Origin of the sequence: Lentzea sp. NPDC020367 (assembly GCF_044387305.1) — a bacterium.
Taxonomy (GTDB): domain Bacteria; phylum Actinomycetota; class Actinomycetes; order Mycobacteriales; family Pseudonocardiaceae; genus Lentzea.
This window is the reverse complement of record NZ_JBIRVV010000001.1, coordinates 1,010,545-1,067,222: the sequence shown is the minus strand read 5'-3', so window position 1 is coordinate 1,067,222 and position 56,678 is coordinate 1,010,545. Positions and strand designations below refer to the sequence as shown.

General features: G+C 71.2%; 51 protein-coding genes and 1 pseudogene (1 of these 52 running past the window's edge). 27 read left to right on the top strand and 25 right to left on the bottom strand.

Annotated features, from left to right (window positions below; genetic code table 11):
- A protein-coding gene (locus ACH413_RS04745; RefSeq protein WP_360042589.1) for a molybdopterin-dependent oxidoreductase crosses the window boundary here: on the bottom strand, positions 1–171 show its 5' portion. The gene continues 2,073 nt to the left of window position 1, outside the view; only the first 171 of its 2,244 coding nucleotides appear in the window; the start codon lies at positions 169–171; its stop codon lies off the left edge, out of view.
- 11 nt (positions 172–182) lie between these two features.
- Positions 183–761 carry a TetR/AcrR family transcriptional regulator gene (locus tag ACH413_RS04740; RefSeq protein ID WP_360042591.1) on the bottom strand — a complete coding sequence of 193 codons (579 nt, stop codon included), beginning with the start codon at positions 759–761 and terminating at the stop codon, positions 183–185.
- A gap of 98 nt (positions 762–859) precedes the next feature.
- Here ACH413_RS04740 and ACH413_RS04735 point away from each other — a divergent pair, with 98 nt between their 5' ends.
- The 8 genes from ACH413_RS04735 (at position 860) to ACH413_RS04700 (ending at position 10,197) form a co-directional block, all read left to right on the top strand.
- Positions 860–1,621 (top strand): ArsR family transcriptional regulator, encoded by a 762-nt coding sequence (locus ACH413_RS04735; protein ID WP_360042594.1) that lies wholly within the window; start codon positions 860–862, stop codon positions 1,619–1,621.
- Entirely contained in the window at positions 1,618–1,995 is a 378-nt protein-coding gene (locus ACH413_RS04730; protein ID WP_360042597.1) for a VOC family protein, read from the top strand. Before ACH413_RS04735 ends, ACH413_RS04730 begins: the two co-directional genes overlap by 4 nt.
- A gap of 213 nt (positions 1,996–2,208) precedes the next feature.
- Positions 2,209–3,804, top strand: a complete 1,596-nt coding sequence (locus ACH413_RS04725) for a trypsin-like peptidase domain-containing protein (protein WP_360042600.1) — start codon at positions 2,209–2,211, stop codon at positions 3,802–3,804.
- Positions 3,801–6,017, top strand: a complete 2,217-nt coding sequence (locus ACH413_RS04720) for a tetratricopeptide repeat protein (RefSeq protein ID WP_360042603.1) — start codon at positions 3,801–3,803, stop codon at positions 6,015–6,017. Before ACH413_RS04725 ends, ACH413_RS04720 begins: the two co-directional genes overlap by 4 nt.
- Positions 6,014–7,459: a VWA domain-containing protein gene (locus tag ACH413_RS04715; protein WP_360042606.1), complete on the top strand. Its 1,446-nt coding sequence runs from the start codon at positions 6,014–6,016 to the stop codon at positions 7,457–7,459. Before ACH413_RS04720 ends, ACH413_RS04715 begins: the two co-directional genes overlap by 4 nt.
- Entirely contained in the window at positions 7,456–8,568 is a 1,113-nt protein-coding gene (locus ACH413_RS04710) for a hypothetical protein (RefSeq protein ID WP_360042609.1), read from the top strand. Before ACH413_RS04715 ends, ACH413_RS04710 begins: the two co-directional genes overlap by 4 nt.
- Positions 8,565–9,836, top strand: a complete 1,272-nt coding sequence (locus ACH413_RS04705) for an ABC transporter substrate-binding protein (RefSeq protein ID WP_360042612.1) — start codon at positions 8,565–8,567, stop codon at positions 9,834–9,836. Before ACH413_RS04710 ends, ACH413_RS04705 begins: the two co-directional genes overlap by 4 nt.
- 10 nt (positions 9,837–9,846) lie before the next feature.
- Positions 9,847–10,197: a CU044_2847 family protein gene (locus ACH413_RS04700; RefSeq protein WP_360042615.1), complete on the top strand. Its 351-nt coding sequence runs from the start codon at positions 9,847–9,849 to the stop codon at positions 10,195–10,197.
- Positions 10,198–10,224: 27 nt separating this feature from the next.
- Here the strand turns inward: ACH413_RS04700 and ACH413_RS04695 are convergent, their stop codons facing one another.
- A complete protein-coding gene (locus tag ACH413_RS04695) occupies positions 10,225–11,049 on the bottom strand; it encodes a glutaminyl-peptide cyclotransferase (RefSeq protein WP_360042618.1) in 825 nt (274 codons plus the stop codon).
- A 140-nt stretch (positions 11,050–11,189) separates the two neighbouring features.
- Between ACH413_RS04695 and ACH413_RS04690 the strand changes: the two genes are divergently transcribed.
- Positions 11,190–12,479, top strand: a complete 1,290-nt coding sequence (locus ACH413_RS04690; RefSeq protein ID WP_360042621.1) for a diacylglycerol kinase family protein — start codon at positions 11,190–11,192, stop codon at positions 12,477–12,479.
- A 181-nt stretch (positions 12,480–12,660) separates the two neighbouring features.
- Here the strand turns inward: ACH413_RS04690 and ACH413_RS04685 are convergent, their stop codons facing one another.
- The 3 genes from ACH413_RS04685 to ACH413_RS04675 are packed head-to-tail and all read right to left on the bottom strand — an operon-like array spanning position 12,661 to position 15,892.
- On the bottom strand, positions 12,661–13,179 hold the full coding sequence (locus ACH413_RS04685) for a hypothetical protein (protein WP_360042624.1): 519 nt from the start codon (positions 13,177–13,179) through the stop codon (positions 12,661–12,663).
- 29 nt (positions 13,180–13,208) lie between these two features.
- Entirely contained in the window at positions 13,209–14,519 is a 1,311-nt protein-coding gene (locus ACH413_RS04680) for a hypothetical protein (protein WP_360042627.1), read from the bottom strand.
- A 5-nt stretch (positions 14,520–14,524) separates the two neighbouring features.
- On the bottom strand, positions 14,525–15,892 hold the full coding sequence (locus ACH413_RS04675; RefSeq protein WP_360042630.1) for an MFS transporter: 1,368 nt from the start codon (positions 15,890–15,892) through the stop codon (positions 14,525–14,527).
- Positions 15,893–16,052: 160 nt separating this feature from the next.
- On the opposite strand from ACH413_RS04675, the gene ACH413_RS04670 reads away from it, so the two are divergent.
- The 3 genes from ACH413_RS04670 to ACH413_RS04660 are packed head-to-tail and all read left to right on the top strand — an operon-like array spanning position 16,053 to position 19,187.
- Positions 16,053–17,450 carry a DUF2252 domain-containing protein gene (locus tag ACH413_RS04670; protein ID WP_360042633.1) on the top strand — a complete coding sequence of 466 codons (1,398 nt, stop codon included), beginning with the start codon at positions 16,053–16,055 and terminating at the stop codon, positions 17,448–17,450.
- 34 nt (positions 17,451–17,484) lie between these two features.
- Positions 17,485–18,312: a class II glutamine amidotransferase gene (locus ACH413_RS04665; RefSeq protein WP_360042636.1), complete on the top strand. Its 828-nt coding sequence runs from the start codon at positions 17,485–17,487 to the stop codon at positions 18,310–18,312.
- Positions 18,309–19,187: a universal stress protein gene (locus ACH413_RS04660; protein WP_360042639.1), complete on the top strand. Its 879-nt coding sequence runs from the start codon at positions 18,309–18,311 to the stop codon at positions 19,185–19,187. Before ACH413_RS04665 ends, ACH413_RS04660 begins: the two co-directional genes overlap by 4 nt.
- Here the strand turns inward: ACH413_RS04660 and ACH413_RS04655 are convergent.
- Positions 19,177–20,013, bottom strand: a complete 837-nt coding sequence (locus ACH413_RS04655; protein WP_360042642.1) for a patatin-like phospholipase family protein — start codon at positions 20,011–20,013, stop codon at positions 19,177–19,179. The genes ACH413_RS04660 and ACH413_RS04655 overlap by 11 nt on opposite strands.
- A 171-nt stretch (positions 20,014–20,184) precedes the next feature.
- Here ACH413_RS04655 and ACH413_RS04650 point away from each other — a divergent pair, with 171 nt between their 5' ends.
- Positions 20,185–22,788: an MGH1-like glycoside hydrolase domain-containing protein gene (locus ACH413_RS04650; protein ID WP_360042645.1), complete on the top strand. Its 2,604-nt coding sequence runs from the start codon at positions 20,185–20,187 to the stop codon at positions 22,786–22,788.
- Entirely contained in the window at positions 22,785–24,233 is a 1,449-nt protein-coding gene (locus tag ACH413_RS04645; RefSeq protein WP_360042648.1) for an alpha-amylase family glycosyl hydrolase, read from the top strand. The genes ACH413_RS04650 and ACH413_RS04645 overlap by 4 nt, the downstream gene beginning before the upstream one ends.
- On the opposite strand, the gene ACH413_RS04640 is transcribed toward ACH413_RS04645, so the two are convergent.
- Positions 24,192–25,202 carry an AI-2E family transporter gene (locus ACH413_RS04640; protein ID WP_360042651.1) on the bottom strand — a complete coding sequence of 337 codons (1,011 nt, stop codon included), beginning with the start codon at positions 25,200–25,202 and terminating at the stop codon, positions 24,192–24,194. The genes ACH413_RS04645 and ACH413_RS04640 overlap by 42 nt on opposite strands.
- A complete protein-coding gene (locus ACH413_RS04635; RefSeq protein WP_360042654.1) occupies positions 25,202–25,606 on the bottom strand; it encodes a hypothetical protein in 405 nt (134 codons plus the stop codon). Before ACH413_RS04635 ends, ACH413_RS04640 begins: the two co-directional genes overlap by 1 nt.
- Positions 25,607–25,756: 150 nt before the next feature.
- Between ACH413_RS04635 and ACH413_RS04630 the strand changes: the two genes are divergently transcribed.
- Together ACH413_RS04630 and ACH413_RS04625 are read left to right on the top strand one after the other, a co-directional pair.
- Positions 25,757–27,580, top strand: coding sequence for a glycoside hydrolase family 15 protein (locus ACH413_RS04630; RefSeq protein ID WP_360042657.1), 1,824 nt, complete (start codon positions 25,757–25,759; stop codon positions 27,578–27,580).
- Positions 27,581–27,615: 35 nt separating this feature from the next.
- Positions 27,616–28,101, top strand: coding sequence for a DUF1269 domain-containing protein (locus ACH413_RS04625; protein ID WP_360042660.1), 486 nt, complete (start codon positions 27,616–27,618; stop codon positions 28,099–28,101).
- Positions 28,102–28,225: 124 nt separating this feature from the next.
- On the opposite strand, the gene ACH413_RS04620 is transcribed toward ACH413_RS04625, so the two are convergent.
- Both ACH413_RS04620 and ACH413_RS04615 read right to left on the bottom strand, forming a co-directional pair.
- On the bottom strand, positions 28,226–28,933 hold the full coding sequence (locus ACH413_RS04620; RefSeq protein ID WP_360042662.1) for a hypothetical protein: 708 nt from the start codon (positions 28,931–28,933) through the stop codon (positions 28,226–28,228).
- Entirely contained in the window at positions 28,930–29,946 is a 1,017-nt protein-coding gene (locus tag ACH413_RS04615) for a hypothetical protein (protein ID WP_360042665.1), read from the bottom strand. Before ACH413_RS04615 ends, ACH413_RS04620 begins: the two co-directional genes overlap by 4 nt.
- A gap of 181 nt (positions 29,947–30,127) precedes the next feature.
- Here ACH413_RS04615 and ACH413_RS04610 point away from each other — a divergent pair, with 181 nt between their 5' ends.
- The 5 genes from ACH413_RS04610 to ACH413_RS04590 all read left to right on the top strand — a co-directional run bounded on the left by ACH413_RS04610 (position 30,128) and on the right by ACH413_RS04590 (position 34,426).
- Positions 30,128–30,364 carry a hypothetical protein gene (locus ACH413_RS04610; RefSeq protein ID WP_360042668.1) on the top strand — a complete coding sequence of 79 codons (237 nt, stop codon included), beginning with the start codon at positions 30,128–30,130 and terminating at the stop codon, positions 30,362–30,364.
- 54 nt (positions 30,365–30,418) lie between these two features.
- Positions 30,419–33,037: a LuxR C-terminal-related transcriptional regulator gene (locus ACH413_RS04605; protein WP_360042671.1), complete on the top strand. Its 2,619-nt coding sequence runs from the start codon at positions 30,419–30,421 to the stop codon at positions 33,035–33,037.
- 386 nt (positions 33,038–33,423) lie between these two features.
- Entirely contained in the window at positions 33,424–33,600 is a 177-nt protein-coding gene (locus ACH413_RS04600) for a hypothetical protein (protein ID WP_360042674.1), read from the top strand.
- Positions 33,561–34,106: a SigE family RNA polymerase sigma factor gene (locus ACH413_RS04595; protein WP_360042677.1), complete on the top strand. Its 546-nt coding sequence runs from the start codon at positions 33,561–33,563 to the stop codon at positions 34,104–34,106. The genes ACH413_RS04600 and ACH413_RS04595 overlap by 40 nt, the downstream gene beginning before the upstream one ends.
- Complete coding sequence (locus ACH413_RS04590; RefSeq protein ID WP_360042680.1) at positions 34,106–34,426, top strand: hypothetical protein; 321 nt, start codon at positions 34,106–34,108, stop codon at positions 34,424–34,426. The genes ACH413_RS04595 and ACH413_RS04590 overlap by 1 nt, the downstream gene beginning before the upstream one ends.
- On the opposite strand, the gene ACH413_RS04585 is transcribed toward ACH413_RS04590, so the two are convergent.
- The gene (locus ACH413_RS04585) at positions 34,423–36,249 is read right to left on the bottom strand and encodes a protein kinase (protein WP_360042682.1); all 1,827 of its coding nucleotides are present in this window, start codon (positions 36,247–36,249) and stop codon (positions 34,423–34,425) included. The two genes, ACH413_RS04590 and ACH413_RS04585, sit on opposite strands and share 4 nt — an antisense overlap.
- A 154-nt stretch (positions 36,250–36,403) precedes the next feature.
- Between ACH413_RS04585 and ACH413_RS04580 the strand changes: the two genes are divergently transcribed.
- On the top strand, positions 36,404–37,216 hold the full coding sequence (locus ACH413_RS04580) for a hypothetical protein (protein WP_360042685.1): 813 nt from the start codon (positions 36,404–36,406) through the stop codon (positions 37,214–37,216).
- Positions 37,217–37,219: 3 nt separating this feature from the next.
- Here the strand turns inward: ACH413_RS04580 and ACH413_RS04575 are convergent, their stop codons facing one another.
- On the bottom strand, positions 37,220–37,648 hold the full coding sequence (locus tag ACH413_RS04575) for a DUF6069 family protein (protein WP_360042688.1): 429 nt from the start codon (positions 37,646–37,648) through the stop codon (positions 37,220–37,222).
- Positions 37,649–37,754: 106 nt separating this feature from the next.
- On the opposite strand from ACH413_RS04575, the gene ACH413_RS04570 reads away from it, so the two are divergent.
- Positions 37,755–38,315 (top strand): helix-turn-helix domain-containing protein, encoded by a 561-nt coding sequence (locus tag ACH413_RS04570; RefSeq protein WP_360042691.1) that lies wholly within the window; start codon positions 37,755–37,757, stop codon positions 38,313–38,315.
- On the opposite strand, the gene ACH413_RS04565 is transcribed toward ACH413_RS04570, so the two are convergent.
- From ACH413_RS04565 to ACH413_RS04550, 4 genes are read right to left on the bottom strand one after another with little or no spacing between them, the layout of a single operon-like run.
- The gene (locus tag ACH413_RS04565; protein WP_360042694.1) at positions 38,312–38,917 is read right to left on the bottom strand and encodes a response regulator transcription factor; all 606 of its coding nucleotides are present in this window, start codon (positions 38,915–38,917) and stop codon (positions 38,312–38,314) included. The genes ACH413_RS04570 and ACH413_RS04565 overlap by 4 nt on opposite strands.
- Positions 38,918–38,930: 13 nt before the next feature.
- Positions 38,931–40,007, bottom strand: coding sequence for a histidine kinase (locus ACH413_RS04560; RefSeq protein WP_360042697.1), 1,077 nt, complete (start codon positions 40,005–40,007; stop codon positions 38,931–38,933).
- A 10-nt stretch (positions 40,008–40,017) separates the two neighbouring features.
- Positions 40,018–40,746, bottom strand: coding sequence for an ABC transporter permease (locus ACH413_RS04555; protein WP_360042699.1), 729 nt, complete (start codon positions 40,744–40,746; stop codon positions 40,018–40,020).
- The gene (locus tag ACH413_RS04550) at positions 40,743–41,645 is read right to left on the bottom strand and encodes an ABC transporter ATP-binding protein (protein ID WP_360042702.1); all 903 of its coding nucleotides are present in this window, start codon (positions 41,643–41,645) and stop codon (positions 40,743–40,745) included. The genes ACH413_RS04555 and ACH413_RS04550 overlap by 4 nt, the downstream gene beginning before the upstream one ends.
- Positions 41,646–41,848: 203 nt before the next feature.
- Between ACH413_RS04550 and ACH413_RS04545 the strand changes: the two genes are divergently transcribed.
- Positions 41,849–42,586 (top strand): D-Ala-D-Ala carboxypeptidase family metallohydrolase, encoded by a 738-nt coding sequence (locus ACH413_RS04545; protein ID WP_360042705.1) that lies wholly within the window; start codon positions 41,849–41,851, stop codon positions 42,584–42,586.
- Positions 42,587–42,628: 42 nt separating this feature from the next.
- Here the strand turns inward: ACH413_RS04545 and ACH413_RS04540 are convergent, their stop codons facing one another.
- The 8 genes from ACH413_RS04540 to ACH413_RS04505 form a co-directional block, all read right to left on the bottom strand.
- On the bottom strand, positions 42,629–42,922 hold the full coding sequence (locus ACH413_RS04540) for a LuxR C-terminal-related transcriptional regulator (RefSeq protein WP_396424867.1): 294 nt from the start codon (positions 42,920–42,922) through the stop codon (positions 42,629–42,631).
- 92 nt (positions 42,923–43,014) lie between these two features.
- Entirely contained in the window at positions 43,015–44,217 is a 1,203-nt protein-coding gene (locus ACH413_RS04535) for an ROK family transcriptional regulator (protein WP_360042710.1), read from the bottom strand.
- 42 nt (positions 44,218–44,259) lie between these two features.
- Positions 44,260–45,267, bottom strand: coding sequence for a sugar phosphate isomerase/epimerase family protein (locus ACH413_RS04530; RefSeq protein WP_360042712.1), 1,008 nt, complete (start codon positions 45,265–45,267; stop codon positions 44,260–44,262).
- 173 nt (positions 45,268–45,440) lie between these two features.
- Positions 45,441–46,601: a Gfo/Idh/MocA family oxidoreductase gene (locus tag ACH413_RS04525; RefSeq protein WP_360042715.1), complete on the bottom strand. Its 1,161-nt coding sequence runs from the start codon at positions 46,599–46,601 to the stop codon at positions 45,441–45,443.
- A gap of 20 nt (positions 46,602–46,621) precedes the next feature.
- A complete protein-coding gene (locus tag ACH413_RS04520) occupies positions 46,622–47,650 on the bottom strand; it encodes a substrate-binding domain-containing protein (protein ID WP_360042718.1) in 1,029 nt (342 codons plus the stop codon).
- Positions 47,651–47,694: 44 nt separating this feature from the next.
- Positions 47,695–48,720 (bottom strand): ABC transporter permease, encoded by a 1,026-nt coding sequence (locus ACH413_RS04515; protein WP_360042721.1) that lies wholly within the window; start codon positions 48,718–48,720, stop codon positions 47,695–47,697.
- Entirely contained in the window at positions 48,717–50,222 is a 1,506-nt protein-coding gene (locus ACH413_RS04510; protein WP_360042723.1) for a sugar ABC transporter ATP-binding protein, read from the bottom strand. Before ACH413_RS04510 ends, ACH413_RS04515 begins: the two co-directional genes overlap by 4 nt.
- A 240-nt stretch (positions 50,223–50,462) precedes the next feature.
- Positions 50,463–51,590, bottom strand: coding sequence for a hypothetical protein (locus ACH413_RS04505; protein WP_360042726.1), 1,128 nt, complete (start codon positions 51,588–51,590; stop codon positions 50,463–50,465).
- A gap of 67 nt (positions 51,591–51,657) precedes the next feature.
- On the opposite strand from ACH413_RS04505, the gene ACH413_RS04500 reads away from it, so the two are divergent.
- The 3 genes and pseudogenes from ACH413_RS04500 to ACH413_RS04490 all read left to right on the top strand — a co-directional run.
- Complete coding sequence (locus tag ACH413_RS04500; protein ID WP_360042729.1) at positions 51,658–54,459, top strand: BTAD domain-containing putative transcriptional regulator; 2,802 nt, start codon at positions 51,658–51,660, stop codon at positions 54,457–54,459.
- An 86-nt stretch (positions 54,460–54,545) separates the two neighbouring features.
- A complete protein-coding gene (locus ACH413_RS04495) occupies positions 54,546–55,829 on the top strand; it encodes a hypothetical protein (protein WP_360042731.1) in 1,284 nt (427 codons plus the stop codon).
- Between the two features lie 18 nt (positions 55,830–55,847).
- Positions 55,848–56,678: pseudogene (locus ACH413_RS04490) on the top strand (hypothetical protein); the annotation flags it as partial.

Below are 56,678 nucleotides of genomic sequence, written 5' to 3'. Positions count from 1 at the left end.
GTCGCCGTTCTGGTGCAGGCCGAGGCGCAGCGCCTTGTTGCAGGTGTAGCCGGCCGACGCGGGGTGGAGCTTGTCGCCGCGGATCTTGTCGAACGACCGGCCGTCGTCACCGACGAGGATCTCGATCCCGCAGTTGCACTCGCAGAGGATGCAGGCACTGGGTTTCCACATGGGCCAGGCTCCTAGTCTCGTCGCTCCAGCAGGGGCGCGATCTCGACGAGCACGTCGTCGAGCGGGCCCAGGTCACGATGCGCGCGGCAGAGGATGATCGCTCCCTCGATCGCGGACACGACCAGCGTCGCCAGCCGCTGCGCGCGCGGTGCCTCAAAACCGTTGGCGGCCAACGCGTTCGCGAGGCTGGTCTGCCAACTGGCGAAGATCTCCCGCACCACGTCACCGGCATCGGGGACGAGGTCGCGGCTGTCCATGGCCATCGCGGCGACGGGGCAGCCCGCCCGGTAGCCGGTCTTGACCAGCGCCCGCTTCCAGAACTCGACGAGCCGGCCCACCATCTGCCGGACGTCGCCCTCGTCCGCCGACTCGCTGACCATGGCGGCTATGTAGTCCCCGGCCTGGCGGACCGCACCCAGGACCAGCTCGTTCCGGCCGCCGGGAAAGTGGTGGTAGACGGAACCCCTCGGCGCACCGCTGTGCGCCAGCACCGCGTCGACCGTCACGCCGGCCGCGCCGCGTTCCCGCAGCAGCAGCACGGCGCTGTCCAGCATCCGCTGCTTGGTGCCGCGTCTGCCCTGCTCGCTCATGTCGCCCCCTGTTCGGGAGTATGGCAGAGACCATAGTCGGTGTCATCGGCCACGACACGGCCCTGGTGCATCAATCTGGATTGATGTAATTTCCGGGCATGCCCACCGACCGGCCGGTGTCGAGTCCGCCCCCGTTTCTGGGGCTGGCGGGCGAGGCGGTGCGATGGGGCCTGCTGCGCGAGCTCGCCCGGAGCGATCGACGGGTGGGCGAGCTGGCCGCGGCCGTGGGGCAGCCGCAGAGCCTGGTCTCCTACCACCTGCGCAAACTCCGCACCGGTGAGCTGGTGACCGCGCGGCGAAGTTCGGCCGACGGGCGCGACACCTACTACAGCCTCGACCTCGCGCGGTGCACCGCGTTGCTCACCGAGACCGCGAGGGCCCTGCACCCCGGCTTGCGGCTCGGTCCGGCGCAGGCGACCACAGTGGACACCGCCACTGGCCGCGTGTTGTTCCTGTGCACCGGGAACAGCGCCAGGTCGCAGATGGCCGAGGCGTTGCTGGCGGCGCGCGCGGAGCGGGTCGAGGTGTTCAGCGCGGGCAGCCATCCCAAACCCGTGCACCCGAACGCGGTCGCGGTGATGCACGACCACGGCGTCGACCTGTCCGGCCACCGCAGCAAACACCTGAGCGAGTTCGCCGGGCAGCGCTTCGACTACGTGATCAGTCTGTGCGACCGAGTGCGCGAGGTGTGCCCGGATTTCCCCGGCGAGGCCGAGTTCGTGCACTGGAGCATGCCCGACCCGTCCGCCGAGGGCACCCTGCCGGCGTTCGAGCGCACCGCCGCGGAGCTCACGGTCCGGATCGGCCACCTGCTGCGAACCATGGCCCACGACAACGAAAGAGAGGTACCGGAACCATGAGTGAGACCCTCGCCAACGTCCGCTACCTGGTCGACGACGTGCAGGCCTGCGTCGACTTCTACACCACCCACCTGGGGTTCGCGCTGCGCTCGTCCGCGGCGCCCGCGTTCGCCGACGTCGTGCGCGGACCGTTGCGGCTGCTGCTGTCCGGCCCGGCCAGCTCGGCGGGACGCCCCATGCCGGACGGAGAGACTCCGGTCGCCGGCGGCTGGAACCGCATCCACCTCGTCGTCGACGACCTCGACGCCGAGATCGCCCGCCTGCGCGAGGCCGGGGTGCGGTTCCGCAACACCGTCGTCAGCGGGCCGGGCGGCCGTCAGATCCTGCTCGTCGACCCGGCGGGGAACCTCGTCGAGCTGTTCCAGCCGCGCTGACAGAGGCGCGTCCAGCGGCTTCGGCGGACCGCCCGGGCAGGAAGTACAGCTCGCGCAGGCCCACCAGGGCGAACACGGTGGCGGTGAACACCGGGAACGGCAGGCCCTGATCACCTGCCGTGCTCCACGAAAGTGGAAATCGCCTTGGGCCAAACGAGCGATAGGCCGTCAACACGCCCAGGTTCGCCGAAGCCCGGACGTATGTTCCGACCCGTGGTCGATCACATGCCCGACGACGAGCCGTGGCGGGTACGTCTGCTCGACGCCGCCGGCGGAGTCCTGGGCGCGGGCGTGCTGCTCGGGGAAACGCACGTGCTGACGTGCGCGCATGTGGTGCCCGAGGGTGCGGACCACGTTTTCGTCGACCGGATGCAGGGGCCGGTCGTGCGCGCCGACGTGGACATCAGCCGCTGGGTGCCTCCGCTGGAGGACCGCCGGGGTGACGTCGCGCTGCTCGATCTGACAGGGCCTCTGCCGGGGGCGGGGGCGATGCTGCGCCGGACCGCGCTCCGCAGGAACCTGGTCGTGCGCACGGTCGGTTTTCCGGGGCGTGTGCACGACGGGGTGTCGGTGCTCGCGAAGCTCGCGGGGCGGGGCGGGCCCGGTGGCGAGTGGGTGCAGATGAACCGCGAGTCCGCGACTGAATACCCGGTGACCAGCGGGTTCAGCGGCGCGGGTGTGGTCGACGACGCGGACGGGTCCCGGGCGGTGATCGGCATCGTCGTCGGCGAGTACGCCAACGACGTCGCCCACCTCTCCTGGATGATCCCGGTGGAGACGATCCTGCACCACCTGCCCGGCGTGACGCGGTGGACGACCGGGGGGCCGCCGCTCGACGACGGGTTCGCGGCGAAGGCCGCTGCCGAGGTCGAGCAGGTCGACCTGGCGCGAACTTTGGTGAGCTGGCTCGACCGGCATCGCACCCACGACACGGTGATGGTGCTGGTGGGCCGTGACTGCGAGGTGTTGCGCCGCGCGGCCGGTCTGTCCACTGTGGAGTCACGGCCGGTGGTCGCCGGCGCGCCGGAAGGCACCGTGCCCGGCGTCGGCAGCGTCGACCTCGCGATGGACGCGTCCAGCCGGACGGTGGACCAGTTGTCGCTGCGCATCATCGATCGTGCCGGGCTGGGGTCCGACGAGAGCAGCACGCCTGGTGAACAGGTGCGCGCAGGGACACCGCCGATGACCGTGGTGGTGGACGGGGTGGACGACGCCGAGCAACCGGAGGCGTTGCTGCGGGAGGTGCTGCGACCGATCGTCGAGCAGGGATCCCGGGTGGTGCTCGGTTTCCGCAGCGAGTCGTCTCCGAGCCTGGCCGTGGCGCGGTCGTGGGAGCTCGGCTCGATCACCGGGCGGCTGGACCGGCTCGCCGGCCAGATCAAGGATCTCGCGGAACAGGAGGAACTGCTCGCGCGGCACCACCAGCCGGTCAGGGATCGCGCCGCCGGCTTGCGGATGCGGCTGAGCAGGATGCGGCTTGCCGTCACGCGTCCGCACGCGGTCCGGCCGCTGCTCGACGAGACGGAGGACGCGCTGGCGCGGGCCGTGCGGCGGGCCGAGAAGGCGATCGCGACGCTGGACGAACTGCTCGAACGGCGGCGCGTGGCCGTCGGACTGCTCAACGCGTACCAGGCGAAGGCCGATGACGGCGGACTCGTCGAGGACACCGGGCTCGCCGGGCTGTACCGCCGGGCGCACGAGTTGCTGGCGCGCCGGCTCGACGACCTGCCCGCCGCCGAAGAGGCGGTCCAGGCGTACGGGAACGCGATCCGGCACGCGCTCGGCAACGCGGGGAGGGAGCGGCGGTGACGGCGTGCAACCGGCCGGGCTGCACCGGAACGGTGCGGGGAACGGGCTTCTGCGGCACGTGCTTCCGGCGGCCGCTGTCCGAGGCGGAGATGCCAGGGCCGGGTGCGGCCGCGTCGGGCCCGAGTCGCCCGAGCGGTGATCCGCTCTCGTTGCCGGTCTTCGAGTTCCCCGACCCGTCCAGCCGGATCCTGCGCGACCCGGACATCCCGGAGGAGAGCCGCAAGTGCGCGACCCCGGACTGCGGGGCGGAGGTCGGCCGCAGCTACGCGGGACAGCCCGCCATCAGCGAGGGGTTCTGCCCTCGCTGTGGCCACCCCTACTCGTTCCTGCCGAACCTGCACGAGGGCGACCTCGTGGCCGATCAGTACGAGGTGATCGGCTGTTTCGCGCGCGGCGGCCTGGGGTGGGTCTACCTGGCCAGGGACACGCGTCTCGACGACAACCTGGTCGTCCTCAAAGGACTGATCGACCTCCGGTACGCCGCGCTGGCGACGGCCGAGCGCCGCGCGCTGACGATGATGGACCACAAGAACATCGTGCGGATCCTCAACTTCGTCTCGCACCCGGACAGCGCCGGCAAGCGGCGCGAGTACATCGTCATGGAGTACGTCGACGGCCTGACGCTGCGCGAGGCCACCCGGCAGCGCATGCTCGGGGCGGAGCCGTTGCGGGTGGAACACGTCGTCTTCTGCGTGCTGCAGGTGCTGGAGGCGATGGAGTACCTGCACCGGCGCGGCTACCTGTACTGCGACATGAAGCCGGACAACGTGATCGTCCGGCCGGGGCGCCGGGGCGAGGAGGACCGCGTCAAGGTCATCGACCTCGGCGCCGTGCGCAAGACCGACGACCGCGAGAGCGACCGGATCGGCACGAAGCCGTACGAGGTGGACGGCACCGAGATCAACGCACGCGGTTTGACCGTCCAGTCGGACATCCACACCGTCGGTGTCACCCTGGAACGGTTGTACCGCGGCACCGCCGACTGGCTGGACCAGCAGACGGGCAGCACCGACGACCGGTTCGCGATCGGGCTCGAGTCGTTCCAGCGGCTGGTCGCACGGGCGAGGCACGCCGACGCCGATCATCGGTTCGGCTCGGCCGCGCAGATGGCCGAACAGCTCAAGGGCGTGCGGCGGGAGATCGCGTCGTTGCGGGACGGCGTCTCACGACCCGAGCCGTCGGCCGTCTTCGCCCCCACGGCCGTCCTGCTCGACGCCGGACTCGGCGCCGTACCCCCGTTGCACCGGTGGACCCGGCCCGACCAGTACAGCGGCACCGGGGTGCCGCTGCCCGACGGACGGCCCAGCCCGGCGGCGGTCGCGATCGGGCTGCCCGTGCCTCGGGTCGACCCCGGTGACGAGGCCGCCGGCTACCTGGACGCCACCGGCGCGCCGGATCCGTTGCGGCTGCTGAACAAACTGGAGACCGCGGAGCTGAGCACGGCCGAGATCTGGTTCGCTCGCTGCCGCGCACAGCTCGAACTCGGCAGGCTCGACCTGGCCGCGGAGAGCCTGCGCTCGGCACAGCGGCAGGCCGGCGACTGGCGGGCCGCGTGGCACCGCGGGTTGCTCGCGCTCGCACGGGGCGAGGTCGAGCAGGCGGGGCTGGAGTTCTCGGCCGTGTACGACGCGCTGCCCGGTGAACAGGCACCGAAGCTGGCGCTGGGTTTCTGCGCCGAGCACGACGGGAAGCACGACCGGGCGCAGCGGCTCTACGAGGCGGTGTGGCGGGTCGACCGGTCCCAGGGCAGCGCCGCGTTCGGGCTGACCAGGATCAGGCTCGCCGAGGGCGACCGCGCGGGTGCGGTCGCCGTGCTGGACGAGGTGCCGAAGGTGTCGCGGCACTATGACGACGCCGCCGTCGCGGCTGTGATCATCCTTTGTGGACTGCTGCGGTCGGGTGCGCCCACGGCGGCGGACCTGCGAGAGGCGGCAGACCGGTTTCCGTCGCTCTACCTCGACGGCGGCGAGGAGGACGGCGACGCGCGCAACCGGCTGGTCACGATCCTGCGCGAGGCCGCGTTCGAACGCGTCGGCGAGGCGGGCGCCCATCTCGACGGCGGCGCGGTCTTCGGTGCCGTGCCGAGTGAGGAAGGACTGCACTTGCTGCTGGAGGAGTCGTACCGCGGACTGGCCGGCCAGGCGCACGACGAGGACGAGCACGGCATCCTCATCGACCTCGCCAACACGATTCGCCCGAGGACGTTGTTGTGACAGAACGAGCACAACCGGCCTTCACCCTGTCGGTGAGCCAGAACGCCTACCTGTTCGCTGGTGAGACCGAGATGCACGCCGTGCTGACCGTCACGGGGCAGGGTCTCGACGGCCTGACCGGCGGCGAGGCTCCCGAGGCCGCCGAGGTGATCGCCATCGACTGCTCCGGGTCGATGCACAGCCCGCCGACGAAGCTGCTCGCCGCGCAGAGGGCGACCGCCGCGGCGATCGACGCGTTGCGCGAAGGCGCCTTCTTCGCGGTGGTGGAGGGCACGCACTCGGCTCGGGTGGTCTATCCGCGCGACGAGGGACTCGTCGCCGCCACCACCGAGACGAGGGCCGCGGCCAAGCGAGCGGTGAAGCACCTCACCGCCAGCGGAGGCACCGCCATGGGCTCGTGGCTGCGGCTGGCCGAACAACTCCTGGCCGGCCACCCGACCGCGGTGCGCCACGTCCTGTTGCTCACCGACGGCAGGAACGAGCACGAGTCCCCCGCCGAGCTCGACGCGGTCCTGGCCGAGTGCAAGGGGAAGTTCGTCTGCGACGCGCGCGGCGTGGGCGACGGGTGGGAACCGGAGGAGCTGCTGCGGATCGTGTCCGCGCTCAACGGCACGGCGGACGCGGTCCGGGAGGAGACCGATCTGATCGAGGACTTCACCGTGATCATGCGGGCCGCGATGCGCAAGGTCGTGCCGGAACTGCTGATCCGGATCGACACGCCGCCGTTCGCCCGCGTGCGCTTCCTCCGGCAGACGTTCCCCACCCAGGTGGACCTGACCGGGCTCGACTCCCCCGCCGGCGCGCTGACGACGGTGTACCCCACCGGGTCCTGGGGCGAGGAGAGCCGGGAGTTCCACGTCTGCGTGGACGTCGAACTCGACGGCCTGGAGCTCAGCGAGTACCAGATCGCCGAGGTCGGCCTCGTGCCGGTGCGCGCCGGGACCGAACGCGACCCGGTGCCCGGTACCGAGAAGCCGATCGTGGCGCAGTGGACCGAGAACACCGTGCTCTCCAGCGTGATGGACTCGCAGGTGGCCCACGCCATGAACCAGGCGGAGCTGGGCAGGGCGGTGATGGCGGGCTGCGAGGCGTACGACGCGGGACAGCTCGAGCAGGCCGCGCTGCAGTGGGGAAGGGCGGTGGCGTTCGCCTCGGCGCAGAACAACGAGAAGGTGCTCGCCCGCCTGCACCGGCTGGTCGACGTCGTCGGCGATCCGGCGAACGGGGAGGTGCGGATCAGGACGGACCTGGAGCAGCTCGACCTCAAGCTGAGCGAGGTGAGCAGGAGCCACGGCACCCGCGGCCCCGACGAGGCGAGCGATCACCCGGTCGCACCGCCGCAGGCCGGTCCCAACGTCACGTGCGCACACTGCGGGCACGTCTGCCGCGCGGACGCGATCTTCTGCGAAGCGTGCGGCAAGACCGTCGTGGCCACCACATGACGGCCACGCGCTCCACGACCCGTCTCAGCCTGCTCCGGCTCCGCGCGGTCCTGCTGGGCCTGACGCTGCTGGTCCTCATGTCGTCGTGGTACGCCTTCGACGACGTGAACGACACGATCGACACCGTGCGCGACCGCACCGCGCCCGCACTGCTGGAGGCCGCCGCCGCGCGGTCCGCGCTCGCCGAGGCGGACTCGTTGGCCATCAACAGCTTCAGCTCGGGTGAGGCGCAGCTCGTCGGTCCGGGTGACCGCTACCAGAACAGGATCGCGGTGGCGAGCCAGAGCATCGCGCAGGTCGCCGAGGACAACACCCTGGGAGACGCGGGCAGCAAACAGCTGCGCGTGGTGGCAGGGCTGGTCGTCGCGTACACCGGCTGGATCGAGCAGGCCGACGCGCACTACCGGCAGGGAGGCGGCACCACCACGTTGGCCGCTGTCGACCTCTGGTACGCCTCACGCCTGTTGCACGAGCCCAGAACCGGCGTCCTGGCCCAGTTCGAAGAGCTGGCGAAGGCTCAGCAGGACGCGCTCGGCGCACAGCTCGACGAGAGCTCGACGACCTTCTGGCGTGGCGCGCTGGTGGCTCTGCCGATCGTCGCACTGCTCGTCGCTCTCCTGGTGGCACAACGCTTTCTTAGACGACGGTTCCGCCGGGCCTGGAACCTGCCGCTGGTGTTCGCCACCGTCGTGCTCGCCGGCTGCGGCGTGATCACGGTGCTCGGCGTGGTCGCGCAACAGCGGGTGGAGGCCGCGGCGGAGGAGCTGCGGCAGGTGACGAGCACCTGGGACACCAGGACGTCCGCCACCCGCGCCGCCGCGCAGGAGGACCTGAAGGACCTGGTCACCAAGCTGTGTGCGCCCGCTGACGGCGGATGTGGAGACACCGTCGTCCGGTTCATGGCAGACCTTCGCAGCAGTGGCACGCCGGACGCGGTGACGGACAAGGACCTGACCGACGCGGCCAAGAACGTCAACAACTCGGTGGCGGAGACGGACGACTACGCCGACCTGGAGGCGCTCATCCCGATCGGTGCCGGGCTGATCCTGCTGTCCGTGCTCCTCGGTCTTCAACCACGCATCCAGGAATACAGGTACGAGCGACGATGACCCGACTGCTGGTTCTGTTGCTGCTGTTGAGCGGTGTGTCCGCGTGCTCCGGCTCGGGGTCGAAGGGCACGGTCCAGATCATGGCGTCGTGGACCGGCCAGGAGGAGGCCAGGTTCCTCGAGGTGGTGGCGCCGTTCGAGGCCGCGGAGAACATCGACGTCAAGTACGTCGGCACCCGTGCGCTCAGCCAGGTGCTGCAGTCCGAGGTGCAGCAGGGCACTCCCCCGGACATCGCCGTGCTGCCGAGCCCCGGCGAGCTCGCGAACTACGCGCGCAACGACCACCTCATCCCGTTGGACTCGATCGTCGCCTCCGCCAGTGACGAGTACAGCGACCAGTGGCTGAACCTGGAGAAGGTGCGGCAGAAGCGCTACGGCGTCGCGGTCAAGGCGGACCTGAAGAGCGCGATCTGGTTCAACACCAAGGCGTTGCCCGGCCCGAAACCCGGGACCGGTGAGGAGTTGCTGGCGCTGACCCGCACCCTCGCCGACGGCGGCCGCACCCCGTGGTGCATGGGCATGGGCGCCACCCCGGACTCCGGCTGGCCCGGCACCGACTGGATCGAGGACGTCCTGCTGCACCAGGCCGGTCCCGACGTCTACCGGCAGTGGGCGGCGAGCAGGTGGCCGTGGACCTCCCCCGAGGTCCGGCAGGCCTTCACGACCTGGACTCGGCTCGCCGGGGGCGACACCGTGCGCGGAGGCCCGAAGTCGGCTCTGCTGACGGACTTCGGCGACGCGGGCCGGTCCATGTTCGGCCCGCAACCGAGCTGCCTGCTCGACCACCAGGCCTCCTTCATCACCGGCGTCTACGAGGGCTACGACACCGCCCCGAAGGCCGAGCAGGACTTCGACTTCTTCCCGTTCCCCGCCTTCGAGGGCAAGCCGCGCTCGTGGGTGGTCTCCGCCGACCTGGCGGCGATGTTCAACGACACCCCTGCCGCCCGCAAACTGATCAACTACCTCGCGTCCGCACCGGCCCAGCAGATCTGGCCGCGCAACGGCGGTGCCTACTCGGCGAACCGCGGCGTCGGACCGTCGGTGTACGGCGACGCCGTCAGCAGGAAGGTCGCCGCCACCCTGACCTCGGACGAGTCGCTGTGCTTCGACGCCTCCGACCTCATGCCCCCGAAGATGCGCACCGCGTTCTACCGCGCGGTCCTCGAACACCTCGACGACCCGGCCAAGCTCGACGCACTGCTGCAAAAGCTCGAGATCGTGCGCACCGGCGTACCGGAAGAAGAGCGGCTGGAGTTCCCCTGCCGATGAGGAGTGGTACATGACAGAGTTCGCACGCTTCGAACTGGAGGGCGGCGGCTCGGTCGTCGTCGAGGTCGACGAGGAGCCGGGCGTCTCCCGGGCGAGCCGGTCGGGCCGCGTGCTGCGCGACGCCCGCGCGACGTTCGAGAAGGCGCTCACCGACGTGCGCGACGCGGCCGCGACCGCGCTCGACCAGTTCCGCACGATGAGCCGCGCGCCGGACGAGGTCGAGCTGAAGTTCGGGGTGAAGCTCGACGCGGAGGCGGGTGCGGTGATCGCGAGGACCGGGGTGCAGGGGCAGTTCGAGGTGAAGCTCAAGTGGCGGCGTGACGATCTGCCCGTCGAGGAGGAAGTGGTGGAGGAGGCGTAGGTCCGCCTCGCTTCCCTGATACCGGAGTCAGGGCCGGGGCGTCAGCCCGATCCGGTAGCGGTGGTGGTAGTGCCTGCCGGTGAGCCACAACTCCCCCGCCGCGCCCGGCACCGCCGCGATGCCGCCGATCACCTGGTTGCGGCCCGTCGGCACTTCGGCGACGGTGACGGCGGTGAGGTCGGCGTCCGCGGTGACGGTGCCCGAGGCGAGGTCCACGCGGATCATCCAGTCCGTGCCGTCGACGGCGGCCCACACCTGCGGGCGGCCGTCGACACTCGTGCAGTGGAGTTCGCCGAAGCGCGCGGCCGCCCACTCGCGGGCGTCGACGGGGAGTTCGCGGATCAGCTCGGCGGTGTCGCGGTCTCGCAGCAGCAATGTGGTGGTGCCGTCGGACTGCACGAGGTTCGTTCCGTCGTAGCACAGGCCCCACGCCTCGTTGGTCATCGTGGCCCGGCGTCGTTCCGCCAGCGAGCCCGGATCCAGCAACACGGCGGCGACGGAACCGGTGTGCCACAGGCCGGCCGGTGTCAGCGCGGTTCCGCTGCCCTGCGGCACGGTCCGCTGCGCCTGGACCTCACCGGTGGCGGGTGCGACCGCGCGGATCACCGGGCCCGTGTTCTCCACCAGCAGGTCGCCGACCAGTTCCAGGCCTCGCGCGTCGGCCCGGTCGGTGGGGACGCGTGCGAGGACCTGTGCGCGGAAGTGCCGTGAGGTGGATTTCGTGGCCACAGGCACGGGACTGGCCGTGGTCGAGGTGACCTGGGCGACGGGGCGGGGAGCCGCACAGGCGGTGAGGGCCAGCAGCGCCGCGGCCGCCGAGCAGAGGACTCTGTTGACGCACAACGGTTTCACCGCACCGATCGTCGTGAGGACCTGACCTGGGCGCTTCCGCCGTCGTGGGTGAGCCCGCCGGGCCCGTTCATCCGCCGGGGGTGAGGCCGCCCGCGGTGTGCGCGGCCACGCTGGAGGGACGTTCCACTGTGGAGGTTGCCGTGACCGATGTGACAACGCCGGAACAACGCCGGTTCGCCCGGCTCGCGTTCCTGGCCGCGGGAACGGCCGTCGTGGTCGTGCTGGTGGCGGCCGGGGTGCGCGCCGGCGTCGGGCTGGTGCTGGTCGGTGCGACGGGGACGGCGCTGGCGCTGGCGGGCGTCTGGTGGTTCCTCGCCCATCGCGGTCTCGTGCGGTGGCTGGCCGGGGTGCTCGTGGTGCTCGTGCCGCTGACCGTGGTCGTCCTGTACGTCCAGGCCCGCTTGGCGTGGGTGGTCGTGGTGTGCGCCCTGCTGTGGTTGGTCGCGGTGGCCTGCGGACGGCGGGCGCTCGGTGAGGCCGGCGGCCCGGTGGAGTTCGAGGTGCCCCGGCCCCGGCGGCCGTACCTGATCATGAACCCGAGGTCCGGCGACGGGAAGGTCGGGCGGTTCGGACTGGCCGATCTGGCCTCGGTGCTGGGCGCGGAGGTCTGCGTGCTGGACGGCTCGCAGGACGTCGCCGCGCTCGCCCGGCGGGCGCTGGACGACGGCGCCGACCTGCTCGGAGTGGCCGGAGGTGATGGCACGCAGGCGATCGTGGCCGGCGTCGCGGCGGACCGCGGGGTGCCGTTCATGGTCATCTCGGCGGGCACGCGCAACCACTTCGCGCTCGACCTCGGGCTGGACCGCGCCGATCCCCGCCGCTGTCTCGACGCGCTCACCGACGGCGTCGAGGTGCGGGTCGACCTCTGCGTGGCCGGGGACCGCACCTTCGTCAACAACGCCTCGTTCGGCGCGTACGCCGAGGTGGTGCGGAGCCCCGCCTACCGCGACGGCAAGCGGCGGACGACGCTGAACCTGTTGCCCGGACTGCTGATCGGGCCGCGGTCAGCGGCGCTGCGGGTGCGGGCGGGCGAGGACCGGCTGGACGGGGCGCAGGCGGTGCTGGTCAGCAACAACCCCTACGGGTCAGGCGATCTGGCGGGGCTGGGGCGCAGACCGCGGCTGAACGGCGGTGTGCTGGGCGTGCTCGCGGTGACGGTGCGCGACGCGGCGGAGGCCGCCGGTCTGCTGCGTGGCCGGCGGCGGTCGGACGCCGTGTTCCTGCGGACCACGACGGAGGTCGTCATCACGGCCGACACCCCGTTGCTGCCGGTCGGCGTGGACGGGGAGGCGGTCACGATGACGACTCCCGTGCGGTGCGTGGTCAGGCCGGGGGCGCTGCGCGTGCGGGTGCCGCGCCACCGGCCCGGGGTGCCGCGACCGCGGCCGGAACTGGACTGGGCGCGGCTGCGCGGGCTGGCCCTGTCCTGAGCGATCGCCCGGTGGCGCCCGCGAGCACCACCGGGCGATCGCCCAGCGCTGCACTGCCCCGTCCTAGCGGCGCCGGATCACCCGGCGTGCCCTGAACATTCCCGTAACTCCCCCGCTGCGCCGCACCGTACGTCGTGCGGTGCGGCGGGCCACGCGGCGTGAACCGAACATGTCTGTCTCCTCATCGCGTCGATCCTGCTGTTTCCAGGTAGTGCAGTTCCTCGGCCTCCTCCGCGCTCACCAACCCGATCGCGACCAGGTCGAGGGGGCTGATGAAGCCGTCGGACACGCGGAATCCCTTGGCACGGGCGACGGCGTCGCGCAGCGGCACCGCCCAGTGGTGCTCGATGAGCAACAACGCCGCCGCGCTGTCGTTGGGAATCTCGGCGAGCACGTCCCACGCGTCCGCGTCGCTGAACGGGTGGACGCCTCCCTTCTCCCGCACCGCCTCGGCTCCCGCGTCCGCGCCGAGGCCGAGCAGCGCGCTGATCTTGCTCCCCAGCTCGACCGCTTCGGCGGGCGAGAGAGTGCTCAGGTGCTCCACCGCGATGGCGCCCTTCGGATCCTTGTGGACGGCCAGAGCGTCGATCACGCGGACGGTGTCGGTCTTGCTGAGTTCCTCCAGTTCGGCGATCACCTCACCGCGGAAGTCCGGGTGGGTGAAGCCCAGCACGATCAGCTGGATCGGCCCGATGGCCATATGACTTCTCCTCTGCTCGATCGGTTACGTCATCCGGTTCGGGTGGAACGCAGGGCGAACATGGTCACGAGCAGCTCGTAGGCCGCCAGTACCACCAAGATCGACAACAGGGCCGTCCACGACGAGAGCAGCAGCGCGAGCAGAACGGCCACGGCGACTCCACCCACGCGCACGGCGTCGAGGTGTCGTGCGGTCCAACCTGGACCGTGCGCGGCGAACGCCTGCCCGCCTCGGCGGATCGCACCCCAGGCCTCGACTGTCCGGTGGCGCAACCACACCGGTCCTTTGCCTGGTCCGATCGCGTACATCAGCAGGGCGAGCAGGACGCCCGTCCAGAGCATCTGCCAGCCCCGCGTGCGCAGCTGGCTGAAGACCGCTGTCAGCACGTCCGCGGCGCCATCGCGGTAGAGCCCCTCCGGCACGTTCTGGAGGATCTGCTCACGAATCGCGCGCAGCACCGCCGTGACCGCCACGGCCGCGACCACCAGCCACAGGCCGAGTTGCAACGCAGTGCGCCGGCGATCGGGCGAGACGAGCAGGGCGAGCACGAGCAGCACGAGTGTGCTGAGCAGGAACAGGAGGAGGCCTCGCTCGGCCGTCACCACGGCCTGCTGGGCGGCCCACAGCCGCTCGGAGTCGTAGACGGTGAACTGCGCGAAGTTCTCCGGCAGCGTGACGCCGAGCGAGTCCTGCACCCGGACCCTCAGATCAGCGGGGATCTCACCGCTGCTCAGATCCGGCAGCGAGAGTTGCCTGCCGAACAGGGTGGGCAGCTGCGCGCTGAGCGTCCGGAGCACCTCGTTGATCAACGGCAGCAGGTCGATCTCGACCCGGTCCTGGTGGACGGCCACGACGTCGCTGTCGCCCTCGACGACGGTGAGCGCGCGCTGGTGGGCGCGGCGGTTCAGCTCGATCCAGACGCGCTGGAACTGGTCGCTGCCCAGAACTTCGGTCGCCATCGCGCGTACCGGGGCGTGCAGCTGGCTCGTCAGCGGCCCGGCGACGAACGCGGCCTGCTCGGGCAGCACCGCCCGCAGCCGCCGCTCGACGTCGACCGCCTCGAAGAGCTTGACGGTCGCGAAGTCCGCCACCGCCGCGGCGACCTCCGGGTCCTTCGGCAGCGGCGCGACCGTGGCGACCCACCGGTCGGTGTTGAGCGCGGTGCGCGCGCTCCAGATGCCGACGACGCTCATCACGAGCGCGAACGCCGTCACCGCGATCAGCACGGCGGCGCCGATCCGGCGGAGCATCCGCACGGCGGCTGCCCGCCGTTCCCGCCGATCCAGCCGTGCCTGCAGCGCGTACACCTGTGCCCGCAACCGGGACAGCTCGTCGGTCATCCCGATCACCGCGCGGCTCGCGGCAGGAACGCGGCCGCCACCATGCCGCCGAGTGCGACCAGCGCCAGCACGACCAACGCCAGCGCATAGGAGAGTTCGGGTGTCCTGGTGATGCCGGCGACGAGGATCGTGCCCGCGATCGCCGCGCCGAGGGAGGACCCGAGGTTGGACACGCTGCGGGACAGGCCGGAGATCTCGCCCTGCAACGCGTCCGGGAAGCTCGACTGCACGACGTTCACCGACGGCGTCAGCATCGCGCCGATGCCGAGCCCGATCAGGAACAGGCCCGGCAGGAACGTCCAGGCCTGCCGCGACAGGGCGAGCAGCGCCAGGAAGAGCGCGATGCCACCGATCGTGACGGCGAATCCGGTCAGCACGAGGCTGCGCTGGGCGTGCCGGCGCGCGAGGCGCTCGGCCGACAGGGACGTGAGCAGCACCCCCGCCGTGGCGGCCGTGAGGATCAGGCCGGTCTCGATCGCGTTGTAGCCGCGCACCACCTGGAGGTAGGCCGAGACCACGAACGAGATGCCCATCAGCACCAGCCACTGCACGTTCTGCGTGACCAGGCCGAGGTTCGAGGCGCGACTGCGGAACAACTCGGTCGACAGCAACGGTTCCACGCCGGCGCGTTCCTTGGCGCGCACGGAGTGGAAGAACCACACGAGCGTGAGTGCACCGGCGGCGAGCAACCCCAGCATCAGCCAGAGGTCGTTGTCCGCCGCCAGCACGCCCGACACGATCAGGACGAGCCCGATCGACGACAGCACCGCGCCGCGCAGGTCGAACGGGCGGCTCGGGTCCGGTGGCCGCGGATCCCGGACGTACCGCCGGCTCAGCACGAAGATCACCACGACGACCAGCGCCTGGAACAGGAAGGCCACCCGCCAGCTGAGCACCGTCGTGATGAGCCCGCCGATCAACGGCCCGGTGGCCGCGCCGATGCCCGCCATGCCGTTGATCACGCCGAAGGCACGGGCCCGCGAGGCGACACCGGTGAACAGCATCGTCGCCAGGATGTAGACGGGTGGGATCAGCAACGCGGTGCCGACGCCCTCCAGGATCGAGTTGCCGACGATGAGCACGGGCAGGCCGGGCGCGAACGCGCTCAGCACCGCGCCGAGGCCGTAGACGGCGAGACCGGCGGTGAGACATCGCTTGCGGCCGTAGCGGTCGGTCAGCTTGCCGCCGGGGATCATCAGCGCCGCCATGACCAGCAGGAAGATCGTGATCGCGAGCTGGACGCCCTGGACGGTGGTGTCCAGGTCACGGCTGATGTCGTTGATCATCACGTTCATGTTGGAGCCGGCGAAGCTGCAGATGAACTGGGCGAGGGCGAGGGGCACGAGCACTCTGCGCAAGGCGTTGGAGTCCACTCACGCAGACTCCGGCGGCCGCGTCCCGAGCGCTTCACGCGGCGCGGATGAGGTGCCGCGGTGGTGCTCCCCCGCGGCGGGTGGTGTGCCGGCAGCCGCGGAGGTGTTGCGTCGCAGGTGGACCGGAGCCCCACCGGTCCCGTCTGCGGGGAGGTGCGCGATGACCGGTTCGGTGGCTGCGAGGATCGCCGCGGGTCTGGCTGCCCGCAAGGAGGTTCCGCTCGCCGGACACGCGGACCTGCCCGCCGGCCGTGACCGTCCCGGCCCGGTGGAGGTGCTCACCGGGCAGGACGGCACGCGGCTGCCGGAGCTCGTGCCGATCCGGTACGGACGGATGCTGGCCTCGCCGTTCGCGTTCTTCCGCGGCGCGGCCGCGGTGATGGCCGGCGACCTCGCGGCGACGCCGATCTCGGGGCTGACCTGCCAGCTCAGCGGGGACGCGCACGTGGGCAACTTCGGGGTCTTCGCCTCCCCGGAGCGGCGCCTGGTGTTCGACCTCAACGACTTCGACGAGACGCTGCCCGGTCCGTGGGAGTGGGACGTCAAACGCCTCGCGGCCAGCATCGCCGTCGCCGGCCGCGAGAACAGGCTGGGGCGCAAGGCACGGGCGGCCGCCGTGCGCACCGCCGTCGGCAGGTACCGGTCGGCGATGATCCGCTTCGCGGAACAGGGTGATCTCGAGGTCTGGTACGCCCACGCCGGTGTCGACGAGGTCGAGCTCTTGCTCAAGTCACGCGCGAACAAGGCGAAGCAGCGCCGGTTCGCGCACGAGCAGGCGAAAGCCCGTGCGCGGGACAGCCTGCAGGCCTACCGCAAACTGACGTCCGTCGTCGACGGATGCCGTCGCATCACGGCGGATCCACCGCTGCTCGTGCCGGTCGGCCACCTGATGCCCGACGCGGACCGCGCGGACCTGGAGTTCCTGATCCAGGACCTGCTCGCCGGCTACGCCACCACCCTGTCCGCCGATCGGCGTCATCTGATGAACGGGTTCCGGTTCGTCGACATGGCCCGCAAGGTCGTCGGGGTCGGCAGCGTCGGGACCCGGTGCTGGATCGTGCTGCTGTACGGGCGGGACGAGAACGATCCGTTGCTGCTGCAGGTGAAGGAGGCCTCGCGGTCGGTTCTCGCGGACCACCTTCCCGAGGGCGTGCGCACGACGCACCGCAGTGAGGGCGAACGGGTCGTGGCCGGGCAACGGCTGATGCAGGCCGCCGGCGACATCTTCCTCGGCTGGGAGACCGCCGAGGGCGTCGACGGGCTCACCAGGGACTTCCACGTCCGGCAGTTGCGCGACTGGAAGGGCTCGGCCTCGGTCGAGACCATGGACGCGGCTGGCCTGCGGCTGTACGGCGCGTTGTGCGGGTGGACGTTGGCCAGAGCACACGCGCGCACCGGTGACCGGATCGCGATGGCCGCGTACCTCGACGACGGCAGCACGTTCGACGACGCGCTCGCCGAGTTCGCCGAGCGCTACGCGGACCGCAACGAGCAGGACCACCGGCTCGTCGCCGAGGCGGCGCGGACCGGGCGCATCCAGGTCCGAAGTGGACTCTGAGAGATCAGGAACGAAACCCTTCTGAGGAGGCCACATGTGCCGATGGCTCGCGTATTCCGGTTCCCCGGTTCTGCTGGAGGAGCTCCTCTACGTCCCGGCGAACTCGCTCGTCACCCAGAGCAGGCACTCGCGGCTGGGCGTGGAGACCACCAACGGTGACGGCTTCGGGGTCGGCTGGTACGCGACCGCGCCGGGGCCAGGCCTGTTCCTGAGCACCGAACCCGCCTGGAACGACCGCAACCTGCGGGAGCTGTCCGCGCAGACCACGGCGGAGGTCGTCTTCGCGCACGTCCGCGCGTCCACCGGCTCGGCGGTGCAGCAGACCAACTGCCATCCGTTCCGGCACGGGCGCAGGCTGTGGATGCACAACGGGCTCATCACCGCTTTCCCGTTGGTGCGCCGGGAACTCTCGCTGGTGGTCGATCCCTCGCTCTACGCGGAGATCGAGGGGTCGACCGACTCGGAGATCCTGTTCTACCTCGCGCTGACCTTCGGCCTGGAGCACGATCCGCCCACCGCGGTCGCCCGCACCGCCGGGTTCGTCGAGGCGATCGGCAGGAACCACGGTGTGGCTCACCCGCTCCAGATGACGGTCGCCACGACCGACGGCGAGACCACCTGGGCGTTCCGCTACTCCAGCGAACGCCGCTCGCGCAGCCTGTTCCACAGCACCGACATCACGACGCTGCGACAGCAGTACCCGGACAACCCGACGCTGCACGGCCTCTCCCCCGAGACTCGGCTCGTCGTGTCGGAACCGCTGGGCGACCTGCACGGCGCGTGGCGCGAGGTGCCCGAGTCGACCTGCGTCGTCGCGCGCGGCGGCGTCAAGGAACTCCTCCCGTTCGGACCTCTCCGATGACGGCACCGGTGGTGGCCGGCGTCGACGGCTCGTCGTCCGCGCTCGCCGCGGTCATGTGGGCCGCCGACGAATGTGCCCGGCGCAACGCACCGCTGCGGCTGGTGCACGCGTTCTCGCTGCCCGCGCAAGGACATCTCGCGTTCGACGGGACCGGCGGTGACGTCCGGTGCGCGGCCGGGGAGCGGGCCGCGGCGTGCCTGGCCGAGGCCGCCACAGCCGCCCGTGCCGCGGGGCCGGACGTGGAGATCACGACCGAACCGCTCGGCGGTGGCGCGACGACCCTGCTGATCGAGGAGTCCCGGCACGCGCGGCTGCTGGTGCTCGGGGCGCAGGGCCTCGGCAACGTGCGGGGCCTGCTGGTCGGCTCGACGGCGGCGGCACTGGCCTCGCACGGCAGGTGCCCGCTGGTGATCGTGCGCGGCCTGGCGGCGACCGACGGCCCGATCGTGGTGGGCCACGACGGTTCCGCGGCGAGCGAGGCCGCGCTGGGGTTCGCCTTCGCGGCCGCCTCGCTGCGCGCCGCCCGGCTCACGGTGCTCCTGTGCCGGCCCGGCTTCACCGTGGAAAGTGCCTACCGCACTGCCCGGTTCGCCGCGGCCCGCGACGAGGCCGACGACGACGCGCGCGAGGTGCTCACGCGGTGGCAGACCCGGTATCCCGACGTGCGGGTGGAACGCGCGCTGCCACGGGACCGCCCCGTGCGGGCGCTCATGCGGTACGGCACCGAGGCACAGCTTCTGGTGGTGGGCAGTCACGGTCGCGGCGGGTTCGACGGCATGTTGCTCGGCTCGACGAGTCAGGCTCTCGTCTCGCACGCGCCGTGCCCGTTGGTGATCGTGACCTCGGCGGACCGGCGGGCCGGCCTCATCCACTGACGGGGTGCAGGAGGCCCCGTTCCGGCCGACCGGCCGCGAGCCACTCCTGGGTGCTCCGACGCGCGGCGTCGATCAGCTCACGGGACCGGCTGAAGTCGGCCGGTGACACGCTGAGCGGGCACAACGGCGGCACCACGCGGAGGTCGACCTCGTCCCGGTAGCGCTCGACGTCCACCGCGAGCCGGTGGTTCACCAGCAACGTCAACGCGTGCAGCGCCATCCCGAGGGCGCTGCGCGGCGGCTGTTCGAGATCACACGCGTACCCGGTCGGCAGCACCCACACCCGTTCCGCGCCCAGAGCCACCGCGTGCGACACGGGATTGTTGTTCACCGCGCCACCGTCCATCAGGTACCGGCCGCCGAGCGACACCGGCGGGAACACCGCCGGAATCGCGGTGCTCGCCATCAACGCGTCCACCGCGTCGCCCTCGGAGAGCAACACCTCCTCTCCGGACAGCACGTCCGTGGCGCCGACGTGCGCGGGCGTCGGCGTGGTCCCGAGCGTGACGCCGGAGAGGTGGGTCCGCAGCAGGCGCCGCAACGCCGCGCTGGGCACGAGGTGGTCGCTCAGCCCGAAGACACCGAGGAGGCCACGCACCGGCCGGATCGGGAAGACGTCCTTGCGGGACAACGACGTCCACAGCTCCGTCAGGGTGCCGACCCCCTCGGGGCCGGGGTGGGCCGCGTGCCAAACACCGTTGACCGCGCCAACCGAGGTTCCGACGACCAGGTCGGGCTGGACGCCCTCGGCGACGAGCGCCGCGAGCATGCCCACCTCGACCGCGCCCAGACTTCCGCCGCCAGCGAATACGAACGCGGTCTTCATCGAGCCATTCTGCCGCCGGGCGGGGCGGCCCACGAGGGGCCAGTCGCGCGGTGGTGCGAGAGGCCGGTCCCCCACCCGCCTCGCCGAACCACCCCCGCCGGGTGACCCGCCCACACCCCACCCACCACCAGCCTGGCGATCACCTGACGTGCCAACCGAAAGGCGAACGACATGGCCGGTGCGGAGAAGGAAAGGCTGCGAGAACCAGACGAATGGCGGCGCTGGGGCCCGTACCTCGGCGAACGCCAATGGGGCACGGTCCGGGAGGCGTCGAACGGGGACGACGCCTGGACGTCGTTCACCTACGACCAGGCGCGCTATCGCGCGTACCGCTGGGGCGAGGACGGGCTCGCGGGCTTCAGCGACGACCGGCAGCGGATGTGCCTGGCGCTGGCGTTGTGGAACGGGACCGACCCGATCCTCAAGGAACGGCTGTTCGGCCTGACCAACGGCGAGGGCAACCACGGCGAGGACGTCAAGGAGTGCTACTTCTACCTCGACGCCACGCCCACCTCGTCGTACCAGCGGATGCTCTACAAGTACCCGCAGCGGGCCTTCCCCTACGAGGACCTGGTCGCCACCAACGGGAAACGCGGCCGCGACGACCCGGAGTACGAGCTGCTCGACACCGGCGTCTTCGACGACGACCGCTACTTCGACGTCGTCGTGGAGTACGCGAAGGCGGGACCAGAGGACGTCCTGATGCGGGTCACCGCGCACAACCGCGGGCCGGACGAGGCGACGCTGCACGTGTTGCCGGCGCTGTGGTTCCGGCACACCTGGTCGTGGGCGGGCACCACCGAACCCTCGCTGCACACGCTGGGCACGGGCACGGTGCGGGCCGCGCATCCCGAACTCGGCGTCTGGTGGTGGTACGCCGACGGCCAGTTGATGGTCACCGGCAACGAGACCGACGACGAGCGCGTCTTCGGCATCCCCAACACCACCCCGTACGTCAAGGACGGCATCGAACGCGCGGTGCTGCGCGGAGATCTCACCGCGCTCGCCCCGGACGGCGTCGGCACCAAGGCCGCCGCCCACCACGTGCTGACGATTCCGCCGGGTGGCAGCGAGACCGTCCGCGTCCGCTTCACCACCGCCGCCACCGACGAGCCGTTCGGCGGGTTCGACGCGGTGATCTCCGCCCGGCGCGAGGAGGCCGACGACTTCTACGACGAGGTGCTCGGCGGCGATCCGAAGAGCGACGAACGGCTGGTGTGCCGGCAGGCACTGGCCGGGCTGCTGTGGTCGCGGCAGTACTACGGGCTCGACGTCGAGCGCTGGCTCACCGAACGCGGCGCGGACCCGATCGGCGCGCCGTCCGGTCTGTCCAATGAGGACTGGCGACATCTCGTGGCCGGGGACGTGGTCGTCCTGCCGGACAAGTGGGAGTACCCGTGGTTCGCCGCATGGGACCTCGCGTTCCACGCGGTGCCGCTCGCGGTGGTGGACCCGGCGGCCGCGAAACAGCAGGTGGAACTGCTGCTCGGTCGCCGCTACCTGCACCCGGACGGGCAACTGCCCGCCTACGAGTGGAACTTCGGGGACGTGAACCCGCCGGTGCACGCGTGGGCGGCGTGGTTCGTCTACCAGCACGACCGCGACACCACCGGAACCGGCGACCGGGCCTTCCTGGAACGCGTGTTCCCGCCGCTGCTGCGCAACTTCGGCTGGTGGCTCAACCGCAAGGACGCCGACGGTCGCAACCTGTTCCAGGGCGGTTTCCTGGGGCTGGACAACATCGGCGTGTTCGACCGCAACGCCCCGCTGCCCGCCGGCGGGCGGACCGACCAGGCGGACGGCACCGCGTGGATGGCGCTGTTCTGCCAGAACCTGCTGCAGATCGCCCTCGAACTCGCCCGCGAGGACCCGGTGTACCTGGAGCACGCCGCGACGTTGCTGGAGAACCTCGCGTGGATCGCGGCGGCGACCAATCACGTCGGCAACGGGTTGTGGGACGAGGAGGACGGCTTCTTCCACGACGTGCTGAGGAACCCGGACGGCACGTCGACGCCGCTGCGCGTCCAGTCGGCCGTCGGGCTGATCCCGCTCGCCGCCGCCACCGTGGTCGGCGCCGGACTGCGGCACGACCATCCCGGGCTCGTCGACGGCATGCGCGGGTTCCTCGACCGGCATCCCGCGGTGCGCGCCGCGTTGTGGGGCCACGGCGCGCAGACCGACGCCGACGGGCCGGTGCTGTTCGCGCTGTTCGACGAGAGCCGGTTGCGCCGCATCCTCGCCAGGGTGCTGGACGAGAACGAGTTCCTGGGGCCGTACGGCATCCGATCGCTCTCGCGGTGGCACGCCGAGCACCCGTACGTGCTGACGGTGGACGGCGTCGAGCATCGCGTCGGGTACCAACCCGCGGAGTCGGACAGTTCGATGTTCGGCGGCAACTCCAACTGGCGCGGCCCGGTGTGGTTCCCGATCAACGCGATGGTCGTGCGCGCGTTGCTGCACCTGCACTCCTACTACGGGGACGGCTTCACCGTCGAGTGCCCGACCGGGTCGGGGCGGCGCCTCACCCTGGAGCAGGTGGCGGGCGAGATCAGCGACCGGCTGCTCGCGACGTTCCTGCCCGGCGAGGACGGCCGTCGTCCGGTCCACGGTGGACAGACGCGCTACCGGGACGATCCGCACTGGCGGGACCTGCCGCTGTTCTACGAGTACTTCCACGGTGACAACGGAGCGGGCATCGGCGCGAGCCACCAGACCGGCTGGACGGCGCTCGTGGCGTTGCTGTCCCGCGTGCCCGCGAGGGAGGACGTGCGATGAACGGATGGCCGGACCGCCCCGTCGTCCACGAGATCAACACCGCGGTGTGGCTGGGCGAGCTGGCGCGCGCGGCCGAGCGGCCCGTCACGCTCGCCGAGGTGCCCGCCTCCGCCTGGGACGCCGTGACGCCGTCCGGAGTCGACGCGGTGTGGCTGATGGGCGTGTGGGAGCGCAGCACGACCGGGCTGGCGCTCGCCAACGCGCGGAGCGGGTTGCGGGCGACGTTCCAGGCCGCACTGCCGGACCTGCGCCCGCAGGACGTGAGCGGGTCGCCTTACTGCGTGCGGCGCTACGTCGTGGCCGACGAGTTCGGCGGCGACGAGGCTCTTGCGAAGGCACGGGCGGAGCTCGCGTCACGCGGGGTACGGCTGGTGCTCGACTACGTGCCGAACCACGTGGCGCCGGACCACCCGTGGGTGACCGACCACCCGGAGCTGTTCGTCCGCGGCGACGTGGACGACTACGCGGACAACCCAGAACACTGGCTCGCGATCGGCGAGCACATCTTCGCGCGGGGACGGGACCCGTACTTCCCGCCGTGGCCGGACGTCGTGCAGCTCGACGCCTTCTCCCCCGCCCTGCGGGCCGCGGCGGCGACGACGCTGGCCGGCATCGCGGCCCGGTGCGACGGCATCCGGTGCGACATGGCGATGCTCATGACCAACGACGTGTTCGCGCGCACCTGGGGTCGTGAGGCGCCCGAACGGGAGTTCTGGCCCGAGATCGTCGACGGGCTGCGCGACCAGCACGCCGAGACCGTGCTGATCGCCGAGGCGTACTGGGACATGGAGTGGACGTTGCAGCAGCAGGGTTTCGCCTTCTGCTACGACAAGCGCCTCTACGACCGGCTCGTCTCGCGGGACGTCGAAGGGGTGCGCGCGCATCTGCGTGCCGACATCGGCTACCAGGCAAAACTCGTGCGGTTCCTGGAGAACCAGGACGAACCGAGGCTGGCGGCCACGCTCCCGCCGGACGCCGCCAGAGCGGCCGCGGTCGTGATCGCCACGCTGCCCGGCGCCACGCTGTGGCACGAGGGCCAGTTCGAGGGCAGGACGGTCCGGCCGCCGGTGTTCCTGAACCGCCGCCCGGACGAGCCGCTCGACCACGACCTCGCCACCTGGTACCGGCACCTGCTCGCGACCGTGCGGGAGCACCGCCTCCGAGCCGGCGAGTGGTTCCTGCTCGGCACCGAGGGCTGGCCGGACAACCAGTCGCACCGCTCGCTGCTCGCGTGGGAGTGGATCGAGGTCGGCGGGTCCCGGCACGTCGTGGTGGTCAACTTCTCCGACTCACCGGCGCAGGCCCGGATCCCGCTCGACTGGGAGCCGCGGGCCTGGCGGTTCACCGACGTGCTCGGCGGTGAGGTCTTCGACCGCGACCTCACCGCCGAGGGACTCTTCGTGTCACTGCGCCCGTGGGGTTTCCACGTGCTGTCGGTGACGTGATCGAACCCGCGCGCGGAGCAGGGCGGCGGCCCAGCCCGCGCGCGGGTCCGCGTCCACCAGCAGCACCTTCACCAGCACGGTGAGCGGCACCGCCAGCAACGCGCCGAGAGGGCCGAGCACCCACGCCCAGAACGCCAGCGACAGGAACGTCGTGGTCGTCGACAGCCCCGCGGCGTCCCCGGTGTAGCGCGGCTGCACGAGCGACTGCACCACGAAGTTCAGCACCCCGTACACGGCCAGCACCGCCAGTGCGCGGCGCGGACCGTGCTGCAGCAGGGCGAGCGCGGCGGGCGGCAGCACCCCGAGCACGAAGCCGACGGTGGGAACGTAGTTGGTGACGAACGACAACACGCCCCACAGCAGCGCCAGCGGGACGCCCAGCAACGCCAGCGCCACGGTGTCCAGCACCGCCACGACCGCGCCGAACACCGTCGTCACCAGCAGGTAGCGCCGGGTGCGGCGGGCGAACTCCCGCAGCGCCACCGTCAGGTGCGGCCGCTGGTCCGCGATCTCGGCCAGCCTGCTGTCGGTCCAGTGCACCTCGACGCCGAGGAAGAGCAGCAGCGCCAGCAGGAACACCAGACTCGTGGTGAGCCCGGTCAGGTCCGAGAGCAGTCCGGTGATCGACGCGAGCACCTTGCCGCGGTCCAGGCCGGCGAGCACGTGCTCCGCCTGCTGCACCAGCTGGTGGGCCGCGTACTCCGGCAGCATCCCGGCGAGCCGCACACCGGACACGACGACCGTCACCGCGATCGCGCCCAGCACCGCGTACACCAGCACCACGACGGCCGTGGTCGCGAGCCACGACGGTGCGCCCCGGCCGCGCAACCACCGGTGCGCGGGGCTGATCGCGATCACGATCAGCCCCGCCAGCACGGTGGGCGCCACCAGCCACGCGACCGCCTTCAGCCCGGCGACGACGACCACCGCCGACGCGGCGCCGAGCAGAATCGTCAATGCGCGTGGCATCAACGAGATGACGACTCGAGCGTTGCCGCCGCCTCGTTGCCGTGCACCACCACGGCCCAGATCACCACCACGCACAACGTGATGACGATCGTGGACCACACCGGGTGCACCGAGACGAACGCGAGTTGTGCCACGGCGTTCACCGCGGCGAGGATCACCGTGACCACTCTGGCCCACGCGGAGCCGGAGAGCAGTGCGGCGCCCGAGAGCGCCACCAGAACGCCCAGCAGCAGGGTGATCCAGCCCCAGGTGGTGAGGTCGAAGACGATCACCTGCTCGCCGTTGGCGACGTAGTACTCGCCGCGGAACAACCCGACGAGCCCCTCGATGGCGTTGAACGCCCCCATGACGATCATCATGATGCCCGCGAACCAGATCCAGCCGAGCCAGCCTGTGTCCTGCATCGTGCCTCCGTTGTCTCCCGAAGCGTTGGACGGGCTCACCGTGCCCCGGCGCCGGCGGGTGGATCTTCACCCGCCGCGTGTGAGTGCCTGGACACGTGTCCGCTCCGGCGGGTGAAGACCTGGGCCGTTCGGCGGACGAGCGTCGTCGCCATGACCACACCCCCGTACGCGCCGATCGCCGATCACGGGCTGATCGGCGACCTTCAGACCACCGCGCTGGTGTCCACCGACGGCACGGTGGACTGGTTCTGCTGCCCGCGGTTCGACTCACCGTCGGTGTTCGCCTCGCTGCTGGACCGCAAGCGCGGCGGGTTCTGCCGGATCCGGCCCGCCGGGTTCACCGGCACGGGCAAGCAGCTGTACTTCCCGGACACGGCGGTGCTGATCACCCGTTTCATGACCGAGGACGGCACCGGGGAGGTCGTCGACTTCATGCCGCCGCTGCCGGACGAGGGCCCGTCCGAACGGCACCGGCTCGTGCGCCTGGTGCGGTGCGTGCGCGGCCGGATCACGTTCGAACTCGACGTCGCCCCTCGCTTCGACTACGGCCGCCGGGCACACCGGACGCATCTCACCGACGACGGCGTGATCTTCGCGTGCGGCCAGTTCGGCCTGGTGCTGCACGCCGTGCGCGAACCGGGGGACGCCCGGCTGGTGTCCGGGCAGATCACCGACACCGGCGACCTGCGCGCGACGATCGGCCTGGAGGAGGGACAGACCCGCGGCATCGTGCTGGAGTCCGGTGTGGACGGTCCGCCGCGCGCCGTCGCCGCGGCCGAGGCGCGCGAGCTGTTCGAACGGACCGTGCGGTTCTGGCACGAGTGGCTCGCCCGAGGCACCTACCGAGGCCGGTGGCGCGAGGCGGTCGACCGGTCGGCCATCACCCTGAAGCTGCTCACCTACGCGCCGACCGGGGCGATCGTCGCCGCCCCGACGGCCGGCCTGCCGGAACAGCTCGGTGGCGAGCGGAACTGGGACTACCGCTACACCTGGATCAGGGACGCCTCGTTCGCCGTCGGTTCGTTGCTGCGGCTGGGTTTCACCGACGAGGCGGCCGCGTTCGGCGGCTGGCTCACCGAGCGGTTCGTGGAGGGTGAGCCGCTGCGGGTGATGTACGCGGTCGACGGGTCCGCCGACCTCACCGAGCACGTGCTCGACCACTGGGAGGGCCATCGGGGGTCCTCGCCCGTGCGGGTGGGAAACGACGCGGCCGGCCAGTTGCAGCTGGACATCTACGGCGAGCTGCTGGACAGCGTGCACGCCGCCCACCTGTACGGCGTGCGCATCGGGCATCGCGGCTGGCACGCGGTGGTCGAGCTGCTGGACTGGCTGGCGGAGAACTGGAACCAGCCGGAGGAGGGGATCTGGGAGACGCGGGCCGGACGCGCGGACTTCACCTACGGCAGGGTGATGAGCTGGGTCGCGTTCGACCGGGCGATCCGCATAGCCGAGAGCGAGGGCAAACCCGCGCCGGTGGCGAGGTGGCGCTCGCAGCGCGACCGGATCTACGGCCAGGTGTGGGACCAGGGCTGGGATCACCGCACCGGGGCGTTCGTGCAGCGGTACGGCTCGCAGGTCCTCGACGCGTCGTTGCTGCGGATGGCGCAGGTGGGGTTCGTCGCGCCACGGGACCCGGTCTGGCTGGACGCCCTCGCCGCGATGGAGTCACTCGTCAGCGACAGCCTCGTGCGGCGCTACGACACGGACGCGGCACCCGACGGGCTGCGCGGCTCGGAGGGCTCGTTCTCGTTGTGCACCTTCAACTACGTGACCGCGCTGGCGTTGTCCGGACGGGCCCGCGAGGCACGGCTGGTGTTCGAGAAGATGCTGACCTACGGCAACCACGTCGGTCTCTACGCCGAGGAGATCGCGGTGACCGGCGAACAGCTGGGCAACTTCCCGCAGGCGTTCACCCACCTGGCCCTCATCGACGCCGCCGTCACCCTCGACGAGCAGCTCACTCGCGACGGGTGAGGACGTGGCGGCGCCCGCCTCGCACAGTGATCGGCATGGCGACTTTGACCGTGTGGAAGTTCGACACGACCGACGGGGCGCACCGCGCGCTGGACGAACTGACGAGGCTGCAGGACCAGCAGCTGATCATCGTTCGCGACGCGGCCTACGTGTACTGGGACCCGGACGCGAAACGGCCGAAGACCAGGGAGCTCGGCAAGCTCACCGGTGCGGGAGCGCTCGGCGGCGGGTTCTGGGGGCTGTTGTTCGGCCTGATCTTCTTCGTGCCCGTGCTGGGCGCGGCGATCGGGGCCGGTGTCGGCGCGCTGGCCGGATCGATGTCCCGTGCGGGCATCGACGACGACTTCGTGAAGGAGATCCGGGACACCGTCACGCCCGGCACGTCCGCCCTGTTCGTGATGTCCGAGGGCGCCGTCGTCGACCGGGTGGCCGAGAGGTTCAAGGAGACCGGCGCCACCCTGCTGACCACCAACCTCACCAAGGAGCAGGAGGAACTGCTGCGCGAGACGTTCGCGTCCTGACGTCTCGATGATCACGGCGGTGATGGTCCGGTGACGACTGCCGGGGTGCCGATGCCGGCCTGCCACCGCCTGCCGATGAACCGGCCGGAGCACGGAAGACCGTGCTCCGGCCGGTTCCCTCTGTTCACCGTGCCGGGCCCGCCACCCGCACGCGCGCGGCCGCCTCGCCCAGCAGCGAGTGCACGACCCTCAGCACGTCCGCCACGTGGTCGCGGTGCTCGCTGATCACCTCGGCCCTGCGGGTCGCATCCCGCACGACGCTCTCCGCCCGGCGGCGCGCGGTCTCCTCCATCAGCCGCACGTCGTGGCAGGTCTGCTTGCGCCGCAACGCCAACGCCAGTTCGAAGTCCTCGGTGACCTCCGCCCGGTGGCGGGCCGCCGCCTCGTCCAGCGCACGGCGGCCCGCCTCCCCCTCCCGCAGGATCCGCGCCATCCGCACGCGCGTCTCCGCGAGCAGCTCCCGGTGCTCGGCGTGCGTGCGGCGCGCAGACTCCCACGCGTGGTCCTCCAGCGCGGTGGCCCGGTCGGTGATCTCGGCCGCCTGGGCGAGCGTGCGCTCCACGACGTACCGAAGGCGTTCGCCGACCGCGTACGGGGACTGCGGCACGGCGCGCAGCCGGTCGAGCCGCTCCCGCAACGCGCGGTTGTCCTCCCGTTCGGACTCCAGGTGCCGGGCGAGCGCCTCCGCCCTGGCCTCCGCCGCGTCGCGGTCCGCGGTGAGCGCCTCGATGTCCCGTTCGGCCTCGTGGACGTAGTGCCACACCTGGTCGCGCCGGAAGCCCAGCCACGCGACGTCGAACGCGGTGCGCAGCGGCACCAGTTCGGCGGTCACGGCCGCACCAGGGTCAGCGGCACGCGGCACAGCGCGCCAATGCCGTCCTCGGGAGCCTGCCGTGCGCCCGCGTTGATCACGTGCACCCGCGTGCCGCTCAGCAACGCCGCTCGCACGGCCACGTCCGCGAGCAGCCCGCAGCGGCGGCGCGACCCCACGGGCTGGCCAGGAGCCACGTCGGTCGGCGCGAGGCCGTACCAGGCGGTGGCGGTGACGTCCTCCGGCTGACCGACGAACAACTCGTCCACCCGGCCGTCGGCCAGCGCGCCGAGCGTCTCGTCCACGCCCTCCACCCCCAGCCGCCGGGCGCGGCCGCGTTCGTGAAAGTCCTCCAGAACCCCCGCGGTCCACGTGCGGGCGGCCGCGCGCACCTCGTCCTCGACCCGGCTCGGGCTCAGGTCGGTGCCGACCCAGCGCACCGTCGTCTCGCGCCGGACGGGAGCAGGCAGCGCGGCCCACAGCGCGGCCACCACCTCGTCCTGTCCCGCCACGACCAGCAGCCTGGCGTCCTGCCGGACCAGCATCGCCGCGACGGCCGCCGCGACGGACCGCACTCCCTCGTGCCAGTCCCGATCCTCGTAGTGCAGCGACATCCACTCCGCGGAGGGCGTGCCCAGTTCGGCGGTCTCACGGGTCGCGGCGGCGACCACGCACGGCGGCCGTTCCTGCACCCACGCGAGCAACGGCAGCACATGCGCGGGCGAGCTGAACCACGCGAGGTCCAGATGGCGCAGACCGGGCGCGTGGAAGACGCGCGGGGGCACCTCGCCGCCCGCGAACCCCACCAGCGTTCCCGCGGCCGGGTCGGCGTCGTGCGCCCGGTGCAGCGCGCTACCGATCGCACCGACCACGTCGTCGTCCGCTCCGTCGCTGCGCAGCTGGTCGGCCAGACGGCCCCAGCGCGACCGCCACGAACGCAACGGACTCGATCCCATGTAGACGGACGCGACCGGCCGGGCGGGCCGGACGACGTCGATCAGATCCCGCAGCGCGGGCAGGCAGGTCTTGGGCACAGCAGCGACTCCTCTTCCCCGTCGTGGACTGGCCACAGAGTCCGGGGAGGTGGTGATCCGCTTCTTCACCCGGCGCGGATGAACCCGCCTGCCCGCACCGGTGTGGCGCTCGCCCCGTGCGGGGGAAGTCCGCCCCGTGCGCGACGAGCAGCGTCGAACCTCTAAGGAGGTGCGGACTTCCATGAGCCGTCAACCTGATCGTTCCCGCTCCCGTCGCATCGTGCTCGCCGTCGCGCTGTTCGCCTTCATCCTCGCCGCTCCCGGTGACGACGACTGCGGGGAGACCTCTCCGCTCGTCGTCACCGGTGTCCTCGCGGCAGCCGGCCTGTTGCCCAGACTGGTCGGGGTGGCCGGACGCGCGCTGGTGCTGACAGCCCAGCCGGGCAAGGCGATCCGGCCCCCCTGCCCGGCGCAGTGATGCGGTTCGATCGCATGATCATCCACGGCAACTCCATCGGGGAGAGTCATCTTCATGTCCGACAGTTCGGAGTGCGAGCGACCAGCGCACGACACCAGTCCACCCAGATTCCGGGTTCCCGTCTCGGCTGTTCCGCTCGTCGCGAGAGACCAGTTGCTGTCCGTTGTGGACGGTCACGTCGCGGCGGCACCGGTCACCCTCGTCACCGGGCCCGCGGGCAGCGGCAAGACCACGCTGCTCGCGGAGTGGGCCAGACGCCGCACCGGCCGGGTCGCGTGGCTGACCCTGAACGAGCACGACAGCATGCCCGCCCGCCTGCGCATCGCGATGAGGGACACGCTCACCGGCGTCTGGCCGGACCAGGACCACCTCGACGCGATCCCCTGGTCCGAACCGGGTTTCTCCTCGGCGATCGTGGCCGCGTTCGACCACCTGCCCGCGTCCGCGTGCCTGGTGCTCGACAACGTGCACGAACTACGTGACCCGGAGGCTCTCGCCACCATCGACCTCCTCACCCGGCAGCCACCGGACCGGCTGCGACTCGTGCTGCTCGGCCGGTTCCCGCCACCGTTGCACCTCGCCCGGCTGCACCTGGAGGGACGGCTGCGCGAGGTGCTGCCCGACGAGCTCGCGTTCGACCGGGCGGAGACCGAGGCACTGCTCGCCGCGTACGACGTGCCGATCTCACCCGAGGAGATCACCCCGCTGCTCAGCGGCACCGAGGGCTGGGCGGGCGGGCTGACGTTCGCGGCGATGCGGATGAACACGACCGGCACCCGCCCGGCCGACCTGCTCATGTTCACCGGGCAGGACGAGATCGTGAACGGCTATCTGACCGAGGAGGTGCTCGCAGCCCACTCGCCGAGCACGCGCGATCTGCTCGTCGCGACCAGTGTCTGCGACACGGTGACCACGGGTCTCGCGAACGCTCTGGCACCGGAGCACCCGAGTCCCGGCGTCGTGCTCGACCAGTTGGAACGCACCAACGCGTTCGTCAGCAGGCTGAGCAACACACCCGAGTGGTACCGCTGTCATCCGGTGCTGCGGGCGCATCTCCTCGCCGAACTCCGCCGCACCCGGCCGGCCGACGAGAGCGCGCTGCACCGGTCCGCGGCGCGCTGGCACCACGAGCACAGCCTGCCCCTGACGGCGTTGCGGCACGCGGTCGCGGCCGGCGAGGACCAGCTCACCGCGGAGATCGTCGAGCACTCGGTGCTGCGGGAGATGCTCCACGCGGGCGGCGCGGAGGTGCACCCGGTGCTGGGCTCGGTGCCCGCCCACGTGCTGGCCAGGCCCGCGGTCGGCGTGGTCGCGGCGCTCGTCGCGCTCGACGCGGGTGACCTCGCCGCCGCCGACCGGGTGCTCGCGGGAATCGGCGGCGGTTCCCCCGCGCTCCGGCCGGAACGGGTCAGGGTGCTGCACGGCACCGCGCTGCTGCGCCGCGGCCGGTTCGACGCGCACGTCGGCGAGGCGCTCCACATCATGGCCAGGACGACAGCCGGTCTGAGCGGCGCGCCGGACGCGGACGTCGCAGCCCTGCTCGACCGCGGCGTCGCGGCGTTGTCGCGCGGCGAGCACCGCGCCGCCGAGACCGACCTGGTCCGTGCGGCGGCGCTCGCCAGGAAGGAGGGGTTCACCCACGCGGAACTGGACTGCCGGGTGCACCTGGCGGCGCTGGCGAGCGCGATGGGCGACATCGTGGAGGGGGCGCGACAGGCGCGGGCGGCGGTCGAGTTCGCCGAACGCAGGGGGTGGCAGACGCATTTCACCTGTGCCCTCGCCTACTCGTTGATGGGAGTGCACGCCTACCTGCGCATGGAGGACGCGAACGCGACCGACCTGTCCCTGCGCGCGACCACGGCACTGGGCGACCGGCCCGACCTCGGGGTCGGGATCGCGGTGCGCACGCTGGACGCGGCGGTGTCGTTCGCGACGGCGGGCGACCCGCGTGCCGTCGCCGGCCGCCTGCGCACCCAGTGGCAGGACGTCGCCGGGCGCGAGGTGACGCCGCCGGTGGTCGCGCACATAGCGCCCGCCCTGCAACGGATGGCGCTGCGAACCGGTGACGAGCAGTGGGCCGCGGCGATGCCCGGCCAGGTCGAGGCGATGTTCGGCCCCTGCGGAGAACAGGCGGTGCTCCAGGCCGTCCTGCACTCCCACCACTCCCGCGTCAACCAGGCCCGCAAGCTGGTGGAACCGCTGCTGTCGGGCGATCTGCCCGCGGTCGCCGCGCCGACCGTCGTCGACGCCTGGCTGCTGGAAGCCGTGCTGGTGGAGCGAACCGGCGACCAGCGGCGCTCCCACGAGGCCGTCACCAGGGCCCTGGCGGCCGCGGAGCCCGTCGGCACGATCCGGCCGTTCGTCCACGCGGGCAAGCCGGTGCGCGAACTCCTCGCCCGCGGCGCCGGCCGGTTCGGCAGGCTCGACCGGTTCGCCACGACGACGATGACCGCTTTGCCCACGGCCGCAACCACTTCGGCCGGTGTGCTCACCAGCCGTGAGCGCGACCTGCTGGTCGAGCTGCCGTCCATGCGCACCACGGAAGAGATCGCGAGCTCCCTGTTCGTCTCCGTCAACACCGTGAAGACGCATCTGCGCGGCATCTACCGCAAGCTGGGCGTCAACCAGCGGCGTGACGCGGTGCTCGTGGCCAGGCGGCTAGGTCTGATCTGACCGCGATTGGCCCCTTGGGCCCCGGACCCGGCCCTTGCCACACTGGGTCCGCACGGGCCAGTCGCACAGCGCGGCCCGCACTCCGAGCCGGCGACACAATCGCCCGCGGCTCGGTCATCGATCCCCCAGCGGGCACCCCCGACGGTGCTCAGTTCGGCCTGCGCACGGCCGGGTGGGGTGTCCCGGTCGTGAGTGGTTTCCGGTCCCGTGGGCGCACTTTCGGGGTCGCGTGAACCACTCACGACCAGTCCACTGTGGATGGGCGAAGGCGGCCGGATCGGAATTCCGGCGTGATCCGCGCCACGAGGGCAACCAAAACGGTGCCCGATCGCATGGGTAGGGGTGAGGGCACCTGACGAGTGCCCCTGACCCGGCGGAGAGTCGCAGTGCGCAGTGGACAGGTGATCGCGGCGGTGGTGTTCGCACTGGCTGTCGCGGGCATCGTGATCCCCGTGCTCACGCTCGTCGACGTGGAGCGGCCTCCCGAGCAACGACCGACTGTGGTGCGGACCGACGACATGACATGGCGCAACACGCCGTCCTCACGGCCGGGCGAACGATGACGCCGAACTGGGAAACCGAGTTCACGCGGCTCTACGACCAGTGCGTCGACTCGATGCGCTTCACCGCGTTTCTGATGTGCGGCAACTGGCACGAGGCCGAGGACGTGCTGCAGTCGGCGTTCCTCAAGCTCTACCTGGCGCAGCCGGATCTGGTGGACCGCGGCGGGATCGAGGCCTACCTGCACCAGATCGTCGTCCGGACCTTCATCGCCGAACGCAGGCGCGTGCGCTGGCGCCGGGAGAAGCTGACCGACGCGCCGCCCGAGAGCCTGATCGTCAGCCCCGGCGCGGAGGACGGGCTCGTGGTGTGGGAGGCGTTGTCGACCATGCCCGCACGCCAGCGCGCGGTCCTGGTGCTGCGCTACTGGAACGACATGAGCGTGGAGAGCGTCGCCGCCGCGCTCGGTTGCTCGACCGGCACCGTGAAGTCGCAGAGCAGCAAGGGGCTGGAGACGTTGCGGCGCAAGCTCGGGCCCGAGTTCGGCCGGTCGAGGCTGGAGGCGTGATGGAGCACGAGGACACCCTGCGAGCGACCTTTTCCACACTGGGAGGGGAAGTCGCGCCACCGAACTCCAATTCGGCCGCCGGCGTGATCAGGCGCGGCCGGGCCGTGCGGTCCCGTCGCCGCACCGCCGCCGTGATCGGCAGCGCCGTCGCCACGGCCGCGGTCGCGGCGGCGGCACTGGCGCTCCTGCCCAGTGCTCCGGTGGAGCCGGGCCCGTCCCTCCACCCGCCGAGCCAGACGACGACCGGCGACGTGCGCACCACGCCCACCGGCGCGCCCGAGTCGCCGGGAGGGTCGCCGACCACGACCGGACGACCCTAGAACGCCGACAGGATCTGGTGGTTCCACCAGAGGTCGAGCTTGTCGAGGGTGTCGATGTCACCCGGCTTCTTCAGCGTGCCGATGGTGAGGTTCTTGGTGTCGACCCACCAGACCTGGGCGTTGCCGTCGGCGAGGAAGCACGTGGTGAACTCGCCCTCCAGCGGGCCGGAGGTGTCCCGGTAGAAGAGCGCGTAGTGGATGGGGTCCGACTTGGGCCGGCAGCCGCCGCGCTCGTCCATCCGCGGGATGCCCCTGCTGGTCACCACCGCCTGGAAGAACGCGTCCTGCTGGGTGCGGTCGGCGAACAGCCGGAACTCCGCCTCCGCGGGGGGCGGGGCGTAGGGGTCGTCGGACTTCACGTCGCCGCAGCGGACGGTGGCGACCGTGCCGGCGTCCGGCGCGATCGGTGCGCACGTGGTGCTGACGGTCCGGTAGACCGCCGGCAACGCGTCCAGCAGAGCGTTGTCCTGTGGAGTTCGGGTCCTGGTCGGCGGCGTCGTCGTGGTGGTCGTGCTCGGCGTGCTGGACGGAGTGCTGGTCGGGGTGCTGCTGGAGGTCGTGCCCGTGCCGAGGACCTTGTCCTTGTTCGCGATGATCAGCGACGTCACGACGATCCCGGCCACCACCACGAGCGCGCCGACGGCGAGGGCGGCGTGCTTGGCCCGTGACACGGTGCGGGTCGGCGGGTACGGCTGTGCGGCAACGGGTTGGGGGCCGGTCGCGGTGTGTTGGAAGGGCAGTGGGTTCGGCGGCCCGGACTGGGGTGAGGCCGGCCCGGGGAACCGCGGTTGCGGGCCTGTCGTGACGCGGTTGGCCCAGCGGTCGGGAAGCCTCGGCTGCGGAGGAGGACCGGCGGGCGCGACCTGGCCGCCCGGCGGGGTCGAGGGAGTGGAGAGGGCGGGCTGTCCCGCGGACGGCGTGGCCGGTCCGGGCTGTCCCGCAGGAGCGGCGAGTTCGGGCTTTCCCACGGGCGGAGCGAATCCCGGATACCCCGCGGGCGGCGTGGCCGTGGTCAGGGCCTGGGCCGCCGCCTGTGCCAACGCGCCCGCCGTGGCGTAGCGGTCGGCCGGGTTCTTGGCCATGCCCTTCGCGATGACGTCGTCCAGCGCCGCCGGGACCGCCGGGTTCAGCGGCGACGCCTTGGGCGGCGCCTCGTTCATGTGCGCCCAGATCTGGGCGGCGGTGCTGTCCGCGGTGAACGGGCGGCGGCCCGCCAGGCAGGCGAACAGGACGCAGGCCAGGGCGTAGATGTCGGCGCGGCCGTCCACCAGGCCGCTCTCGAAGCGTTCCGGGGCCATGTAGTCGAGGGTGCCGACGACCGAGCCGGACGCCGTCAGGCCCGTCGCCGACGGGGAGACGCTGCGGGCGATGCCGAAGTCCACCAGGTACACGAAGTCGCCGGAGGTCACGAGGATGTTCGACGGCTTCACGTCGCGGTGCACGAGGCCGTCGGCGTGCGCGGCGTCCAAGGCGCTCGCCACCTGGTCGACGATGCGCACGGCCCGTGCCGGGTCGAGGGTCTGGTCGCGGATCAGGTCCGACAGATCGGAGCCCTCGACCAGTCGCATGTCCAGGTAGAGGCGGTCGTCGATCTCGCCGTAGGCGTGGATGGGGATGACGTGCGGTTCGCGCAGCCGGGCGACGATCCTGGCCTCGCGGCGGAAGCGGGCGCGGTAGTCCTCGTCGTCGTGGTAGCCGGGCGAAAGCCTTTTGAGCGCCACGAACCGGTCGTGCGCCGTGTCGTACGCACGGTGCACTTCACCCATCCCGCCGCGGCCGAGCAGTTGCTCGATCCGGTACGGCCCGAACGTCTCTTCCGTCATCGTCCTCGTGTCCCGAGCGCCTTGTCCGTTCGAGTCGACGCACGCCGACCGCTGCGGGTTCCAAGCCTACAAACGCACCACGCGGCCGGTTCGCTCAGGCGCGGTCATCCGTTCGGACGTTGTGCCGGGCGACCGGCTGGGTGAGGGTTCGACCGTGGCGATCAAGAAGCGGCGGACCGGCGGCGGGGTCTCGGCTCGGGTCCGGCGGGGGTGGGAGGTGGTCACCACCTCGCTGGCACTGCTGACCGGCGTCTACCTGATCCTGCTCACCATCGAGCCGACCCGGATCGTGCTGGAGCGCTACGTCGGCAAGCTCGACCTGCAGGGACTCGTCGCGCTGGTCGCGGTGATGCTGGAGATCGTCACCATCGCGATCTACCAGCACGGCAAGGACGTCCGGGCGTTGAAGACCCTCATCACGGAACGGGAGCGGCAGGACGTCACGCACTCCATCACCGACGTGCTGGCGGCCGTGGAGGAGACCGGGGCCGGGCGGCGGGCGCGGCAGGTGGAGGTGCTGGGGCTGACGTTGAACACCACGTGGCCGACGCTGGCGACGTGGCTCACCTCGCAGGCTCAGCCGCACGGCTGGAAGGTCACGCTGCACTGCCTGGACCCGGACTTCATCGCGCGGTCCGGCGAACTGCCGGCCGAGTGGGCCGGTGAGGCGCGGCGCAGCCAGAAGCGCATCCGCTCGTTCCTCGCCGAGGAGGCCGACTACCTGGCCCGGCACCGGATCACCGTGGAACTGCGGGCCTACGCGTGCGTGCCCGTCGTGCACGGCTTCCGCTTCGGCGACGGCACGGTGTTCCTGTCCTACCTGCAGTGGACGGAGAACGGGCGGATCCGGCCGTTCGAGTTCTACGACCGGATCGGCACCGACGACCGCTCACCCCGTGCGGGGCACTACCGGGACCTGTTCGACAGCTGGTTGCACCGGGCCGGCGTCAAACGGGTCACCGGCTGATCCTCACTTGAGCGGCATGACCCGCGACAGCACGGGCACCGTGGCGGCGGCCACGACGGTGTGCATCAGGATCAACGCGATCGAGTTCACCACGGTGGCACCGCCCGCGAGGATGCCCAGGTCCGGGATCCACGAGAGCACGACGACGACCGGGACCAGGACGCGCAGCATTCGCCGCGGATTGCGGGCGAGGCGGCGCACGAGGTACCAGCCGAGCGTGCCCAGCGCGATGCCGAGCACCGTGGCGGGCGCGTACTCCGCGAAGGCCAGGCCCATGCGTTCCGCGCCGGCGGGGACGAACTTGCCCGCGACCAGAGCGATCAGGGCGTTGACGACGATCGAGATCACCGCGGCGCCGAGGAGGCCGACGACGACCTCTCCGACGCTGGGCGCGAGCACGGAGGGGCGAGCGGGGAGGCTGGTGTCGGCCATGTGCCCTGTCCTTCGGTAGGCTGATTTGCAAGCGATCACTTGCAAACAAGGTAGCCATTCGGTCACGCTGATGCAAGTGTCCACTTGCATTGATCGAGGAGGTCGAGTGGCGGGCAGGGTCGCCGACGAGACGGTGTTCACCGCGGCCTTGGCGGTGATCGCCGAGCAGGGCTACGAACGGGCGACCACCCGCGCGATCGCCGACGCCGCCGGGATCAACGAGGCGACGCTGTTCCGCCGGTTCACGTCCAAGCAGAACCTCCTGCGCGAGGCCGTGCGCTCCAACTTCGCGGGGTTCGCGCTCGACCTCGACGCACCGGGCGACGACGTGGCCGCCGACCTGCTCACGATCGTCAGCTACTACTCACGGCTCTACGAAACGCGCGGTGGCGTCGTGCTCACCCTCATGCGAGAAGCCAAGTTCAGCCCGGAGGTGGCGGCGGTGCTCTCCGAACCGGAGACGCTGCTCGAGCGGGTCGACGCGGTCATCCTGCACCACCAGCGCCGTGGCGCACTCGTCACCGAGCCACCGCGGCACACGTTCTTCGCCCTGGTCGGACCGGTGATGATGCGAGCCATCGCGCGGCGGGTCGACCAGCGCGCGACCCAGGCGCCCGCCGATCCCGAAGCCGTGGTGCGGCGGTTCCTCGACGGGCACAGGCTCTAGAGCCAGCCGCTGTCCTCCGCCACCTTCACGGCCTCCGCCCGCGTGCGGGCCCCGGTCTTGCCGATCGCCGCGCTCAGGTGGTTGCGCACGGTCCCTTCGGACAGGTGCAGCGCCTTCGCCAGATCCGCCACCGTGCCGCCGTCCCGTGCGACGGCGAGCACGTCGCGTTCCCGGTCGGTCAACGGGCTGTGTCCCGTGGCCAGCGACTCGGCCGCGAGAGCGGGGTCCACCACGCGCAGCCCCGCGTGCACCCGGCGGACCGCGTCGACCAGCTGCTCCGGGGAGGCGTCCTTGACCACGAACCCCGCCGCGCCCGCCGCCATCGCCCGCGCGAGGTAGCCGGGGCGGCCGAACGTGGTGCAGACGATCACCCGGCAGCTCGGCAGGGCCCGGCGGAGGTCCGCGGCGGCGCTGAGACCGTCCTTGCCCGGCATCTGCACGTCGAGCAACGCGACGTCGGGTGTCGTGCGGCGGGCGGCGGCCACGACCTCGTCGCCGGCGCTGACCTGGGCGACGACCTCGATGTCGGGCTCCAGGCCCAGCATCGCGGCGAACGCGCCCCGCACCAGCGCCTGGTCGTCCGCCAGCAGCACCTTGATCACACCGTCTCCCCTGTCACGCGACGTCGGCGCGCAGCCGGTAGCCACCGTCGTCCAACGGCCCCGCGAGCACCGTGCCGCCGTGCGGCGCGAGCCGTTCCGCCAGGCCCTTCAGCCCGCTTCCCGGGGTGCCCACCCCGGTGCCGCGTCCGTTGTCCCACACCTCGAGCCAGGTGTCGCCGAGGCGCACCGAGCACCGGGTCGCGGCGGCGTGGCGCAGCACGTTGGTGATCGCCTCACGCAACACGTACCCGAACACCCCCTGCAGTTCGGGTCGCACGTTGTCGACCGCGTGCGGCAGGTCCGCCTCGATCTCCGCCGCGCGCAACGCCGCCCGCGCACCCACCACCTCGGCCGCCAGCGACACCTCGCGGTAGCCGGAGACGGTCGTGCGGACGTCGCTGAGCGCCTGCCGGGTCAGGTGCTCGACCTCGCGGATCTCCTCCAGTGCCCGGTCGGCCGACGAGCTCTCCAGCAGCCGCCGTGCCACCCCGGCCTTCAGGGTGATGGTGGTCAGGCTGTGCCCCAGGACGTCGTGCAGGTCGCGGGCCAGGCGGCTGCGTTCCTCGGTGCGGGCCATCGCCGCGATCTCCTCCTGCGCCGCGGACAACGCCATGTTCGCCCTGATCATCCTGCCGACCGCGAGCATCCCCAGTGAGATCGACAGCAGGGTGGCGAGCTGGCCGCCGTCGATGCCCAGGTCCTGTTCGACGTACATCGTCCCCGCCAGCGCCGCCAGCACCGCGCCGTCGATCAGGATCGCCCGCCACGGCTTCAGCACCACCGCGACCGACGACATGATGTAGACCATCAGCCCCGCGTACGACATCCCCAGCCAGTACACGGCCACCAGGCCGAGCACCGTCAGCCCCACGGCCAGCAGCGTGTTCAGGTTCTCGCTGCCGCTGCTCCAGAACCACCGCGGCACCACCATCCAGCCCACCGCGTAGGCCACCAGCAACAGCACCAGCACGACCCGCGCCACCACGCCACGGTCGCTGACGACGACGTCGTAGATCACGGACGGGATGTAGAGCAGCACGAAGATGGCGGCGAACCAGAACCACTTGGTGTTGTCGTTGTCGCGGCGCACGACCATGAACCTAGTTCTGCGCGCGGTATCGGCGCGCGGCGACCACGGACAGACCGGCCACCCACAGCGCGATCACCAGCAGCGCCTCTTTGACGTCCACTCCGGACACGAACGGAGCCTGCGTCAGCTGCTTCACCCAGAACGTCGGCAGCGCCTTCATGATCCCCGCGAGCCAGGCGGGCGCCACGTCGGCGGGGATCCAGATCCCGCCCAGCAGACCGAACAGCATCGACGCCAGACCGGTGATGGCCTGCATGCCGTCCGGGGTCGCGATCAGCCCGATCACGATGCCCAGCAGCACGAACGGGATCGCGCCCAGCCACAGCGTCGCCAGCACGCCGATCCAGTGCACCGCGTCCATCCGCACGCCCTCGACCGCGCCGATCACGCACACCAGCAGGATCCCCGGCAGCCCGACCAGCATGCCCAGCGCGCCCTTGGTCGTCAGGTAACCCGCGCCGGTCAACGGCGTCAGCCGCAACTGCCGCTGCCAGCCCAGCCCGCGTTCCACGGCGATCCGCGCGCCGATCGACAACGGCCCGGCCATCACCCCGAACAACGCCATGTTCATCATCAGCGACGTGGTGACCGGCAGCCCGTTCGGGAACGTGCCCTCACCACCGCCGTAGAGGTTCACGAAGAGCACGAACATCACCGAGGGCAGCACCACGGTGAAGATCAGGTACCGGCCGTTGCGCACCGCGCGCCGCAGTTCCAGGCCCAGGAAACGCGTGTTCATCGGTTGTCCTCCCCCGTCAGCGCGAGGAACGCGTCCTCGAGGCCGAGCGCCGTGATCTCGATGTCGTGAGCCTGCGGATAACGGGTCAGGAGCGCGCGCACCGCAGCATCGGAATCCCCACAGGTCAACGTGATCTGGTCGCCGCGCCGCTCGGCCGCGCGCACGCCGGGCAGGTCCAGATCCGTCGCCCCCGGCACGACCGCGCGCAACGTGCGGCCCGAGACCGTGGCACGCACCTGCGCCACCGATCCGTCCGCCACGATCCGGCCCGACCGCATCAGCACCACGCGGTCCGCGTACTCCTCGGCCTCGTCGAGGTAGTGCGTCGCGAACAGCACCGTGCGTCCCGTGTCGGTGTACGCGCGCATCTGCTGCCAGAACGCCCGCCGCGTCTCCACGTCCATCGCGACCGTCGGCTCGTCGAGCACCAGCAGATCCGGCTCGCACACCAGCGCCAGCGCGAACCGCACCCGCTGCTTCTGCCCGCCGGACAGCTTCGTGCACTTGCGCCCGGCCAGATCCGCGATCCCGGCCTGCTGCAACGCCTGCGCGACCGGCATGGGCCTGCGGTGCAGCGCCGCGATCAGCCCCACGGCCTCGGCCACCGTCGCGTCGTCGAGCAGAGCGCCGCTCTGCAGCATCGCCGAGATCTGCCCCTCGACCACCGCCTCGCGCGGCGACTTGCCGAAGACCCTGATCTCGCCCTCGTCCGGCGTGGACAGGCCGAGCAGCATGTCCACCGTCGTCGACTTGCCCGCCCCGTTCGGCCCGAGCAGCGCCACGACCTCTCCGGGAGAGATCACCAGGTCGACCCCGTCGACCGCCCGCACCTCACCGAACCGCTTCCGCAGGCCGCTCAACGCCACCGCGGCGCCGGCCCGCACAGCTGTCTCCGTCATGCCTCAATGCTCGGCGCCGCACCCGAACGGCGAGGGGCTCAAGCGTCACGACCTCGCCATGACAGATGTCATGGCTGTGAACGCCACGGCTGTTCGGGTGGTTTCTCCTCGCCGCACTCGAAGTTCAGTTGGTTGCTCATTGACAGACCCGGAGCGGACTCGACACTCTGCACCTTCCCTGTGTTCGAAAGGTGCCGCTTGTCATGAAACTCCGTTTCGTCTTACCGGTCCTCGCCCTGCTCTCCGCCGTGGTCGTCACCCCTGCCGCCGCCGCGGAGGCGGACCCGGTGCAGGCCGCCGACGCCTGCTACACCTGGGGACGCACGCTCTCGCAGGGAGCATCGGGCGAGGACGTCCGGCAGCTGCAGATCCGCGTGGCCGGCTATCCCGGCTACGGCGCCGTGCTCGCCATCGACGGACAGTTCGGAGCCGGCACCAAGGCGGCCGTGACCCGGTTCCAGCAGGCCTACGGCCTCGGCGCCGACGGCATCGCCGGATCCGCGACCTTCTCGAAGATCTACGCGTTGCAGGACAACGACTGCACGCCGGTCAACTTCACCTACGACGAGCTCAACAACTGCAACTCCGACTGGTCGGGCGGCAACGTCTCGGCGGCGACCGCCCGCGCCAACGCGTTGGTGTCCATGTGGAAGCTGCAGGCTATGCGGCACGCCATGGGAGACCGGCCGATCGACGTCAACGGCGGCTTCCGCAGTGTCTCGTGCAACAACGCCGTCGGCGGCGCGGCCGGGAGCCGGCACCTGTACGGCGACGCCGTCGACCTGGGCGCCGGGCCGCAGGGCTTCTGCGCGCTGGCCCAGCAGGCCCGCAACCACGGCTTCAACGAGATCCTCGGCCCTGGCTACACCGGCCACAACGACCACGTGCACGTCGCCCACAAGTCCAGCCGCTTCTGGTCCGCACCGAACTGCGGCATCTAGTGGCGTGAACCAGAGCGACGGCTTCCGGACGGGAGCCGTCGCTCACTCATGTGACGCCCGCGGCGGCACCGCGAGCCACTCCAGTTCCGCGGCGAGCACGCCCAGCTGGAACCGCGACTGCACGCCCAGCAACGACTGCAGGCGCGCGATGCGCCGGTTCAGCGTGCGGAGGCTGACGTCGAGCTCGCGCGCGATCGCGCGGTCGGTCGCGCCGGTGCGCATGAGCCGCAACAGGTGCTGGGTAGCCGTCGTGGGTTCCTTCCCCACGGACCCCACGAGCGCGCGCGTCCCTACGGGGTGTGCGACCACCCCCGGTGTTGCGTGGGTCACCGTCATGAGGCGACGGTAGGCGGGACTATTGGCGGCTGTCAATCAAAAGTCGGCGCTTCGCTGTCAAATCGCACCTATCTTCAGGCTGACCGTCGCCATTACTCCGCCAGCTGCACCTCACCGGCGGCGACCTCGTCCAGGCGCGCATCGAGCACCTCGGGCGACAACACGTGCCGCACGACCATCGCCGCCGCGCCCAGTGCCCCCGCGGTGACACCGGCGCCCGACGCGACGATCCGCAGGTTCTCCGTGGCCAGCGGCAGCGAACGCCGGTAGATCGACTCTCGGACGCCCGCCAGCAGCATCTCGCCCGCCTCCGCCAGCAGGCCGCCGATGACCACGAGCGACGGGTTGAACATGCTCACGCACCCGGCGAGCACCTCGCCGATGTCCCTGCCCGCCTGCCGCACGACCCGGCCGGCCTCCAGGTTGCCGGCGCGGACCAGGTTCACCACGTCGGCCGTCGAGTGCGCGGGATGCCCCAGGTCCCGCAGTTTCACCGCGAGCGCGGGGCCGGCGGCGACGGCTTCCAGGCAGTCCGTGTTGCCGCACCGGCACAACGCCTCACCGCCCTCGGGCACGCGGATGTGCCCGAGGTCCCCGGCCGCGCCCGCCGCGCCGCGGTGCAGCACGCCGTTGCTGATCAGACCGGCGCCGATGCCGGTCGCCGCCTTCACCACGATCATGTGCCGCACGTCCGGGTGCGAGGCGGTGTGCTCGCCCAGCGCCATCAGGTTGACCTCGTTGTCGACCAGCACCGGCACGCCGAACTCCGCCGCGATGGCCGCCGGCACGTCGAACCCGTCCCAGCCCGGCATGATCGGCGGGTTGTTCGGGCGGCCGGTCGAGTGCTCGACCGGCCCCGGCAGGCCGATGCCCACGCCGGCGATCTGCGCGTCGTCCACGGTCTTGAGCAACGAACGCCAGGTGGTGACCAGCAGCGGCAGGATCGCCTCCGGGCCGTCCGCCACGTCGAGGTCCACCTGCTCGACGGCCAACAACCGGCACGCCAGGTCGGACACGGCGACGGTGGCGTGCGTGGCGCCCACCTCGGCCGCCAGCACGTGGCAGGCACCGGGGTTGAACCCGAACCGGCCCGCCGGACGGCCGCCGGTGGACTCCCCCGTGCCGCTGTCGCTCACCAGACCTGCCGCCACGAGCAGGTCCAGCCTGGCGCGCACCGTGGACCGGGCGAGGCCGGTCGCGGCCACGATCTCCGCTCGGGTGCGCGGGCTGCCGTCCATCAGCATGCGCAGCACAGCGGCCGGCGAACCCGCCTCTACACCCAAGGTGCTCTCCATCGAACAATTGTCACATCGGCTACAAAAGACAGGGCGCTACCGTCAGCCACCCGAGCTGAACGCGGCGTCGAACGAGGCCGACGGCGGGTCGAAGGCGTTGCGGCGGAGGAACTCCAGCGCCTCGGGCGCGCCGACCAGCCGGTCCATCCCCGCGTCCTCCCACTCGACGCTGATCGGGCCTGCGTACCCGATGGTGTTGAGCATCCGGAACGACTGCTCCCACGGCACGTCACCGCGTCCGGTGGAGACGAAGTCCCAGCCACGTCGCGGATCCCCCCACGCCAGGTGCGAGCCCATCCGGCCGTTGCGGCCGTTGCCGACCTGACGCCGGGCGTCCTTGCAGTCGACGTGGTAGATCCGGTCGCGGAAGTCCCACAGGAACCCGACCGGGTCGAGGTCCTGCCAGACGAAGTGCGACGGGTCCCAGTTCAGGCCGAAAGCCGGCCGGTGCCCGACCGCTTCCAGCGCGCGGACGGTCGTCCAGTAGTCGTAGGCGATCTCGGACGGGTGAACCTCGTGCGCGAACCGGACGCCGACCTCGTCGAACACGTCGAGGATCGGGTTCCAGCGGTCGGCGAAGTCCTGGTAGCCCGCGTCGATCATGGAGGCGGGCGCCGGCGGGAACATCGCGACGGTCTTCCAGATCGACGAGCCGGTGAAGCCCACGACCGTGCCGACGCCGAGCCTCGCCGCGGCCCGCGCGGTCATCTTCATCTCCTCGGCCGCCCGCTGCCGCACGCCCTCGGGGTCTCCGTCACCCCAGTTGCGGGCGGACAGGATGCCCTGGTGCCGCTCGTCGATCGGGTCGTCGCAGACGGCCTGCCCGGTGAGGTGGTTGGAGATCGTCCACACCTTCAGGTCGTGCTTGGCAAGGATCGCGAGCCGGTCCGCGACGTACTCGTCGTCCTCCGCGGCCCGCCACGGGTCGAGGTGGTCGCCCCAGCAGGCGATCTCCAGGCCGTCGTAGCCCCAGCCCGAGGCCAGCCGGCAGACCTCCTCGAACGGCAGGTCGGCCCACTGACCGGTGAACAACGTGATCGGACGTGCCATGTCTCCTCCTCAGGTCGTGTCCTGCTGGTTCGTTCGGTGAGAGGCGCGGGTGAGCGACCCGGAGGCGGTGCCGCCGCAGCGCCCTCATACCGGGCGTGTTCGGGTGCTGCGGCGGTGCCGTCTCCGGGTCCCTCGGTTGCCACTGTCGCCGGACGAGACTTGCAGGACACGACCTAGACCTGCTGCCACGAACCGGATGCCGCGCTGTCCTCGACGGCGGCGAGGACGCGCTGCACCCGCAGCCCGTCGGCGAACGACGGCGCGGGGTTCGTTCCTTCCGCGACCGCCCACACGAAGTCGACGGCCTGGTGGGTGAACGCGTGCTCGTAGCCCAGGCCGTGCCCGGCGGGCCACCACGCGCCCACGTAAGGATGTCCCGGCTCGGTGACCAGGATCCGGCGGAACCCCGCGACGGCCGGGTCCTCGGTGCCGTCGAAGAACTCCAGCACGTTCATGTCCTCGAAGTCGAAGGCCAGGCTGCCCGCCGAGCCGTTGATCTCGATGCGCAGCGCGTTCTTGCGGCCGTTGGCGAACCGCGTGGCCTCGAACGAGCCGAGCGCGCCACTGCCGAAGCGCGCCAGGAACAACGCGGCGTCGTCCACGGTGACGGGCCCGGTCTGTCCGGTTGCGGCGGTACCGGACAGACCGGAGTGCGTGGAGGCGAGCGGACGCTCCGGCACGAACGTCACCAGCGTCCCCATCACCTCGCTGATGGTGTCGCCGAGGATGAACTGGGTGGCGTCGACGATGTGCGCGCCGATGTCGCCCAGCGCGCCAGAGCCGGCCTTCTCCTTGTCCAGCCGCCAGGACAGCGGCGCGGCCGGGTCGACGATCCAGTCCTGCAGGTACTGGGCCCGCACGTGGTGAATGCGTCCCAGCCTGCCCTGGGCGACCAGGTCACGGGCCAGGCCCAGGGCGGGCACTCGCCGGTAGCTGAACCCGACCATCGCGCGCACGCCGCGCTGGGCCGCCCGTTCCGCCGCCTCGGCCATCGCGACGGCTTCGGCGACGGTGTTGGCCATCGGCTTCTCGCACAGCACGTGCTTGCCCGCGTCCAGGGCGGCGACCGCGATCTCGGCGTGCGTGTCGCCTGGTGTGCAGATGTCCACCACGTGCACGTCGTCGCGCTCCAGCACGGACTTCCAGTCGCTGGTCGCCTCGGCCCAGCCCAGGCGTTCGGCCGCGGCCCTGGTGCGGTCGGCGTCCCGTCCGGCCAGCACGGACATCACCGGCCGCACCGGGAGGTCGAAGAAGTGCGGCGCGACCCGCCACGCCTGGGAGTGCGCGGCTCCCATGAAGGCGTGGCCGATCAGCGCGATGCCAAGTTCAGTCACCGTGCGGTCCTCTCGTGTTCTCAGGACTCGAAGGCGGTCGGCAGGTAGCGGTCGACGTTGTCCTTCGTGACGACCGGGGCGTACAGCTGGACCTGCCGGGGCACCTCCACCTCGACCAGGTCGCCGAGGCTCTTGTTCTGCACCGCGAGCCGCGCCAGCCGGATGCCGTCGGCGCCCTGGGTGGACGGGTAGATGACGGTCGCCTTGTGCGGGCCGTTGTCCGCCTTGATCTCCCGCATCACGTTGGCCGATCCCGCACCGCCGACCATGAAGAACTCGCTGCGGCCGGAGTTCTTGATCGCGGCCGCGACGCCGACGCCCTGGTCGTCGTCGTGGTTCCAGATGGCGTCGAGCTTCGGCGCGGCCTGCAACAGGTTCGCCGCGGCCCTCTCACCGCTCTCCACGGTGAACTCGGCCGCCACGCGGTTGCTCACCTTCAGGCCGCAGCCCGCGAGTGCCTCCGCGAAGCCCTTGCTGCGGTCCTGGGTCAGCGGCAGCGAGTCGATGCCGGCGATCTCCGCGACCTTGGCGTCCGTCTTGCCCTTCAGGCGTTCGCAGACGTACGTGCCCGCGGACACGCCCATGCCGTAGTTGTCGCCCAGCACCGTGGACCGCGCGGCGAACGGGCTGTCGAACTGGCGGTCGACGTTGATCACGGTGATGCCGGCCTTCATGGCCTTCAACGCGACCGGGGTGAGCGCCGCGCCGTCGAACGGCAGCAGGACGATCGCGTTCACCTTGTCGTTGATGAACGTCTCGACCTGGCTGATCTGGAGGTTGACGTCGTTGGTGCCCTCGACGACGCGCAGCTCCACATCGGAGTACTTGGTCGCCTCCGCCTTGGCGGCGTTGGTGATCGCGGCCATCCAGCCGTGGTCCGCGGCCGGTGCGGAGAAGCCGATGACGACCTTGTTGCCGGGCTCGTCGTTGGCGACCTTCACACCGCCGCTCTGGTTCCCGCCGCCCTGGGGCTCGGGTGTGTTGCCCGTGCAGGCGGTGAGCGCGAGTGCGGAGGCGGCGACGAGAAGAGTGATTCTCTTGAATTGCATGGGTTCTGTGTCTCCTCGGGTGGCGGCGGTCGTGGATGGCGGCGTCAAGCGCCGCTGCGTCGGGCCAGCCGCTGCTGGAGGAGGACGGCGACCACGATGATCGCGCCCTTCGCGACGGCCTGGGCGGAGATGGAGAGGTTGTTGAGGGTGAACACGTTCGACAGCGTGGTGAAGATCAGGACGCCGAAGACGGTGCCCGCGATCGTGCCGCGGCCGCCGGACAGCAGCGTGCCGCCGATCACGACCGCGGCGATCGCGTCGAGTTCGTACAGGCCGCCGTGGGTCGCGCTGCCGGTCGTGGTGCGGGCGATGAGCATGGCGGCGGCCAGCCCGCAGCACAGACCGAGCAGCGCGTAGAGCAGGACGGTGTGCCGCCGCACGTCGATGCCCGCCAGCCGGGCCGCCTCCGGGTTGCCTCCCACCGCGAACGTGCGGCGGCCGAACGTGGTGCGGTTGAGCAGCACCCATCCGGCCACCGCGACCACCGCGAAGATCACCACGAGCACCGGTACCCCCAGCACCGATGCGTCGAAGAACGCGGCGAAACCAGGCACGTTCACGATCTGGGTCTTGCGGTTGGAGATGATCTCGGCGAGACCGCGCGCGGCGGCGAGGCTCGCCAGGGTCGCGATGAACGCCACGACCCGGCCGTAGGCGATGAGCAGGCCGTTGACCAGTCCGCACGCGCCGCCCACCAGCAGCGCGGTGAACACGATGACGATCCAGTGCGTGTCGTTGGCGATCCCTTGGGTGGCAAGGGTTGTCGCCCACACCGACGACAACGCGACGATCGCGCCGACGGACAGGTCGATCCCGCCGCCGGTGATCACGAACGTCATGCCGATGCTCACGACCCCGATCACGGCGGCGAGCCGCAGGATGGTCAGCACGTTGTCGACGTCGGCGAACCGGTCGCCCGCGGTGATCACCCCGCCCAGGCACAGCAGGACCAGTGCGACCACGAGACCGGTGTTGCGCCCGGCCGGGGAGGCGAGCAGCGCCGAGACGCTCGACTGCCTGGCGACCGGGGTGTGCTGGGGCGCGGCCACTGCGGCGGTGTCCTCGCTCATGCTGCGTGTCCTTCCATGACCAGGTCGAGGACCCGGGACTCGTCGATCTCGTCGGCCGGTCCGTCGTGGACCACCCGGCCCTCGCGCACCACCAGGACCCGGTCGGCCAGGCCCAAGACCTCCTCGACGTCGCTGGACACGACGACGACGGCCACGCCGGAGTCCGCCAGTGCGCGGATGAGCTCGTAGATCTCGCTGCGCGCGCCCACGTCCACGCCGCGGGTGGGTTCGTCCAGCAGCAGCACCCGGCACTCCCGCAGCAGCCACCGCGCGAGCACGACCTTCTGCTGGTTGCCGCCGGACAGGCCGCGCACCACGCGGTCGACGCCGGCCGGGCGGACGTCCAGCGTCTCGGTCAGCTGGGCCGAACGGACGCGTTCGGCCCGCTCGTCCAGAAACCCGAAGCGGGCGAACGACGACATCGACGAGACGGTGATGTTGCGGTAGACGGCCTGGTCCAGCAGCAGTCCCTGACTCTTGCGCTCTTCAGGGCACAACCCCATGCCCGCGCGCACGGCCGCGCCGACACTCCCCCGCCGGAGCCGTTTTCCGTCGACCTCGACGGTGCCTTCGGCGGCCTTGCGCGCGCCGTAGATCGTCTCGAGGATCTCCGAGCGGCCGGACCCGACGAGACCCGCGAGCCCGACCACCTCCCCCGCGCGGACCGTGAGGTCGACGTCGCGGAAGCGGCTCTTGTCGGCCAGCCCGCTCACCTTCAGCACCTCCGGTGCCGCCGGGTCGACCGGTTTCCGTTGCGGGAACACGTTCTCCAGCACGCGGCCGGTCATCAGGCCGATCAGTTCCGAGGTCTTCACCTCGCGTGCGGGCAGGCCGGTGGCGACGGTGCGGCCGTCCTTGAGGACGGTGACCCGGTCGCCGATCTCCCTGATCTCCGCCAGCCGGTGCGAGATGTAGACGACGGCGACGCCCTGCGCGGTGAGCTCCCTGATGACACCGAACAGGACCCGCACCTCGTCGGGGTCCAGCACGGCCGACGGCTCGTCCATGATCAGCAGCTGCCCGTCCAGCGACAGCGCCCGCGCCATGCTCACGACCTGCTGGTGCGCCACGGACAACCGGCCGACGTCGCGGTCGGGTGAGATGTCCCTGTGCCCCAGCCGGTCGAGCAGCGCGCGGGTCCTGCGCCGAGCCTCCGATCGCCGCGTGAAGCCCGCGGTGGACAGTTCGTGACCGAGGAACACGTTGTCGGCCACCGAAAGGCCGGTCACGAGGTCGAGCTCCTGGTAGATGGCGGCCACCCCGCTGCGCATCGCGGCGGTCGGGTTGCCGAACGACACGACCTCGCCGCGCCAGCGGATCTCGCCCTCGTCGGGGCGGTGCGCGCCGGACAGCACCTTGATCAGCGTCGACTTGCCGGCGCCGTTCTGCCCGAGCAGGCAGTGCACCTCACCCGCGCGGACGTCGAAGTCCACGCCCTGCAGGGCCATCACGCCGGGAAAGCGCTTCACCAGGCCCTGGACCGACAGCAGCGGGGCCGTCATCCGGTCGCTCCGGTCCACAGCCGGAAAGGCGCGCGGCAACGCGCGGGCGAGCTCACCATTGAGTCCTCCGGGGCCCCGGCAACCGTTGTGCCATCAGGGGAATTCGGTCTTGCGGACTCTCAAGCTAATTCGCCGGTTTTGCCCGGACAAGGAGGTGGGGGTGGCACATATCGGCCAACTTTTCCCTTGACCGGAGGGGTTCTTCGAGGGTGGGACGGCCGGCCGTCCCACCCTCGGTTCCTAGAGGGGACGGTGGTCCGGGCCACCCAGACGCCACGACGGCTGGTAGAGGCCGCCGCTGTCGAACAGGACGTGGAACGAGCCGTCAGCGGGGTTGTAGACGCCGTAGTCGGAGTTCCCGTTGCCGTTCCAGTCGCCGGAGACGGGCAGGAAGCCGGGGCCGCCGAGCCGCCACTCGGGGTGGTACGCGGCGCCGCCGGAGTCGAACAGCACGTGGAACGACCCGTCCGCCGGCCGGTAGACCGCGTAGTCGCTGGTGCCGTTGCCGTTGAAGTCACCGGCCACCGGCAGGTCACCCGGCCCGCCCAGGCGCCAGCTCGGCTCGTAGAGACCGCCCGAGTCGAACAGGACGTGGAACGAGCCGTCGGCCGAGTTGTAGACGCCGTAGTCGGAGTTGCCGTTGCCGTTCCAGTCGCCCGCGACCGGGACGTAGCCGGGCCCGCCGAGACGCCAGGTCGGTTCGTACAGGCCGCCCGAGTCGAACAAGATGTGGAACGAGCCGTCGGACGGCCGGTAGACCGCGTAGTCGGAGTTCCCGTTGCCGTTCCAGTCACCCGCGACGGGCAGGTCGCCGGCCTGGCCGAGACGCCAGCTCGGCTCGTAGAGGCCGCCCGAGTCGAACAGCACGTGGAACGAGCCGTCGGCGGGACGGTAGACCGCGTAGTCGCTGCTGCCGTTGCCGTTGTAGTCCGCCGAGTGCCGCGACGCGGTGAAGTTGTTCGCCGCGTCCCTGGCCACGTCCAGGTACCTGCGGTAGGTCCCGTTGTTGTAGGTGCTCCAGGCGGTCCAGTTCGTGCCACCGGACGACATGCGGTTCGTCACCACGGCGTTGTAGGCCGGGTCCAGCAGGTTGCCGTTCGTGCCGTTGCGCCACGGGTCGTTGCGGTCGACCTTGATCTGCCACATCCCCTGGTCCGCGGGGACGGGGTCGTCGAAGTAGGTCCTGCACCTCGACTCGGCCATGCCGATCGCGACGGCCTCGACCAGGTCCTCGCCGCGGAAGCCCGCCTTCTGGGCGTGCTTCGCGCACACCTCCGGGCCTTCCTCGCTCGCGGCCGCGTTGTGCGCCGGAATGACGAGCACGGCGGCCACCAATGACAAAACGGACACCACAATGCGTCTGTCCACGCAATTCCCCCAAGTCGTGAATCAAGCCGATCGATGCTAACGCGCAGATCCCTTACTGTGTGGGCTTGTGACGCGAATCAGGCTGCTGGGGGCCGTCGAGACGCACGACGGGGAAACAGCTTTCGCCGTCAACAGGCCGTTGGTGCGCGGCGTGTTCGCGCTGCTGGCGCTGCAGGCGGGGGAACCGGTCGGGGTCGAGCGGATCATCGACGTCGTGTGGGACGAGGCGTCGTCGGACGACGCTCGCGGCCTGGTCCACGGCTATGTTTCGGCTCTGCGCAAAATGATCCGGCCGGCCGGAATCGAGATTTCGCGGCGCGGTCCGGGATATGTGCTCGACGCCGCCCGCGATGACGTCGACGTCCTGCTGTTCCGCTCGCTGGTGACGCGGGGACGGCTGCGGGACGCGCTGGCGTTGTGGCGGGGAGAACCGCTCACGGGCACGCCGCACACGACGTTCTTCGACGGCATGCGGTCCACGCTGACCGAGGAGCGCCTGGTCGCCGCCGAGACGTGGGTGGACCAGGAACTGGCAGGGGGACGACACCGGGAGGTGCTGCCGGAGCTCTCCTCGCTCGTGACCGAGAACCCGTTGCGGGAGAAGCTCGTCGCGGCGTTGATGCGCACGCTGTACCGCAACGGCAGGCAGGCCGACGCGTTGCGCTGCTACGACGTCACCCGCACCCGGCTGGCCGACGAACTGGGCCTGGACCCGTCGGGCGAGCTGCGTTCCGTGCACGAACGGATCCTGCGCGCCGACGAGGACCTGCTGGACCCCGCTCCCCCGGCGCCGGAACCGGTCCGGCCCAGGAACGCGCTGCCGCTGGACGTTCCCGACTTCACCGGACGTGCGCGCGAGCTCGACCGCGTGCTGGACGAGCTGCCCGGCCCCGGTGCCACGGCGGTCGTGCTGGTCGACGGCATGGCCGGCGTCGGCAAGACCACGCTCGCCGTGCACCTGGCGCAACGGCTGCGCGACCGCTACCCCGACGCGCAACTGCTCGTCGACCTGCACGGGTTCACGGCCGGTCGCGAGCCGGTCGATCCGTTCGACGCGCTGGACGTGCTGCTGCGGTCGCTGGGCGTGCCCGCCGCCGAAATCCCGAACGACCTCGACCAGCGCGTCGCCGCGTGGCGCACCGAGCTCTCCGGCCGGCGGGCGGTGGTCGTGCTGGACAACGCGGCCGACTCGGGCCAGGTGACACCGTTGATCTCCGGTGCGCGCGACTGCCTGGTGATCGTCACCAGCCGGCGGCGCCTGAGAACCGTGCACGGCGCCGCCCTGCTGTCGCTGGACGTGCTGCCGGGCGACGAGGCGCTGGCGTTGCTCACCCGGATGCTCGGCGACCGGGTGACGGCCGAGCCCGAGGCGGCGCGCGAGCTCGTCCGGGTGTGCGGTGGTCTGCCGCTGGCGCTGCGGATCGCGGCGGCCAGGGCGCAACACCGTCCACAGTGGATGATCGAGGACGTGGTCGAACGGCTGCGCGAGTCCGGCGAGGCGGAGGTCGCCGCCGCGTTCGCACTGTCCTATCGGGACCTGGGCGCGGCGCACCAGCGGATGTTCCGCCTGCTGGGCCTGCATCCCGGCACCGACTTCGACGCGTGCACCGCCTCCGCGCTCGCGGGCGTGCCGTTCCGCGAGGCCGACGACGTGCTGGAGGACCTCCTCGACCTGCATCTCGTGGAGCAACGCGCCCGTGGCCGGTACACGTTGCACGACCTGGTTCGCGACCACGTGCGCTCGCTCGCCGACCCGGACGCGCCCGCCGCGGCCGCCCGGCTGCTCGACTACTACGTGCACGTCGCGAACTTCGCCGCCGACCTGCTGCAACCGGGACGCCGCGAGGCGGAGCCCGTGGTCGCCTCCGTGCCGGCCCGGCTGCCCCGGTTGCGCGACGACCGCACCGCGATGGACTGGTTCACCACCGAGCGCCCGAACCTCGTCGCCGCGTCCCGGTTCGCGGTGTCGGCGGGGTTCGACCGGGTGGCCACCGAACTGCCGGTGCACACCGGCCACTTCCTGATGATCACCGAACGCGTCGACGACCTCGTGGCCGTCCAGGAGCCGGCGGTCGAGGCCGCGCGCAGGCTCGGCGATCCGGTGGCCGAGTCGCGCGGCCAGTACCACCTCGCGCTCACCCGGTACATGCAGTGCCGGTACCGGGCCGGCCTCGTCCACGCGGACCGCACATTGGCACTGGCCGCGGAACTGGGCGACCGGACGCGGGAGAGCATGGCGCTGGTCGTGCAGGGCATGCTCCGGCACCGGCTCGGCGACCACGCGGGCGCGCTGACCGCCTACGAGACCGCGCTGCCGATCCAGCAGCACCAGAACAACTACCGGCACGCCGCGATCTGCATCGCCAACCAGGGCCGGGTCCACCTCAGCGTCGGCAGGCTGACCGACGCGCGCGAGCAGCTGGAGAAGGCGCTCATCAAGAGCCGCGAGATCGGCGAGCGCCACGAGGAGGGTTCGGTGCTCGCGGCGCTCGGCGCGGTGCACGCCCGGCTGGGTGAGCACGACCGCGCGGCCACGTTGCTCGGCGAGGCGCTGGCGCTGGCCAGGGACACCGGCAACACCCACTACGAGATGCGCGCGCTGATCAAGTCGGCGGACGCGCGCCGCCGCGCGGGTGAACTGGCGGAAGCGGCGGCGTTCGGCGAGCAGGCGATGACGATGCTCGGCCATGGCCGCAGCGCGGACTTCCTCGCCGTCGCGCACAACGTGCTGGGCGACATCGCGTTCGACCGGGGCGACCTGCCGGCCTCGGTCAGCCACCACGCGCGGGCCAGGGATCTGGCCGAGCGCATCGAGTACCGCGCCGAGCTGGAGGCCGCCTGCGCCGGTCTGGCACGCGCCCGTTCCTGACGTCCAGGTTGCTGCCAGGTTCTCACCAGAACGCGTTTCTAGATTTCCTCCCATCAGCCCGAGGGGCTACCGAGGAGGGGACAGAAATGCGATTGCGAAACAAGATGCGCTGGCTGGGAGCGGCCGCGTTACCGCTGGTCCTGGCTCTGACCGGGGCGACGGTCGCGGCCACCGCGGTCACGTCGACGGTGCTGACGGGGGTGGCACAGGCATCCGACGTCGGCGGCCAGATCAGCCGGGACGAGGTCGTACAGCGCGCCAGATTCTGGCTGAACAAGGGCCTCCAGTACGACCAGGGCGGATCGGCGCCCGACTCGTCCGGCAAGCAGTACCGGACCGACTGCTCGGGTTACGTGTCGATGGCACTGCACCTGACCAACTCGCCGAACTCGACGGCCATGCTCACCGACTCGCGGTTCTTCACCATCAACCGTGCCGACCTGAAGCCCGGTGACTTCCTGGTCCTCAACGGACACGCGTTCCTGTTCGGCGGTTACCACTCCGACGGCGTGCACTTCACGTTCTTCACCTTCGGTTCCACGCCGGTCCGCGAGAGCGTCGGCACGTTCACCGGTTCGAGCCTCGACGGGCACCCGACGAGCCAGTACGTGGCCAAGCGCTACAAGAACATCGTCGAGTCCGCACCGCCGAAGTCCCGCGCCGCCAAGTACTCGTCGGACTTCAACGGCAACGGGAACAGCGACTACGCCACCTACAACGCCTCGGACGGCTCGTTCCACGTCCTGTTCGACACCGGCGGTGCCGCCTACCACCCCGAATGGCGCCTCGGCCAGGCAGGAGACCTGCCGATCACCGGTGACTGGAACGGCAACGGCAGCAGCGACTACGGCGTCTACCGGCCGTCCGACGGCTCGTTCCACATCCTCTTCGACTCCGGCGGCCTGTACGAGCCGACCTGGCGTCTGGGTGGCCCGGGTTACGTGCCGGTCGCCGGCGACTGGAACGGCAACGGGAACAGCGACTACGGCGTCTACAACCCGGCCGACGGCTCGTTCCACATCCTCTTCGACTCGGGCGGCCTCTACGAGCCGAGCTGGCGTCTGGGCGGTCCCGGCGACCTGCCCGTCGCGGGTGACTGGAACGGCAACGGGAACTCCGACTACGCCGTCTACCGGCCGTCCGACGGCTCCTTCCACGTCCTGTTCGACACCGGCGGCGCCGCCTACCACCCCGAATGGCGACTCGGCGGATCCGGCTCGATCCCGGTCTCCGGTGACTGGAACGGCAACGGGAACTCCGACTACGGCGTCTACAACCCGGCGGACGGCTCGTTCCACGTCCTCTTCGACTCGGGCGGCCTCTACGAGCCCACCTGGCGCCTCGGTGGCAGCAGCCACCGGCCGGTCTGAGCCCGCGGAGAAGAGAACATGAGATCCGCACTCGCTCTGGGCCTCGCCGTGGCCGCGCTCGCCACGGGCCTGACGCTCACGACCGCGCCGTCCGCACTGGCCTACAACAACCTGCCGTGCGGGCCCGGCAACCCGACGCAGTCCGACCAGGCGGTCGCCACATCGCTCAACGGCAGGCTCAACGGCCGGCTGCGGGCCGGCGTCAACGCCTACCAGGTCTCCTGCGCCCGTGCCGTCGTCGAGACCGTGAAGTCCCGCGGGCTCGACGAGCACGCTGCGGCCATCGCGATCACGACGACGATCGTGGAGTCCAACATCAAGAACCTGGACGGCGGCGACCGCGACTCACGGGGCCTGTTCCAGCAACGGCCCAGCCAGGGCTGGGGCACGCCCGAGCAGGTGGTCGATCCCGTGCACGCCACCAACGAGTTCGTGAACCACCTGCTCAGGGTGACGAACTGGCACGGGAGGCCGATCGGCGAGGTCTGCCAGGACGTGCAGCGCTCCGGCACGCCGGACGCCTACGGCCCGCAGGCGCACGACGGTGAGGTCATCGCCGGCGCGCTGTGGACAGGCGGGGCGCGGAACTCCCGCGCCGCCCGGTACTCGTCGGACTTCAACGGCAACGGCAGCAGCGACTACGCCACCTTCCAGGCGTCCGACGGCTCCTTCCACGTCCTGTTCGACACGGGCGGCGCCGCGTACCACCCGACCTGGCGCCTCGGCCAGGCAGGAGACCTGCCGATCACCGGCGACTGGAACGGCAACGGCAACTCCGACTACGGCATCTACCGGCCGTCCGACGGCTCGTTCCACATCCTGTTCGACTCGGGTGGCCTGTACGAACCG

What these genes read in the sequence shown, in the direction of transcription:
- ACH413_RS04740 (WP_360042591.1), bottom strand. Translation starts at nt 761, where the DNA reads ATGAGCGAGCAGGGCAGACGCGGCACCAAGCAGCGGATGCTGGACAGC.
- ACH413_RS04735 (WP_360042594.1), top strand. Translation starts at nt 860, where the DNA reads ATGCCCACCGACCGGCCGGTGTCGAGTCCGCCCCCGTTTCTGGGGCTG.
- ACH413_RS04730 (WP_360042597.1), top strand. Translation starts at nt 1,618, where the DNA reads ATGAGTGAGACCCTCGCCAACGTCCGCTACCTGGTCGACGACGTGCAG.
- ACH413_RS04710 (WP_360042609.1), top strand. Translation starts at nt 7,456, where the DNA reads ATGACGGCCACGCGCTCCACGACCCGTCTCAGCCTGCTCCGGCTCCGC.
- ACH413_RS04705 (WP_360042612.1), top strand. Translation starts at nt 8,565, where the DNA reads ATGACCCGACTGCTGGTTCTGTTGCTGCTGTTGAGCGGTGTGTCCGCG.
- ACH413_RS04700 (WP_360042615.1), top strand. Translation starts at nt 9,847, where the DNA reads ATGACAGAGTTCGCACGCTTCGAACTGGAGGGCGGCGGCTCGGTCGTC.
- ACH413_RS04685 (WP_360042624.1), bottom strand. Translation starts at nt 13,179, where the DNA reads ATGGCCATCGGGCCGATCCAGCTGATCGTGCTGGGCTTCACCCACCCG.
- ACH413_RS04680 (WP_360042627.1), bottom strand. Translation starts at nt 14,519, where the DNA reads ATGACCGACGAGCTGTCCCGGTTGCGGGCACAGGTGTACGCGCTGCAG.
- ACH413_RS04670 (WP_360042633.1), top strand. Translation starts at nt 16,053, where the DNA reads ATGACCGGTTCGGTGGCTGCGAGGATCGCCGCGGGTCTGGCTGCCCGC.
- ACH413_RS04665 (WP_360042636.1), top strand. Translation starts at nt 17,485, where the DNA reads ATGTGCCGATGGCTCGCGTATTCCGGTTCCCCGGTTCTGCTGGAGGAG.
- ACH413_RS04660 (WP_360042639.1), top strand. Translation starts at nt 18,309, where the DNA reads ATGACGGCACCGGTGGTGGCCGGCGTCGACGGCTCGTCGTCCGCGCTC.
- ACH413_RS04655 (WP_360042642.1), bottom strand. Translation starts at nt 20,013, where the DNA reads ATGAAGACCGCGTTCGTATTCGCTGGCGGCGGAAGTCTGGGCGCGGTC.
- ACH413_RS04650 (WP_360042645.1), top strand. Translation starts at nt 20,185, where the DNA reads ATGGCCGGTGCGGAGAAGGAAAGGCTGCGAGAACCAGACGAATGGCGG.
- ACH413_RS04645 (WP_360042648.1), top strand. Translation starts at nt 22,785, where the DNA reads ATGAACGGATGGCCGGACCGCCCCGTCGTCCACGAGATCAACACCGCG.
- ACH413_RS04640 (WP_360042651.1), bottom strand. Translation starts at nt 25,202, where the DNA reads ATGCCACGCGCATTGACGATTCTGCTCGGCGCCGCGTCGGCGGTGGTC.
- ACH413_RS04635 (WP_360042654.1), bottom strand. Translation starts at nt 25,606, where the DNA reads ATGCAGGACACAGGCTGGCTCGGCTGGATCTGGTTCGCGGGCATCATG.
- ACH413_RS04630 (WP_360042657.1), top strand. Translation starts at nt 25,757, where the DNA reads ATGACCACACCCCCGTACGCGCCGATCGCCGATCACGGGCTGATCGGC.
- ACH413_RS04625 (WP_360042660.1), top strand. Translation starts at nt 27,616, where the DNA reads ATGGCGACTTTGACCGTGTGGAAGTTCGACACGACCGACGGGGCGCAC.
- ACH413_RS04610 (WP_360042668.1), top strand. Translation starts at nt 30,128, where the DNA reads ATGAGCCGTCAACCTGATCGTTCCCGCTCCCGTCGCATCGTGCTCGCC.
- ACH413_RS04605 (WP_360042671.1), top strand. Translation starts at nt 30,419, where the DNA reads ATGTCCGACAGTTCGGAGTGCGAGCGACCAGCGCACGACACCAGTCCA.
- ACH413_RS04595 (WP_360042677.1), top strand. Translation starts at nt 33,561, where the DNA reads ATGGCGCAACACGCCGTCCTCACGGCCGGGCGAACGATGACGCCGAAC.
- ACH413_RS04590 (WP_360042680.1), top strand. Translation starts at nt 34,106, where the DNA reads ATGGAGCACGAGGACACCCTGCGAGCGACCTTTTCCACACTGGGAGGG.
- ACH413_RS04585 (WP_360042682.1), bottom strand. Translation starts at nt 36,249, where the DNA reads ATGACGGAAGAGACGTTCGGGCCGTACCGGATCGAGCAACTGCTCGGC.
- ACH413_RS04575 (WP_360042688.1), bottom strand. Translation starts at nt 37,648, where the DNA reads ATGGCCGACACCAGCCTCCCCGCTCGCCCCTCCGTGCTCGCGCCCAGC.
- ACH413_RS04555 (WP_360042699.1), bottom strand. Translation starts at nt 40,746, where the DNA reads ATGAACACGCGTTTCCTGGGCCTGGAACTGCGGCGCGCGGTGCGCAAC.
- ACH413_RS04550 (WP_360042702.1), bottom strand. Translation starts at nt 41,645, where the DNA reads ATGACGGAGACAGCTGTGCGGGCCGGCGCCGCGGTGGCGTTGAGCGGC.
- ACH413_RS04545 (WP_360042705.1), top strand. Translation starts at nt 41,849, where the DNA reads ATGAAACTCCGTTTCGTCTTACCGGTCCTCGCCCTGCTCTCCGCCGTG.
- ACH413_RS04540 (WP_396424867.1), bottom strand. Translation starts at nt 42,922, where the DNA reads ATGACGGTGACCCACGCAACACCGGGGGTGGTCGCACACCCCGTAGGG.
- ACH413_RS04535 (WP_360042710.1), bottom strand. Translation starts at nt 44,217, where the DNA reads ATGGAGAGCACCTTGGGTGTAGAGGCGGGTTCGCCGGCCGCTGTGCTG.
- ACH413_RS04530 (WP_360042712.1), bottom strand. Translation starts at nt 45,267, where the DNA reads ATGGCACGTCCGATCACGTTGTTCACCGGTCAGTGGGCCGACCTGCCG.
- ACH413_RS04520 (WP_360042718.1), bottom strand. Translation starts at nt 47,650, where the DNA reads ATGCAATTCAAGAGAATCACTCTTCTCGTCGCCGCCTCCGCACTCGCG.
- ACH413_RS04515 (WP_360042721.1), bottom strand. Translation starts at nt 48,720, where the DNA reads ATGAGCGAGGACACCGCCGCAGTGGCCGCGCCCCAGCACACCCCGGTC.
- ACH413_RS04510 (WP_360042723.1), bottom strand. Translation starts at nt 50,222, where the DNA reads ATGACGGCCCCGCTGCTGTCGGTCCAGGGCCTGGTGAAGCGCTTTCCC.
- ACH413_RS04495 (WP_360042731.1), top strand. Translation starts at nt 54,546, where the DNA reads ATGCGATTGCGAAACAAGATGCGCTGGCTGGGAGCGGCCGCGTTACCG.